53 protein-coding genes and 5 pseudogenes (2 of these 58 only partly in view) are annotated in these 54,724 nt (G+C 69.6%); 24 read left to right on the top strand and 34 right to left on the bottom strand.

The genetic code is table 11. The annotated features are described in order from the left end of the window. The 10 genes from ACFV2X_RS00800 to ACFV2X_RS00755 all read right to left on the bottom strand — a co-directional run. Positions 1-523, bottom strand: partial view of a flavin-containing monooxygenase gene (locus ACFV2X_RS00800; RefSeq protein ID WP_385609690.1) — the start only. 992 nt of this gene lie to the left of the window's left edge; only the first 523 of its 1,515 coding nucleotides appear in the window; the start codon lies at positions 521-523; its stop codon lies off the left edge, out of view. After that, the gene (locus ACFV2X_RS00795; RefSeq protein ID WP_385609688.1) at positions 520-1,413 is read right to left on the bottom strand and encodes a 1,4-dihydroxy-2-naphthoate polyprenyltransferase; all 894 of its coding nucleotides are present in this window, start codon (positions 1,411-1,413) and stop codon (positions 520-522) included. Before ACFV2X_RS00795 ends, ACFV2X_RS00800 begins: the two co-directional genes overlap by 4 nt. Continuing rightward, positions 1,407-2,126, bottom strand: a complete 720-nt coding sequence (gene ubiG, locus ACFV2X_RS00790) for a bifunctional 2-polyprenyl-6-hydroxyphenol methylase/3-demethylubiquinol 3-O-methyltransferase UbiG (protein WP_385609687.1) — start codon at positions 2,124-2,126, stop codon at positions 1,407-1,409. The genes ACFV2X_RS00795 and ubiG overlap by 7 nt, the downstream gene beginning before the upstream one ends. Positions 2,127-2,141: 15 nt before the next feature. Next, positions 2,142-3,203: an LLM class flavin-dependent oxidoreductase gene (locus ACFV2X_RS00785; RefSeq protein WP_385609686.1), complete on the bottom strand. Its 1,062-nt coding sequence runs from the start codon at positions 3,201-3,203 to the stop codon at positions 2,142-2,144. Beyond that, a complete protein-coding gene (locus ACFV2X_RS00780) occupies positions 3,200-4,270 on the bottom strand; it encodes a methyltransferase (protein WP_385609684.1) in 1,071 nt (356 codons plus the stop codon). Before ACFV2X_RS00780 ends, ACFV2X_RS00785 begins: the two co-directional genes overlap by 4 nt. A 12-nt stretch (positions 4,271-4,282) precedes the next feature. Then, positions 4,283-5,551 (bottom strand): kynureninase, encoded by a 1,269-nt coding sequence (kynU, locus tag ACFV2X_RS00775; protein ID WP_385609682.1) that lies wholly within the window; start codon positions 5,549-5,551, stop codon positions 4,283-4,285. 15 nt (positions 5,552-5,566) lie between these two features. After that, complete coding sequence (locus ACFV2X_RS00770) at positions 5,567-6,385, bottom strand: tryptophan 2,3-dioxygenase (protein ID WP_385609681.1); 819 nt, start codon at positions 6,383-6,385, stop codon at positions 5,567-5,569. 1 nt (position 6,386) lies between these two features. After that, positions 6,387-7,241, bottom strand: a complete 855-nt coding sequence (locus ACFV2X_RS00765; RefSeq protein WP_385609679.1) for an alpha/beta hydrolase — start codon at positions 7,239-7,241, stop codon at positions 6,387-6,389. After that, a complete protein-coding gene (locus ACFV2X_RS00760) occupies positions 7,238-8,953 on the bottom strand; it encodes a polyprenyl synthetase family protein (RefSeq protein WP_385609678.1) in 1,716 nt (571 codons plus the stop codon). The genes ACFV2X_RS00765 and ACFV2X_RS00760 overlap by 4 nt, the downstream gene beginning before the upstream one ends. Positions 8,954-9,286: 333 nt before the next feature. Then, on the bottom strand, positions 9,287-9,778 hold the full coding sequence (locus ACFV2X_RS00755) for a MarR family winged helix-turn-helix transcriptional regulator (RefSeq protein WP_385609677.1): 492 nt from the start codon (positions 9,776-9,778) through the stop codon (positions 9,287-9,289). Between the two features lie 195 nt (positions 9,779-9,973). Here ACFV2X_RS00755 and ACFV2X_RS00750 point away from each other — a divergent pair, with 195 nt between their 5' ends. The 3 genes from ACFV2X_RS00750 to ACFV2X_RS00740 all read left to right on the top strand — a co-directional run bounded on the left by ACFV2X_RS00750 (position 9,974) and on the right by ACFV2X_RS00740 (position 14,790). Continuing rightward, positions 9,974-11,269 (top strand): amidohydrolase family protein, encoded by a 1,296-nt coding sequence (locus tag ACFV2X_RS00750; RefSeq protein ID WP_385609676.1) that lies wholly within the window; start codon positions 9,974-9,976, stop codon positions 11,267-11,269. Positions 11,270-11,357: 88 nt separating this feature from the next. After that, positions 11,358-13,868, top strand: a complete 2,511-nt coding sequence (locus ACFV2X_RS00745) for a tetratricopeptide repeat protein (RefSeq protein WP_385609674.1) — start codon at positions 11,358-11,360, stop codon at positions 13,866-13,868. 100 nt (positions 13,869-13,968) lie between these two features. Beyond that, positions 13,969-14,790, top strand: a complete 822-nt coding sequence (locus tag ACFV2X_RS00740; RefSeq protein WP_385609673.1) for an APH(3'') family aminoglycoside O-phosphotransferase — start codon at positions 13,969-13,971, stop codon at positions 14,788-14,790. A 91-nt stretch (positions 14,791-14,881) separates the two neighbouring features. Here ACFV2X_RS00740 and ACFV2X_RS00735 read toward each other — a convergent pair whose 3' ends face one another. Next, a complete protein-coding gene (locus ACFV2X_RS00735) occupies positions 14,882-16,159 on the bottom strand; it encodes a phosphatase PAP2 family protein (protein WP_385610348.1) in 1,278 nt (425 codons plus the stop codon). 437 nt (positions 16,160-16,596) lie between these two features. Between ACFV2X_RS00735 and ACFV2X_RS00730 the strand changes: the two genes are divergently transcribed. The 3 genes from ACFV2X_RS00730 (at position 16,597) to ACFV2X_RS00720 (ending at position 18,529) form a co-directional block, all read left to right on the top strand. Continuing rightward, positions 16,597-16,845, top strand: a complete 249-nt coding sequence (locus ACFV2X_RS00730) for a hypothetical protein (protein WP_385609672.1) — start codon at positions 16,597-16,599, stop codon at positions 16,843-16,845. Beyond that, on the top strand, positions 16,842-18,110 hold the full coding sequence (locus tag ACFV2X_RS00725) for an MFS transporter (RefSeq protein ID WP_385609671.1): 1,269 nt from the start codon (positions 16,842-16,844) through the stop codon (positions 18,108-18,110). Before ACFV2X_RS00730 ends, ACFV2X_RS00725 begins: the two co-directional genes overlap by 4 nt. A gap of 68 nt (positions 18,111-18,178) precedes the next feature. Further along, entirely contained in the window at positions 18,179-18,529 is a 351-nt protein-coding gene (locus ACFV2X_RS00720) for a thiamine pyrophosphate-dependent enzyme (RefSeq protein ID WP_385609669.1), read from the top strand. On the opposite strand, the gene ACFV2X_RS00715 is transcribed toward ACFV2X_RS00720, so the two are convergent. Together ACFV2X_RS00715 and ACFV2X_RS00710 are read right to left on the bottom strand one after the other, a co-directional pair. After that, positions 18,504-19,895, bottom strand: a complete 1,392-nt coding sequence (locus tag ACFV2X_RS00715; RefSeq protein ID WP_385609667.1) for a cytochrome P450 — start codon at positions 19,893-19,895, stop codon at positions 18,504-18,506. The two genes, ACFV2X_RS00720 and ACFV2X_RS00715, sit on opposite strands and share 26 nt — an antisense overlap. Positions 19,896-19,930: 35 nt before the next feature. Next, positions 19,931-20,449: a helix-turn-helix domain-containing protein gene (locus tag ACFV2X_RS00710; protein WP_385609666.1), complete on the bottom strand. Its 519-nt coding sequence runs from the start codon at positions 20,447-20,449 to the stop codon at positions 19,931-19,933. A 121-nt stretch (positions 20,450-20,570) separates the two neighbouring features. Between ACFV2X_RS00710 and ACFV2X_RS00705 the strand changes: the two genes are divergently transcribed. Both ACFV2X_RS00705 and ACFV2X_RS00700 read left to right on the top strand, forming a co-directional pair. Next, complete coding sequence (locus ACFV2X_RS00705) at positions 20,571-21,062, top strand: YbaK/EbsC family protein (protein WP_385609665.1); 492 nt, start codon at positions 20,571-20,573, stop codon at positions 21,060-21,062. 79 nt (positions 21,063-21,141) lie between these two features. Next, positions 21,142-21,726, top strand: coding sequence for a 1,4-alpha-glucan branching protein (locus ACFV2X_RS00700; RefSeq protein WP_385609663.1), 585 nt, complete (start codon positions 21,142-21,144; stop codon positions 21,724-21,726). Here ACFV2X_RS00700 and ACFV2X_RS00695 read toward each other — a convergent pair. Beyond that, positions 21,695-21,811 (bottom strand): annotated as a pseudogene (locus ACFV2X_RS00695) (VOC family protein); the annotation flags it as partial. The gene ACFV2X_RS00700 and the pseudogene ACFV2X_RS00695 sit on opposite strands and share 32 nt — an antisense overlap. Positions 21,812-21,917: 106 nt before the next feature. Between ACFV2X_RS00695 and ACFV2X_RS00690 the strand changes: the two are divergent. From ACFV2X_RS00690 to ACFV2X_RS00665, 6 genes and pseudogenes are all read left to right on the top strand, one after another. Further along, positions 21,918-22,979: a helix-turn-helix domain-containing protein gene (locus ACFV2X_RS00690; protein WP_385609662.1), complete on the top strand. Its 1,062-nt coding sequence runs from the start codon at positions 21,918-21,920 to the stop codon at positions 22,977-22,979. Positions 22,980-22,986: 7 nt separating this feature from the next. Continuing rightward, positions 22,987-23,124, top strand: a pseudogene (locus ACFV2X_RS00685) (DUF1062 domain-containing protein); the annotation flags it as partial. A gap of 77 nt (positions 23,125-23,201) precedes the next feature. Then, positions 23,202-23,894 carry a metal-dependent hydrolase gene (locus ACFV2X_RS00680; RefSeq protein WP_385609660.1) on the top strand — a complete coding sequence of 231 codons (693 nt, stop codon included), beginning with the start codon at positions 23,202-23,204 and terminating at the stop codon, positions 23,892-23,894. Beyond that, the gene (locus ACFV2X_RS00675; RefSeq protein WP_385609658.1) at positions 23,894-24,463 is read left to right on the top strand and encodes a helix-turn-helix domain-containing protein; all 570 of its coding nucleotides are present in this window, start codon (positions 23,894-23,896) and stop codon (positions 24,461-24,463) included. Before ACFV2X_RS00680 ends, ACFV2X_RS00675 begins: the two co-directional genes overlap by 1 nt. Before the next feature lie 28 nt (positions 24,464-24,491). Then, positions 24,492-25,544, top strand: a complete 1,053-nt coding sequence (locus ACFV2X_RS00670) for a threonine aldolase family protein (protein ID WP_385609656.1) — start codon at positions 24,492-24,494, stop codon at positions 25,542-25,544. A 120-nt stretch (positions 25,545-25,664) separates the two neighbouring features. Then, positions 25,665-26,132, top strand: coding sequence for a hypothetical protein (locus ACFV2X_RS00665; RefSeq protein WP_385609655.1), 468 nt, complete (start codon positions 25,665-25,667; stop codon positions 26,130-26,132). A gap of 58 nt (positions 26,133-26,190) precedes the next feature. Here the strand turns inward: ACFV2X_RS00665 and ACFV2X_RS00660 are convergent, their stop codons facing one another. Beyond that, positions 26,191-27,171 (bottom strand): helix-turn-helix transcriptional regulator, encoded by a 981-nt coding sequence (locus tag ACFV2X_RS00660; RefSeq protein ID WP_385609654.1) that lies wholly within the window; start codon positions 27,169-27,171, stop codon positions 26,191-26,193. Positions 27,172-27,310: 139 nt separating this feature from the next. Between ACFV2X_RS00660 and ACFV2X_RS00655 the strand changes: the two genes are divergently transcribed. Beyond that, complete coding sequence (locus ACFV2X_RS00655; protein WP_385609653.1) at positions 27,311-28,048, top strand: NIPSNAP family protein; 738 nt, start codon at positions 27,311-27,313, stop codon at positions 28,046-28,048. 20 nt (positions 28,049-28,068) lie between these two features. Here the strand turns inward: ACFV2X_RS00655 and ACFV2X_RS00650 are convergent, their stop codons facing one another. Next, the gene (locus ACFV2X_RS00650; protein ID WP_385609652.1) at positions 28,069-28,200 is read right to left on the bottom strand and encodes a hypothetical protein; all 132 of its coding nucleotides are present in this window, start codon (positions 28,198-28,200) and stop codon (positions 28,069-28,071) included. A 334-nt stretch (positions 28,201-28,534) separates the two neighbouring features. On the opposite strand from ACFV2X_RS00650, the gene ACFV2X_RS00645 reads away from it, so the two are divergent. After that, positions 28,535-29,509 carry a phosphotransferase family protein gene (locus ACFV2X_RS00645; protein ID WP_385610346.1) on the top strand — a complete coding sequence of 325 codons (975 nt, stop codon included), beginning with the start codon at positions 28,535-28,537 and terminating at the stop codon, positions 29,507-29,509. Between the two features lie 104 nt (positions 29,510-29,613). On the opposite strand, the gene ACFV2X_RS00640 is transcribed toward ACFV2X_RS00645, so the two are convergent. After that, positions 29,614-31,155: a PQQ-binding-like beta-propeller repeat protein gene (locus ACFV2X_RS00640; protein ID WP_385609651.1), complete on the bottom strand. Its 1,542-nt coding sequence runs from the start codon at positions 31,153-31,155 to the stop codon at positions 29,614-29,616. Between the two features lie 270 nt (positions 31,156-31,425). Further along, positions 31,426-32,511 (bottom strand): AraC family transcriptional regulator, encoded by a 1,086-nt coding sequence (locus tag ACFV2X_RS00635; RefSeq protein ID WP_385609650.1) that lies wholly within the window; start codon positions 32,509-32,511, stop codon positions 31,426-31,428. Between ACFV2X_RS00635 and ACFV2X_RS00630 the strand changes: the two genes are divergently transcribed. Beyond that, the gene (locus ACFV2X_RS00630) at positions 32,510-33,388 is read left to right on the top strand and encodes an SDR family oxidoreductase (protein WP_385609648.1); all 879 of its coding nucleotides are present in this window, start codon (positions 32,510-32,512) and stop codon (positions 33,386-33,388) included. The two genes, ACFV2X_RS00635 and ACFV2X_RS00630, sit on opposite strands and share 2 nt — an antisense overlap. A 39-nt stretch (positions 33,389-33,427) precedes the next feature. Here ACFV2X_RS00630 and ACFV2X_RS00625 read toward each other — a convergent pair whose 3' ends face one another. After that, a complete protein-coding gene (locus ACFV2X_RS00625; protein ID WP_385609646.1) occupies positions 33,428-34,738 on the bottom strand; it encodes an MFS transporter in 1,311 nt (436 codons plus the stop codon). A gap of 26 nt (positions 34,739-34,764) precedes the next feature. Between ACFV2X_RS00625 and ACFV2X_RS00620 the strand changes: the two genes are divergently transcribed. After that, positions 34,765-35,289: a CGNR zinc finger domain-containing protein gene (locus ACFV2X_RS00620; RefSeq protein WP_385609644.1), complete on the top strand. Its 525-nt coding sequence runs from the start codon at positions 34,765-34,767 to the stop codon at positions 35,287-35,289. 59 nt (positions 35,290-35,348) lie between these two features. Next, complete coding sequence (locus ACFV2X_RS00615; RefSeq protein ID WP_385609643.1) at positions 35,349-35,744, top strand: hypothetical protein; 396 nt, start codon at positions 35,349-35,351, stop codon at positions 35,742-35,744. Positions 35,745-35,952: 208 nt separating this feature from the next. Here the strand turns inward: ACFV2X_RS00615 and ACFV2X_RS00610 are convergent, their stop codons facing one another. From ACFV2X_RS00610 to abc-f, 4 genes are all read right to left on the bottom strand, one after another. After that, positions 35,953-36,942 (bottom strand): BtrH N-terminal domain-containing protein, encoded by a 990-nt coding sequence (locus ACFV2X_RS00610; RefSeq protein WP_385609641.1) that lies wholly within the window; start codon positions 36,940-36,942, stop codon positions 35,953-35,955. An 88-nt stretch (positions 36,943-37,030) separates the two neighbouring features. Further along, positions 37,031-38,383 (bottom strand): erythromycin esterase family protein, encoded by a 1,353-nt coding sequence (locus ACFV2X_RS00605; protein ID WP_385609639.1) that lies wholly within the window; start codon positions 38,381-38,383, stop codon positions 37,031-37,033. 140 nt (positions 38,384-38,523) lie between these two features. Further along, positions 38,524-39,195: a CatB-related O-acetyltransferase gene (locus ACFV2X_RS00600; RefSeq protein WP_385609637.1), complete on the bottom strand. Its 672-nt coding sequence runs from the start codon at positions 39,193-39,195 to the stop codon at positions 38,524-38,526. A 47-nt stretch (positions 39,196-39,242) separates the two neighbouring features. Beyond that, positions 39,243-40,862 carry a ribosomal protection-like ABC-F family protein gene (gene abc-f, locus ACFV2X_RS00595; RefSeq protein ID WP_385609636.1) on the bottom strand — a complete coding sequence of 540 codons (1,620 nt, stop codon included), beginning with the start codon at positions 40,860-40,862 and terminating at the stop codon, positions 39,243-39,245. A 153-nt stretch (positions 40,863-41,015) separates the two neighbouring features. Between abc-f and ACFV2X_RS00590 the strand changes: the two genes are divergently transcribed. Further along, on the top strand, positions 41,016-41,678 hold the full coding sequence (locus tag ACFV2X_RS00590; protein WP_385609634.1) for a TetR/AcrR family transcriptional regulator: 663 nt from the start codon (positions 41,016-41,018) through the stop codon (positions 41,676-41,678). Here the strand turns inward: ACFV2X_RS00590 and ACFV2X_RS00585 are convergent. Further along, positions 41,661-42,626 (bottom strand): enoyl-CoA hydratase/isomerase family protein, encoded by a 966-nt coding sequence (locus ACFV2X_RS00585; protein ID WP_385609632.1) that lies wholly within the window; start codon positions 42,624-42,626, stop codon positions 41,661-41,663. The genes ACFV2X_RS00590 and ACFV2X_RS00585 overlap by 18 nt on opposite strands. Before the next feature lie 52 nt (positions 42,627-42,678). Between ACFV2X_RS00585 and ACFV2X_RS00580 the strand changes: the two genes are divergently transcribed. The 3 genes from ACFV2X_RS00580 to ACFV2X_RS00570 are packed head-to-tail and all read left to right on the top strand — an operon-like array spanning position 42,679 to position 45,001. Continuing rightward, positions 42,679-43,731 (top strand): CoA transferase, encoded by a 1,053-nt coding sequence (locus ACFV2X_RS00580; protein WP_385609631.1) that lies wholly within the window; start codon positions 42,679-42,681, stop codon positions 43,729-43,731. Continuing rightward, complete coding sequence (locus tag ACFV2X_RS00575; protein ID WP_385609629.1) at positions 43,671-44,501, top strand: amidohydrolase family protein; 831 nt, start codon at positions 43,671-43,673, stop codon at positions 44,499-44,501. Before ACFV2X_RS00580 ends, ACFV2X_RS00575 begins: the two co-directional genes overlap by 61 nt. Next, the gene (locus tag ACFV2X_RS00570) at positions 44,498-45,001 is read left to right on the top strand and encodes an amidohydrolase family protein (RefSeq protein WP_385609627.1); all 504 of its coding nucleotides are present in this window, start codon (positions 44,498-44,500) and stop codon (positions 44,999-45,001) included. Before ACFV2X_RS00575 ends, ACFV2X_RS00570 begins: the two co-directional genes overlap by 4 nt. Positions 45,002-45,010: 9 nt before the next feature. Here ACFV2X_RS00570 and ACFV2X_RS00565 read toward each other — a convergent pair whose 3' ends face one another. The 7 genes and pseudogenes from ACFV2X_RS00565 to ACFV2X_RS00535 all read right to left on the bottom strand — a co-directional run bounded on the left by ACFV2X_RS00565 (position 45,011) and on the right by ACFV2X_RS00535 (position 50,849). Beyond that, positions 45,011-45,787 carry an SDR family NAD(P)-dependent oxidoreductase gene (locus tag ACFV2X_RS00565; protein WP_385609625.1) on the bottom strand — a complete coding sequence of 259 codons (777 nt, stop codon included), beginning with the start codon at positions 45,785-45,787 and terminating at the stop codon, positions 45,011-45,013. Between the two features lie 3 nt (positions 45,788-45,790). Then, positions 45,791-46,378, bottom strand: a pseudogene (locus ACFV2X_RS00560) (acyl-CoA dehydrogenase family protein); the annotation flags it as partial. 150 nt (positions 46,379-46,528) lie between these two features. Beyond that, complete coding sequence (locus ACFV2X_RS00555) at positions 46,529-47,083, bottom strand: acyl-CoA dehydrogenase family protein (protein WP_385609624.1); 555 nt, start codon at positions 47,081-47,083, stop codon at positions 46,529-46,531. 414 nt (positions 47,084-47,497) lie between these two features. Next, positions 47,498-47,920: an enoyl-CoA hydratase/isomerase family protein gene (locus tag ACFV2X_RS00550; RefSeq protein ID WP_385609622.1), complete on the bottom strand. Its 423-nt coding sequence runs from the start codon at positions 47,918-47,920 to the stop codon at positions 47,498-47,500. Between the two features lie 64 nt (positions 47,921-47,984). After that, positions 47,985-48,176, bottom strand: a pseudogene (locus tag ACFV2X_RS00545) (enoyl-CoA hydratase-related protein); the annotation flags it as partial. Positions 48,177-48,450: 274 nt separating this feature from the next. Continuing rightward, on the bottom strand, positions 48,451-49,293 hold the full coding sequence (locus ACFV2X_RS00540; RefSeq protein WP_385609621.1) for a TetR/AcrR family transcriptional regulator: 843 nt from the start codon (positions 49,291-49,293) through the stop codon (positions 48,451-48,453). An 89-nt stretch (positions 49,294-49,382) separates the two neighbouring features. Then, positions 49,383-50,849: a cytochrome P450 gene (locus ACFV2X_RS00535; protein ID WP_385609620.1), complete on the bottom strand. Its 1,467-nt coding sequence runs from the start codon at positions 50,847-50,849 to the stop codon at positions 49,383-49,385. 301 nt (positions 50,850-51,150) lie between these two features. On the opposite strand from ACFV2X_RS00535, the gene ACFV2X_RS00530 reads away from it, so the two are divergent. Further along, positions 51,151-51,765 (top strand): TetR/AcrR family transcriptional regulator, encoded by a 615-nt coding sequence (locus ACFV2X_RS00530; RefSeq protein WP_385609618.1) that lies wholly within the window; start codon positions 51,151-51,153, stop codon positions 51,763-51,765. 14 nt (positions 51,766-51,779) lie between these two features. On the opposite strand, the gene ACFV2X_RS00525 is transcribed toward ACFV2X_RS00530, so the two are convergent. The 3 genes and pseudogenes from ACFV2X_RS00525 to ACFV2X_RS00515 all read right to left on the bottom strand — a co-directional run. After that, entirely contained in the window at positions 51,780-52,589 is an 810-nt protein-coding gene (locus tag ACFV2X_RS00525) for a family 1 encapsulin nanocompartment shell protein (RefSeq protein WP_385609617.1), read from the bottom strand. Then, a complete protein-coding gene (locus ACFV2X_RS00520) occupies positions 52,570-53,652 on the bottom strand; it encodes a Dyp-type peroxidase (RefSeq protein ID WP_385609616.1) in 1,083 nt (360 codons plus the stop codon). The genes ACFV2X_RS00525 and ACFV2X_RS00520 overlap by 20 nt, the downstream gene beginning before the upstream one ends. A 571-nt stretch (positions 53,653-54,223) precedes the next feature. Next, positions 54,224-54,724 (bottom strand): annotated as a pseudogene (locus tag ACFV2X_RS00515) (hypothetical protein) (it continues 215 nt past the right edge of the window).

Genomic DNA, 54,724 nt, shown 5'->3' with positions numbered 1-54,724 from the left:
CCAAGGACGGATCCCATGCCGCGGTGTGCACGACATCGCCCTTGAACCGGTCCAGTCCCTCGATATCGGGCGCCTTCGGCCGGGTGAGCCACCCGGTGGCACAGATGATGAACCGCGCTGTCATCGAGGTGCCGTCCCCCAGGAAGAGCTGCCACAGGTGCTCCGACGCGTGGTACTCGGCCCGTACGACCTTCGCTTTCAACCGCAGATGGGGCCGGATCCCGTACTTGTGGACACAGTGGTCCGCGTACGCCTTCAGCTCCGCTCCGGGAGGAAAGACCCGAGACCACGAAGGGACCGGCTCGAAGGCGAAGGAGTAGGAGAACGCGGTGATGTCCACGGCCACGCCGGGATATCTGTTGGCATGCCAGGTGCCACCGACACCGTCCTGCTCGTCCACCACCACGAAGTCGTCGATACCGGCCCGGCGCAGTCCGATCGCCGCCCCGATGCCGGCGAACCCGGCGCCGATGACCACCACTTCGTGCTCCGGCGCCACCGGTGTTCCCCTCCGGGCGGTCATCGGGCGAGGCCGATCGCCAGCAGGGCCCCGAAGACGAGCAGCAGCAGACAGGTGTGCTCCAGCGCCGCTATCAGATCGGCTCCGCGCGCCCCGGTCACCACCCGGCGCAGGGGAAAGACGGCGAACGGAACGGCGGCGAACACCAGCAGCGCCCAGGGCCGCGTCATGGCCAGGGCCGGCCCCCACGCGAAGGCGGTCTCGACGCAGAACACATAGAGCCTGCGGGTCCGCCGGTCGCCCAGCCGCACCGCCAGGGTGATCTTCCCTGCGGCGGCATCGGTCGGGATGTCCCTGAGGTTGTTCGTCACCAGCAGCGCGCACACGAGCAGCCCGATGGGGACCGCCGCGCTGAGCGCGAGCAGAGGCACCCGGCCGAGCTGGATATAGGTCGTGGCGCAAACGGCGATGACCCCGTGGAACAGAAACACGCTCACCTCGCCGAGCCCCCGGTAGCCGTAGGGCCGGGAGCCGCCGGTGTAGAACCAGCCGCCCAGCGCGCAGAACGCCGTCAGCGCCAGCAGCCACCACGAGATCGTCACGGCCATGAGCACCCCGGTCAGGGCCGCCAGGGCGTACAGCACCATGCCGCTGCGCAGCACCTGCCGCGGCGCCGCCTGCCCGGATCCGACCAGCCGAACGGGTCCCACCCGGTGGGTGTCGGCCCCCCGGACGCCGTCGCTGTAGTCGTTGAAGAAGTTGGTGCCGATGACGAAACAGAGCGCGAACACCACGGTCAGGGCGGCGCGCCACCAGCTGACCTGGCCGAGCGAATGGGCGATCGCCGTTCCCACCGCGATCGGCGCGAAGGTCGCGGGCAGGGTCTTCAGCCGCGCGCCGATCAGCCAGTTCCGTACGGCGCTCCGGGGTGGCCGCCGCTGATCGGTCACCATTTCGTCCCCACCCCCAGAAAGAGAACGGCGGTGGATTTGGTGCGGACCATACGGACCTCCTCGCGCCGCCGCGCCAGGAAGCGGATCCCGTCCCCGAAGTGCGGTCGCAGCCCGAGCAGTTCGAGCTCCACCCCATGCGCTCGCGCGACGTGGAGCAGCCGCGCCCGGTTGACGAAGAGGCGGTGATCGTGGGTGCCACGCGGCGGTCGGCCCGGAACGGGCAGGTTCTCGGCGATCGTGATGGACACCAGCCGGGCCACCTTGGTGTCGGCGATGGTGTCGACGATCAAGGTGCCCCCGGGGCGCAGGACCCGGCACAGCTCACCCACCACCGCGAAGGGGTCCGGTACGTGTTCGAGGCACTGCCCCGCCGTGACCACGTCGAACGACTCGTCGGCGAAGGGGAGCACGGCGATATCGGCCTGAGCGACCGCGTGGAAGCCATGGTGGCGGGCCTCGCAGAGCGAAGCGGCCGACAGATCCACGCCGATCACGCGGTATCCCTTGCCGGCCAGATGCGGGCCGAACAGGCCGCCCCCACAGGCGACATCGAGGAGCAGGGCCTGTTTGTTCCGGGGTACGGGGACGAAATCGGCCCGGGCACGGGCGATCCAGCCGAGTGGGGCAAGCGGTCCTCGAGGGTCCCACCATCGATCGGCGAGACCGTCGTAGTCGGTGATGAAATTCCTTCGGAGCCCTGACACGACCACCATCCGGGAGGGCGCAGGCTAAGCCTGCTGGAGCCTTGGCATGACATGTTCGGCGAACAATTCGAGCGAGCCGCGTGCGAGTCCGGGATCGATATCCGAGAAATAGAACTGGATACTGGCCGTCTCGAAGCCCCCGCACGCCGCGTGATAGTCGAGCAGCATCGTGGTGATCTCGTCGGGTGAACCGACGAGCGCGGAGCCGCGCTCATGGAGCCGGTCGAAGTCGTCCTGACGCAGCTTTTCGATCATCTTCTCGTAGCCGGGGTAATCGGTGCTCCGGACTCCGGTGGTCCATTCGCCCGCGGCCTCCGCCAGCATCCGCAGATAGCGATTGATCGGTTCGCGAGCGAGGGAGCGCGCCGTTTCGCCGTCGGCCGTGCACAGCATATGGAACGCGAGCATGACGCGACCGTCGCCGGGGTGCCCGGCCTCCTTCCACGCGTTCCGGTAGACATCGAGGTTTTCGCGGAGCGAATCGGGAACCACCGGCTGGGCCATGATGCCGTACCCCAGCTCACCGGCGAGCCGGAAGCTCTCCTTCGAGGACAGCGCGGCGATCCACAGCGGCGGATGAGGCCGTTGCGTGGGCCGGGGGAGCGATGTGGTCGGCGGGAAGCGGTGGAACCTCCCCTGGTGGGCGACCTCCTCCTCGGCCAGCAACTCCCGGACGACCCGTATGCCTTCGTCGAAGCGACCCCGGCTCTCATCCATGTCCACGCCGAACCGCTGGAACTCATGGGGGAGAAAGGCCCGCGCGAACCCTATCTCGGCACGGCCCCCCGAGATGGCGTCCAGCATTCCGATCTCGCCCGCCAGCTTGAGCGGATGATTGAAGGCGGGCAACACCGCACCCGTGATCAGTTTCAGCCGACGGCTGCGCTGAGCGGCGGCGGAGAGAAAGACGATCGGGTTCGGGGAGTATCCGCCATATCTGCGGAAATAGTGCTCGACGATCCGCACATGCTGAAAACCGAGCCGGTCGCCGAGTTCGACGAAGTCGAGGCAGCGCGCGTAATACTCGGCGGCACCCCGGTCGCGTTCGTCGACATCGGGGAAGAAAGCCAGGCCAACATCGATCATTTCACCCCTCCGGGTGCGCTGGGTGTGCGTTTCCTCGCCGCGATCAGGCCGTGCGGAGTCCAGGTCTTCCCGGGCAGCCGCACCACCTCGCAGAACCCTGCGTCGGCCAGCCACTCTTCGTACTGCGCCCAGTGGTAGATCACGCTGTTCCCCGTCGGCAGCGTGGCGAAGTAGACGTTGTCGAGTGCGGCGTACAGCGGGCCGTCCCCGGTGTCGTCGGACATGGCGCTGAAAATCAGCACCCGCCCGCCGTCCGGCAGCGCTTCATAAGCCTTGCGCAGCAGCGAGCGGTTCTCCTCGGGCGACCAGATGACGAGCTGGTTGGCGAACAGCAGACAGTCGTGTCCCGTCGGGAAGGGATCGGCGAACATATCGCCCTCGATGACGCCGACGCGATCACTCAGACCCTGGAGCTGGATCTTGTGCTGCGCGATCGCCGCCGTCCCGGGCAGATCGAAGACGGTGAAGGCGACACCGGGGTTGGCCATGGCCAGCGCGATCGAGTTCACACCGTCGCCGCCGCCGACGTCGAGGACGCTTCCGACCCCGGAGAGATCGGCGTTCTCCACCAGGATCGGATTCGACAGCGTCGACCAGGACTTCATACAGCGGTAGAAGAGCTGCGACAGCTGGGGGTGGCCGGTCAGCCGCCGGTACAGATCGTCGCCGTCGCCCGGGATATGGCGCAGCCCGATATTGGTGTTCTGTCGGAGCGAGGCTACGAAATCGAGGGCGGCGGGGCCGGTGACCTTCTGCTGGAACTCGGCAAGGTCCTCGAAGATGTCCCAGGTGCCCTCCTGGAACAGCTCTTCGACCAGCTCGCCGTTGCGGTACCGGCCGTCCGTCCGGACGGTCAGGCCGAGGGCGGTCGTTCCGAGCAGCAGGATCTGCACCGGCCGCGCGTCCAGGCCCAGCTCCTGCGCCACCTGCGGCGGGGACAGCGCCGGTCGCCGTCGCAGCAGCCTGAACAGCCCCAGCTCACAGCCGGCGTGCAGCATCTGGAACGCGCCCGCGCCGAACAGGATGCCGACCAGGTCGTCCTTCGTCAGTGGGCTCTTGGCGGTCACCGATCATCCCTCTCAGGTCACACGGGACATGTCGACGGGCAGTTGCTCATAGCCGCGGCTCTCGACGAGGGCGCGCAGCCGGTCGAGGCCGTCCCAGACGTCGACGAAACGGGTGTAGAGCGGGGCGAACCCGATCCGCAGCCGATCCGGGGGACGGAAGTCGCAGATCACCTTCTTCTCCGAGCGAAGGCCACGGGAGATACGGGACGCCTCGGGGTGCGCCAGCGCGATATGTGAACCGCGCCGGGCCGGGTCGCGTGGAGAGGCGAGCCGGAAGCCGCGCGGCGCCAGCCACTCCTCCGCCAACTCAACGGCGAATACACCTAGTTGGATGGACTTCTCGCGTAGTCGGCTGATCGGCACCCGCTCGATGACGTCCAGCGCGGGCTGGATCGCGGCCAGGGAGAGCAGCGGGGGAGTGCCGACCAGGAAGCGGTCGATGTCGCCCACCGGGTCGTACACCTCGCCCATCCGGAACTGGTCGCGCTGTCCGAACCATCCCCAGATCGGCTGCCGCAGCTGTCGCTGGAGGTCCTTCCGCACATAGAGGAAGGCGGGTGATCCCGGTCCGCCGTTCAGATACTTGTACGTGGAGCCCACGGCGAGATCCGCCTGGGCCGCCCCGAGTCGCACCGGAATCACACCGGCGGCGTGGCTGAGGTCCCACAGGACGAGCGCCCCGGCGCGCTCGGCGGCGTCGTTCACCGCCGCCATGTCGAGAAGCGCCCCGGAACGGTACGAGACGAGCGACAGCACCACCAGGGCCACGTCGTCGCTCAGCGCCCGGCGCAATACGTCCAGGTCGAGCCCCTGATCGGGATCGGAGCGCAAGGTCACCAGGCGGAGCCGCCGATGCTCGGCCAGGCCTTGCAGGATGTAGCGGTTGGTGGGGAAGTCCTCGATGTCGGCCACGATCGTCCGGCGCCCCGGCCTGGCGTCCAGCGCCGCGGTGGCCAGCTTGTAGAGATTCACCGATGTCGAGTCGGAGATCACCACTTCGCCCGGCCGGGCGCCCAGTGTGTGGGCCGCGAGCCGGTCGCCGAGTTGCCGGCTCCAGTTGATCCAGGTTTCCCAGGAGCGCACCAGCCCGGCACCCCAGCCGTCGCGCACCACCTGCCCCAGAAAACCGGCGGTGGCGGTCGGCAGTCGGCCGAGTGAGTTGCCGTCGAGATAGATCGTCTCCGGCTCGGGGCAGACGAACTCGTGCCGAAACGCCCGCAGTGGGTCGGCGGCGTCGAGGTCCGCGGCCGTGTCGCGTGCCACTTTGGTCTCCATGCTCATGCCGTCGTACCTCCCTCACTCACCGGTGGACCTGATCGACCAGAGCTCGGGGAAGAACCGGTGTTCCGCGATGGCGGCGAGCCACGGCGACCCCTCGGTCCCGCCGGTGCCCGGCCTGTTCCCCAGCAGCCGTTGCACCGTCACCAGATGGGTGTATCGCCAGCGGGCGAACAAGTCGGCCGTGTCCATCAGCGCCTCGGCGAGCAGAAACAGATCGGGGTGGCGGCCGGGCTTCTCGTAGATGAGCCGCCAGGCGGCGGCAACCCTTGCGTCCGGCTGGTACGGCAGCGAGAAGTCGCGGTCGGCGTGGACCGACGGGATGTCCAGGCCGCGCCTGGCCAGATGGCGGATGGCCTCGTCGTACAGGCTCGGCTCATGCAACTGGGCCAGCACCTCGCCGTACCTCGACGTGTTCTGATGGGGCCCGAGGAGTTGGGGGTTCTTGTTGCCGAGCAGGAACTCGAGCCGGCGGTACATCACGGACTGAAACCCGGACGCGGGGCCGAGCGCGTCCCGGAAGGAGGCGAACTCCCCGGGGGTGAGTGCGCCGAGGGCGTCCCAGCAGGACAGCAGCAGCTGTTGTACGCGCCGGGCGCGACGCAGCGTCCACAGCGTCTCGTCGAGCCGGTCTGCCGCGAGGTGGTCGCGGGCCGTGCTGAACTCCGTATGGCAGAGTTTGAACAGCAGTTCCTTGACCTGGCTGAGGATGATGAAGCCGGGCTCGGTTTCGGCCCCGGTCCGGGGATGCTGCAGCGACAGCAGGGTGTCCATGCGGGCGTACGCCGCATAGGGGGTCTCGCCGTCGCTTGCGGGCTGGTGGCCGTTCGGGCGCACGCTATCCCTCCTCGATGTCATCGATGCGCGTCAGCACGGCCTTGCCGAGTGCGGTGTGCGGATTCCCCAGGTCGTAGGGGAGGTCGAAGTGGTTGCGCGTCGGGCATACGAGCTCGGTGACCGCGTTGTGCCGCCGCAGCAGGGCCGTCATGGTGTCGTGCTGGCGGATGAACTCCCCCGTCTCACCCCCGCCGCGGGCGATGACGATCGGCGGAAGCCGCTCGGGCAGATGATGGATCGGGCTGTTGCGCAGCGCGGCATCGGCATCCAGCCCCAGGGCGTCGTTCACATACGTATGGCGCAGCGGCTCCAGGTCATAGATACCGCTCAGCAGAGTGGCGCCCGCGATCCGCCGCGCGTCGTCCCGGATGAGCGCCATCGCCACGAGGTGTGCGCCCGCGGAGCTTCCGCTGAGATGGATCCGCCGTGGATCGATTCCGAAGCGAGGGGCGTTGGTGTGGAGCCATGTCACCGCCTCACACACCATCGTGACGATCTCATCCAGGGAGTGAGCGGGCGCCAACCCGTACCCGAGCGCCGCGAACGCGATGCCCTCGGCGATGAAGTCCGGCGCCGCGAAGGCTGACTGCTCCTTCGTGACCTCCTGCCAGTAGCCGCCGTGTACGAACACCTCGAGAGCCGATGCGCCGCCCTCGACGGGGAACAGGTCGAGCCGCGCTTCGGGAGACGCGCCGTAGTGGAGGTCGGCGAGCGGGGTGTGCTTGTCGCGTGCGGCGGCGCTGAGGGTGGCGTACTCGTTCAGATAGAACGGCAGGCTCGGGACGACGGAGCTGGGCGAATACTCCCGGTCGAGATCCGAGCGGCTGAAGCCCGGGTAGCTGTTGCCGTTGCTCATGCGCCGACCCCGTGTTCCGTGCATGCGCGCTGAAACAGCTCGACGAACAGCGGCTCTATGGCGTCCCTGCTGGGCTTGTAATGACTGCCGAAGCGCCGGTGATACTCCTCGAACCATTCCTTCCGGTCTTTGAGGAACAGAATGTCGTGCAAGGCCATGGGCCGGATCGCGACCAGCGGCACCGGCGAGCGATTGACCGGAAACCCGGGATTCCTGGCGGCCCGCTCCTCGCACAGAGGGTGGAACTGACCGATCATCATGCCCCGACGCACCGCAGCCGGCTTGACCGCCCGATGCGCTTCATCGAGCAGATGGCACTCGGTCGGCGCCAGATCGGGCATGGCCACGAGCAGGCTCCGTAACGCCGGGTTCGAGCCTTCCCACTCGATCAGATCGAACTCGTCGAGCGCGTGGCGGACCATGTCGATGACGGTCCCGACGACGGGGGCCGACCCCACCGCTCGCACCCGGATCTCCAACGACCCCGCCCGCAGCGACGGCGCCACGAACGGGCACACGGCCCCGCCTCGTCCGAGGCGATCGTTCGGTTGGGCGATGTACCCGTTCAGCCAGTCGTCGATCAGGGCCTTCGCCGTGCCATACGACGGAAGGGCCTCCGAGCCGGAACGAACGCTGCCGGGACGAACGCTGCCGGAACGAGCGGTGCCGGGCTGTGCCCGCAGTGCGGGGTGCTGGGATGCGAGCCGGTCGACCAGGTTGCGCAAATAGCGGCCGATGACCGGCGCTCGATGGACAAAGGACGGATGTGACTCCACAGCGCGCAGGGCGTCCGTCACATGCCGTTGTGCCACTTCCGCGGCCCGGCTGATCGCTCCGGACTCATGCATGAAGGAAAGAATTTCCTGACACCGGTCGGCGGAGAGTGGCTGCTCGCGCAATGTCGGAAGCAAGCGATCCGGAAAATCCTCGACGGCATAGATCACCGGGAGTGTGTACACGCCGTTGAGCAGATCTTTCGCGACTTGCTTTCCGGTTTCCTCGCTGCAGATGTCCAGGATGTCGTCCCAGATCTGAAACGCCATGCCGAGGTTGTGACCGAAACTCTCCAACGCGTCCTGGACGTCGGTGCTCGCATTGCACTGCAGTGCGCCCATCGTGGTGGCGGTCCGCATCAGGCGCGCGGTCTTTCCCGAGACGGCGGCGAGGTAATCCTCTTCGGTGCGAAGAGGGTCGAAGAGCTGACTGGACTCGAGCATCTGCCCCACGCATACGTCGATCAGCGTTTCAGCCATGGACATCATGCGCGAAGCGCCGAGGGAGGCTGCGGCCTGCATACAGCGGGCGAGGAGATAGTCGCCGGTGAGCAGTGCGATGGCGTCCCCGTATTTCGCGTTCGTGGTGGACCGCCCGCGCCTGACCTGCGCATCGTCGATCAGATCGTCGTGGTGAAGAGTCGCGATGTGCAGGATCTCGACTGCGGCAGCCGCATCGATCACGCGGTGGTGCGTGGCCGCGCCGGTCTCACCTTCGAGGAGATACGAGGAGAGCAGAACAAGAGAGGGCCGCAGAAGGCGACCCGTATGCTCCACGGCATACATGATCGGGTCCTGAATTTTATGATGTGGCGGCGCTACCAAAGTGCGTAGTCGCTCTCTGACCTGCGCCAAGTCTTGCTGTAGCTGTTCTTGAACCTGAGCGAGTCCGTCGTCGAGCGGATATTCTTCTGCGATCAGAGCCGGAGTGTCCGTCATCGATACTTCCTTCAGGTGCGACACCGTGGAAGTCGTGCCACGGGCCAGGGGGCATCGACAAGACCGCGCCAGGGAGTGGTGATCGTGGTGCGGGAAATCAAAGAAAGCGTTTTGGCGGGATTGTGTGCGGCTGTGTGTGGCTGTGCGCCCCCCTGTGCGACCCACGGCAAGAATTCTCCGCCCCGGAGTTCCGGGCTGTCATTGACCGTCGGCGCACAGACCTTTGGCATTCCGCGCAACGGCGTCCGCAAAGGCGGACTCGCTCAGCCGGCCGGCGCATCCCGGGCGCGCCGACAGTTGCCGGGCTCGGTCCGCAGCCTTCGGCGACACACGTCAGGCGGCGTCGTTACCGGTGTTCTCGCTGCGGCGCGGTGGCTCGACGCGGTCGATCGTCTGCTCACTCCAGGCCCGGACAGCCGCGGTCTGCTCGGGCGTGAGCGGGTCGAGGAAGTGACGGCGGATGTTGCCGGCGTGTACGAGGAGGGCGCTCTGCGCGGCGCGGCGGCCCTTGGCGGTCAGTCCGATTCCGGTGCGGCGGCCGCTGGCCCCGCATTGGGTCCGCTCCACGAAGCCGCGGTTCTCCATACGTGTCAGCTGGTGTGAGACGCGGCTCTTCTCCCAGTCGAGCGATTCGGAGAGCTCGCCGACGCGCATCTCGTGCCCGGGCGCCCGCCACAGGGTCACCAGCACGCTGAACTCAGCCTTTGAGATTCCGCAGTCGCGCTGCAGACCACGATCGAGCTCCCGGGCGAGCAGGCGCTGCGCGCGCATCCAGGTGTCCCAGAGCTCCCACTCCTCGGGTTCCAGCGCAGGGGTCTCGGTCATGGCGCGCATCATACGGCGGTAGCGAGTTGACGCGTCAACTTTGCAGCTCTAGGGTCCTTGCCGCACAGTGTTGATACGTCAACTCCTTCGGAGGAACGCCATGGCACCTCGCATCGACATCATCCTCAGCGGCAGGCGCCCCGGACGACGGGGCGAACGCATCGCCTCCTGGGTGGTCGAGGAGGCGCTGACCCGATGAGGACACTGTTACGTGGCGGCATGGTGGTCAGCATGGACCCGGCCGTCGGCGATCTCCCGCGGGGCGATGTGCTGATCGAGGGCGGCCGGATCGCCGCTGTCGCCGCCACTGTCGACGCGGCCGACGCCGAGGTCGTGGACGCCACGGGCAAGATCGTGATGCCCGGCTTCGTGGATACCCACCGGCACACCTGGCAGACCGCGTTCCGCGGCATCGGCGCGGACTGGACGTTCGACCAGTACCGCGTCGCCATGCACGGCACGCTCCGGCCGCACTACCAGCCGGAAGATGTGTACCTGGGCAACCTGCTCGGCCGGATCGAAGCGCTCAGCTCGGGCGTCACGACCATGCTCGACTGGTTCCATTGCTCCGACCGCCCGGAGAACGCCGACGCCGCGATCCAGGCGTTGCGTGAGGCGCCCGGCCACTCGGTGTTCTGCTATTGCGCGGGCGCCGCTGACGAGCCGGACATCGCACCCGAGATCAGGCGCGTGCGGGTGCAACTGCCCGACGACGGCATGGCGCTGGGCCTGCGGGGGCCGCAGCTGACCACCATGGACACCACGGCTACCGATGTCGCGCTGGCGCGGGAACTCGGGCTGCGGGTGAGCGTGCATGTGCACGGTGCCACCGGTTGGCCTCGTGGCAGCCGTCCGATCGCGGACATGCGTGACCGCGGGCTGCTCGACGACCGTACGACCTTCGTGCACTGCAACGGCATCTCCGACGACCAGGTGGCGATGATGGCCGATGCGGGCTGCTCGGTGTCGATCAGCCCGGACGTCGAGCTGAAGATGGGCTTCGGTTGGCCCGAGACCGGCCGCATGCTGGCCGCCGGAATCCGCCCGTCCCTGTCGATCGACGACAGCCCGTCCGCGGGCGGGGACATGTTCGCCACCATGCGTACGGCGTTCGCCGTGCAGCGCGGTCTGGACGGTGGCCTCACGGCGCGCGACTTCGTCGAGTTCGCCACGGTGGACGGCGCCCGAGCGTGCGGACTCGATGCCCGTACGGGCAGCGTCACCGTCGGCAAGGACGCCGACCTGATCCTTCTCGACGCCGAGGATCCCTCGGTCTTCCCGGTCAGCAACCCCGTCGGCACGGTCGTGGCGGCCGGCCACCCCGGCCTGGTGGACAGCGTCTTCGTCGCCGGAAGGGCGGTCAAACGGGACGGTCGGCTGCTCGGCGTGGACCTGTCGGCGTTGCGCGCACGGCTGCTGGAGTCTCGCGACCGGATCGCCGCGGCCGCCGGCGTTGCGGTCGACGGATCGTGGGTGCCCCCGGCACAGTGAGTGCGTGGAGGCGGTGATCAGGTCGCGATCGGGGCCGCACCGAACGCTGGCTGGCCGCGGGGTGTTGTGGTGCGCTAGAAATTCCGTCATGGGGGATGCCCGCGACGAGTTCAGCGGAACGGATTTCGGCCCGGTCGTTCAGACGGGCGGCGGCAGCAGTGTTCTCGTCACCGCCTTCCCGGCTTCTTCCCGGGAGGCCGACGGTCTGCCGCCCGGGCCGGGTGTTTTCGTCGGCCGCGCACGCGAACTTGAGGCGCTGCTGGCGGACCTCAGCCCCCGTAAGGCTCCTAAGACCCCTAAGGCCCCGAGAACGCCTCCGCATGTGCGTACCACGCGCGCGGCCAGACGGCAGGCGCAGCGGGCCTGGGCGGCAGAACACAGCGTGCTGATGTTGTCCGGTCCGGCCGGGGTGGGGAAGACGGCGCTGGCGCTGCGTGCTGCCGGGGAGGCGGTCCGGCGCCACTGGTATGTCAAGGGCATCCACGTGGATCTCGGCCGCGCCGCGGAAACTTCGGCGGAGACCGCCGTGTTCACCGCGCTGGGTGGCCTGCTGCACTCGCTGGGAGTGGCTGCGTCGCAGATCGCGGCGACGGCCGACGGCCGCGTGGCCCAGTACCGGTCCGTGGTGAGCGCGCTCGCCAAGCGGGGCAAGCCGGTGCTGGTGGTGCTGGACAACGTTTCCTCGCCGGCCCAGGCGGAGCCGTTGCTGCCGCCGCATCCCCGTAACTGCGCGGTCGTCGTCGGCCGGCACCGGCTGACGGGCGGCGCGGTTGCGGGGGCGTGTCATCACGCTCTGGGCCTGTTCGAGCCCTCGGAGGCCGTCGAGTTCGTGGAGCGTGTGCTGGCGGCCGCGGATGAGCACGACCGTCGGGCGGCCGCCGACCCGGAGGCCGTTCGCGCGCTGTCAATGGCCTGCGGCCGGCTCCCGCTCGCGCTGGATCTGGCCGTGGGCCAACTGGTGACGGACCGACGGACGCCGGTGTCAACGCCGGCCGACCTGCTGCAGGACACCCCGCGACTGTCGGCGCCGGATCTGCAGGCGGACCCTGTCCGACCGGTATTCGCATGGTGCTACAGCCGACTGCCGGCCGGACAGGCCCGGCTGTTCCGGCTGCTGTCGCTGTATCCCGGTGCGCACTTCGGGGCTGAGGAGGCCGCGGTGCTCGGTGGACTGCCGGTTGCCGAGGCGGCGGACGGGCTCATGGAACTGTCCCGGGCCCGCATGCTGATGGCAAGCGGGCCGAGGTTCGGTGGTTACCGCATCCAGGGCCCGCTGCGGTCCTACGCCACCGAGCTGGCCCAAACCGAGGAGTCCTGCACACAGCGCAAGGACGCCGTCGAGCGGCTGCTGCGGTTCCACGTAGCGGCCACCGCCGAGGCCGATACGTGGCTGGACCCGGCCGCCGCGCCCGCGGCGGGCGACCGCTTCACGGGCATTGGGGAAGCCGTCCGGTGGCTGGACGAACACCGCCCGATCCTGATCGAGTCGGTGCGGACCGCGATGGCCCTGGGATCACACGGCCTGGCCGTACAGCTGGCCCTCGGGATGATGAGGTATCTGCAACTGCGCGGCCGCGCCGCCGACCGGATGGCCGTCCTGGAGCCGGCCGCGTCCGCGGCGCATTCGGCGGGGGACCGGGGTGCGGAGGCGGAATGCCGGCGTCGGCTGGGCCATATCCACGCCCAGTCGTTCAGTGTTTCGTCCGCCCTGCCGTACTACGGCAACGCCATGACGCTCTTCCTGCTGGCCGGTGACGCCAGCGGGGCCACGGCGGTGGTCGGCGACGTGCTCGCGCTCCTCGACCGATACCGTGCGCGCGAGCGGGACACCGCCACTTTGATCATCCGGTACGAATCGGGGCTGGCCATCTGCCGACGCGGCGGCGATCCGGCCGCGGTGGCCACCATCCTCGACACCCTGGGCAACCTCCACCAGCGCACAGGCGCTCACCACCGGGCGGCCGGCTGCCACGCCGAAGCCCTGGCGCTCCGCGAGCAGACGCACGGCCTGGGCGGTGTCGCCGAGTCGCTGGCGAACCTCGCCGACGCGCAGCGCGCCGGTGGCGACGGACAGAACGCCGCGGCGAGTTACGAGCGGGTGGCCGGGCTTTTCCGCGACCTGGGAGACAGCCGCCGGGAGGCCCAGTCCTGGGAGAACCTCGGCCTGGTGCATCTGCAGGCGGGTCGTATACGGCCCGCGCGGCAGGCGTTCGAGCAGGCTGCCGAGGCATTCGATCAGGGAGGTCTGGCGCAGGACGCCGAGCGGGTACGCGGCCGCCTGTACCAGCTCCGAAGCTGGGGCTCTCGCCGCCGGGCCGTCGACGCGGCCCGGCGGCAGACCGCCCATGCGCCTGACAGCCAGGGGGTGTGGCGCGCGAGTGGTGAGGGTGGCCACGAGGGGTCCATGGGGACGGGTGGTCGGCGCCCGGACCACGCCGATGCCGATATGTCCGATGTGCCCGATGAGGACGGTGTCATCGACTTCACCGTGCTGTGGACCGTAGCGGACTTCGGGCTGGACTACGGCGACGACACTTTCGACGACGGACTCGGCGATGACTTCGACGACTCCGACGACTTCGGCTTCGACGACGACTAGGCCGTTTCGCACGGAACACGCTCTGCCGCACACCGGATACGTGGCAGGAGCGGAAAATATGGCCGCCGGCCGGGATGCCGGGCTGGTTAGAGTGGCCGCTATGAGCGATCACTCCGGATCCCAGGTCGTATCGCCGGTGCTGCTCGGCGTGGGTGGCGGCGACTGGTTGCCTGTCACCGCGGGCGAGTCGGGAGCCTCCGTCTTTCGCAGTGCGGACACCACCCGGTACGCCAAGTGCGTACCCGTTGCGGATGCGGCCGACCTGGAGGCCGAGCGCGACCGGATCGCGTGGCTCAGCGGTCAGAGCGTACCGGGCCCGCGGGTGCTCGACTGGTACTCCGGTGACGCGGGCGCCTGCTTGGTGACCAGTGCCGTCTCGGGCATACCTGCTGATCAGGTATCCGCCGGGGATCTGCGAGTCTCCTGGGGACGCATCGCGGACGCGGTCCGCCGGTTGCACGAGCTGCCCGTGTCGGAGTGCCCATTCCGCCGGGGCCTGGACGCCATGGTCGCCGTGGCGAGCGACGTGGTGGCCCGTGACGCCGTAAACCCGGAGTTCCTTCCAGTCGAGCAGCAGCACACGCCCGCCGCGGAGTTGCTGACCCGTGTTACCCGGCAGGTACCCCGGCGACGGGAACAGGAGGCCGCCGACACGGTCGTCTGCCATGGGGACCTGTGCCTGCCGAACGTCATCCTCGACCCGCAGACCCTGGACGTGTCGGGCTTCATCGACCTGGGCCGCCTCGGACTGGCCGACCGCTACGCCGACTTGGCACTGCTGCTCGCCAATGCGCGGGAGACATGGACGGACGAGGAGCAGGCGCGGGCAGCGGACGTGGCGTTCGCCGAGCGGTACGGCATCGCGCTGGACCACGACCGCCTGCGCTTCTACCTTCATCTCGACCCGCTCACCTGGGGCTGAACGGTCCCTCGTCTGCCGACTGCCGGAAAGCGTGCTGGTCACGTCCTTCCGGGCGTGACCAGCAAGATTCATCTGCGACGGACAACACGACTCAAACCAGTTCGGGTTGCGGTTCCGGTTGCGGCGCTGGTGTGGCCTTCGGTTCCCACCGTTTGGTGGTCCGTACGTAGCCGTAGATCACTGAGGTCATCGCCAGAATGAGAAGTGGCCCGAACACCCACGGATATTCGGCCATCTCCATCGGCAGATAGCGATACGACAGCAAGAGCGCGGCGAAGACCGTTGTGCCATAAGCGACCAGCTGGATTCCTGACCGGTCCCAGCCGCGTTCGTGCGAGCGCAGAGCTGCCTCGATTGTGAGCGTGAACACCACGCCGGCGATGAGATCCACGCCGTAGTGGTAGCCGAATCCCAGCGTCGCGCCGAGCGTGGCAATCAGCCAGAAGGCGCCCGCGAATCGCAGAATACGCGGGCCCTTGCGGGAGTGAATGAAGATGGCGGTGGCCCACGCCGTGTGCAGGCTGGGCATGCAGTTACGAGGGGTGATCGCGTCGTATGGCACCGGGTGCGGGGTAGCGATCGGCGGCGGCGTGTCCGGCCACAGATCGGCCACCGCCCAGTGCAGGCCGCCGGTGCCGTAGGCGCCCGGGCCATAGGCGAAGATCGGCCCGACCACCGGGAAGATCATGTAGATGGCCGGCCCGACGAGGCCGATCACCAGAAAGGTGCGCACCAGATAGTGGCTCGGGAAGCGGCGCTCGACCGCCACATGGCGCAGCTGGTACAGCGAGACGACGACCGCGGCCACCGCAAGCTGTATGTAGACCCAGTCGAGAAGGTGGGTGCCGATCGGGTCGGTGGCCCTGACAATCCGGCCTACCACCCACGACGGGTTGCCCAGCGCGTGATCGGCGGTTGCCACGTACTCGTCGAGCACGGTCGGGCGGGTCTTCGACGTGATGAGGAGCCAGGTATCACCGGTCTTGCGGCCGGCCACCAGCAGCAGCCCAAGACCGACGCCCTTCAGCAGCAGGGCACGTTCCCGGCCGGTGCGGCGCGTGACAGCGATGACCCCGTAGCCCAAAATCACCCACAACGCGCCGTTGCCGAAGGGGTGGCCCTCAGTGATCTTGGCGCCGACCACCCACCGTACCAGCACGAAGACGATGTCGATGCCGATCGCGACACCAGCCGCGATGAACCGTTGCCGCCAAGTGAGCACCACCATCATCAATGCCATACTGGCGTACAACAGCGGCCCCGATTTGGGGGCGAATATCACCTCTTGCGCCTGGGTGGTCATCGGCCCCGGCAGGCCGTAGTGACGCGCGGCGATCTCCAGCGTGATGAGGAATCCGAGGGTCACCACGCCCGCCGTGGCCCACAGTATCGCCCGTGGTTGACGCAACGCGGCGAACGTAATTCTGTTGTTTATTCGCGAAAACACCCGCGGTGGTATGGATATCAATTGTTTGGCCGATTTGATAGGTTTTGGTTGAGTGGGTTACTCATGGTGCTGGATGGTGTGGTTTTCCGGTGCAGGACGGGCGATGAGGGGGATCGTCGTAAGTCCGAACATGCTACCGGAGCGGTACGCCTGGGTTTCGCTGGTCACGGGTGGCGCGAAGGTTGGTCGATCGGTCGGCAGCCTGGGCTGGATGGTCGTCCGAGACGGACTCCGGGGAACGGCACGGAGCATGCGCTGTGACGCGGGAACCCATGGCGTTGCCGCACGGCCCGAGGCCGACTTTCGGGCGCAGTGCACACAGGGTGACAGCGAGGTTTTCGCACTGAAGATCACTTCCGGTGGCAGTTGAGAGCGAGGGCTTTGAGACCACGGTGGAGTTTCCGGGCGGACGGGTCGAGAATCCCGTTGAGATCCCCAAGGACCAGCTGGGCAAGGCGGCCGAAGCGCGCCTCGGCAATGCCCGGTTCGTCCTCGACGGGCGGATGGCCGGCCCAATATCCTGCGCGCAGTATGGACTGGAGGTTCCGGTCGGCGGCGGAGGCCCAACACTAATGATCACCGGAGTCACCAGGGAGCCCGCAGCGTGACCGGCACCATGGAGGCCCTTGGCGGGTCGGCTGCAGTCGACGATGCAGCACGAAGTGTCACACGCCCGTTCTATGTATACGCCGTGCTCGCCAACACGCTGTTCCAGCGCGGCGTATTCGTCCTCTTCCTTCAGCAGCGAGGCTTCTCCGCCGGGCAAGTGGCCCTGCTGCAGACACTGCTCTACCTGGTCAGCGGACTTGCGGAGTTGCCGACGGGAGTCATCGCCGACCGAATCGGCAGGCGTGCCAGCATCGTGATCGGCCAGATGCTGATAGCTGGATGTCTGCTCGGCCAGGGGACGTTCTCCAACTACTGGGTGTTCCTGGCGCTGTTCATCGGGCAGGGCGTGGGCATGGCATGTGTGTCCGGCTCGGACACCGCCCTGCTGTACGACCTGCTCGTGCGTCGTGGTGCGACGGCCGACTACGTCAGGATCAAGTCCCGGTTCACCATGCTCGGGACGGTCACCTCGGGAGCCGCCATCGTCCTCGGCGGCCAACTGCAGCAGATCTCCTGGGGAGTCGTCTACGTCGGTTCGGCGGCGTGCCTCGTCCTGGCCGTGGTGGTGCTGATGTCACGGGTGCCCGAGATCCGCGGCGCGGACGCGGTGGACGAGCAGGACGGAGCCGAGGAGCACGGCGACGCCACAGCATGGCGGGCGATGCTTCGGGTCGCCACGCCGGCGCTCGTGACGCTTGTCGTGGTGTCCGGGTTGATGCATGCGACTTTGACGCCGTACATCATCTTTGCGCAGAAGACCCTCTCCGATCAGGGAGCGGGCACCGCATTGGTCAGCGTGGTCATATCGGCGGGATTCTTCGCTGGCGGGCTCACTCCGCTGCTGTCGGACCGCGCGGACCGGCACATCGGGTATCGGGTCATAGTCCCGGTGTCCCTCCTGACGCTCGCCGCGGCACTCGGCCTGAGCGGCCTCGGCCTTGTCTGGGTCACCATCGCCGCGTTCCTGGCCCTGGTCGGGATTCCCGAGATCACCGCCGTGATCGTGGACAACGTGTTCAACGAGGCCGTGCCGTCGCGCCACCGGGCGAGCCTGCTGTCGATGATCGCATTCGTGGAGTCGGCGCTCATCGGCATCGGCTATCTCGTCCTCGGCGCGCTCATGGACGGGCTGGGCTCCAGTGTGGGCATGGCCACCTACGCCGCGGTCCCCCTGCTGGCATGTCTCCTGTGGCTCCCGGTGCTCTTCCGAGGAGCACGGGTGACCACCGAGATCGAGAAGCCCGCCGACCAAAAGGCATCCTGAAACAGACCATCTCGACCATCGTCGCCGGTTCGGGCAACACCCAGGGCGCGGTCAAGCAGACGTTCCCCGTGTACTCACCGCGCACCCACCTCACCTCCGGCGGCTTCTCCTCCATGGGCTGGGCCGTCCCGGCCGCGATCGGCGCCAAGCCGGCCCGGCCGGACCGCACGGTGGTGTGCGTACTCGGCGACGGCGACTTCCTCATGACGGCCCAGGAGATCGCCCCTGAGCGTCACCGCCGGAGCGCCGGTGGTCTTCGTGGTCCAGGACAACGCGGGATACATGTCGATCCGCGGCGGCCGGCGCAAGCGTGGAAGGTCACCGACGCCGACTCGCTGGAGCCGACCCTGCGCACACCCAACGGCCCAACCGGCCCGCGGGTGACCGGGCGCTCTACGAGCCGTCCGGAGTGGGTGTGATGGTGGCGGGCATCGCGCCGTCGGGGCGGACGGTGAACCCGAAGACCGGCGAGGCCGGGGTGGCGTGGAAGGAGGGGGAGAAGGCGGGCAGCAGGTGCTCCAGGAACACGGTCATCTCGCGCATGGCGAACTGCGCGCCCAGACACGCTCGTGCGCCGAGGCCGAAGGGGTAGTACGCGCCGTGCCGGGAGGAGGGGCGGCCCTCGTCCGGGGTGGTGAACCGCTCGGGGGCGAATCGCTCGGGGTCGGGCCACAGCGCCGGGTCGCGGTGGGTGAGGTACGGGCATACGAAGATGTCGGTGCCGGCCGCGATGTGGTATCCGGCGAGGGTGTCGTCCTCCGTGGCGTGACGGGGGATCAGCCATGCCGACGGATAGAGCCGCAGGGTCTCCGAGGCGAGAGCCCGGATGGCCTTCTCGCGCTCGGGTGAGCCCGCGGGGCCCGCGTTCAGGGCCCAGCGGCGGGCTTCGGGGTGGCGGTCGAGGAGCAGATACAGCCAGGACAGCGTCGTGGCAGTGGTCTCGTGACCGGCGGCAAGCAGGGTGACCAGCTCGTCGCGGATCAGCTGGTCGGTGTACTCGGGGTGGGTCCGGCCGGCGTTCACCAGAACGCGCAGCAGGCCGGGGCCTTCCGGTCCCGCCTCTCCTCGGCGGGCGGCCGCGATCGCGTGTTCGGCGACGGCGTCGATCCTCGCGAGGTCCGCGGCCACGGCGGCGCGCAGCTCGGCCACGTCGGCCGACGCGGAAGGGGTGGCCGGTAGGGCGGCCCCCACCGCCTCGACCGCGGCGAGTTCGCGGTTCGTGGTCTCGTCGAGGGGGTGGCCGGTGAGGGAGCGCCAGATGGTGTCCAGAGCGAAGAAGCGCATGTCGTCGCCGACGTCGGTCGGCGTGCCGGTACGGGCGCACTCCGCCCAGTGGTCGGCGGCGCGGCGTGCGGCGCCGACGATCCGCTGCTCGTAGCGGCGGATCCCCGCTCCGGTGAACTGGGCCTGGAGAAGGCGGCGCTGACGCTTCCACGATTCCCCGACAGCCGAGAGCACCCCGTCTCCCACCAGCACGCGGGCCCGATGGGAGCGCTTCACGTAGCGGTCGGGGTGCAGGGCGAGGACGTGCTGCACCGCCTGCGGGTCGGTGACCAGCACCGTGGGGCGCGGGCCGAGGCGTACCGCGCTGACCCCGCCGAGCTCGCGCACCTGGGCCAGCAAGTCGACCACTGCCCCCGAGGCCGAGTGCCACTTCTTGACGGCCTCCGGAGCGAGCTCAGGAGGCAGGGGCGTGGCACCGGGCCTGGGTGACGGGGAGGGGACGCCTTGTGGGGCTGTGGTGGCCAATGTGCTCTCCTGCTCGATGACTGCGTCTGTGGACATGGGGGCCGTCGGTCCGGTGCGGGGCCGATAGTGCATCACTGCGGGTAGCGCACGACCAGCAGTGCCTCGACGTCTCCGAACGGTGCCTGATACAGGTGTGGTACGTCCGCGGCCCAACTCCCGTGCATACCAGGACCGATCGCGACAGGAGCGGAAGGGGCACCGACTCGTGCGGTGCCCGCGAGTACGACGATGTGCTCTGTGGTGCCGGGGGAGTGTGCGGCGGACTCCTGTGCCGTTCCGGCGCGGATGCGTATTCGGTAGGTTTCCGTGACCGCGGAGGCGTCTTCGAATCGCTCGGTGAGGACGGCGTCCACGGCGCGACCGGAGATCTCGGCGGGAAGCGCGAGTCCGTGCAGCACGGTGCTGAGGGGCACCTTGAGCGCTGTCGTGAGGGCGTAGAGCGTTTCCAGTGTGGGGTTGCGCCGTCCGCCTTCCAGTTCGGAAAGTGTTCCCTTGCCGACGGCGGACCTGCGTGCCAGCTCGGACAGTGACAAATCCTGCGCTTCGCGCAACTCCCGCAGGCGCAAGCCGACGCGAGCGGCCAGATCCATGGCTACCCCTTCTCGCCACCGAGGCTCGGTTGATCTGGTGCCTCACGAGATCTATCGTTCCACATGCAGAACGTTCTGTATATGGAACGCACGATGGTGCGGCGCTGCACGGAGGAGTCACATGGCGTCCCAGGAAAGTACGTCCCTGCCCGTTCGCAGCATGCAGGTGGCCCGCGTCCTCGCCGCGGCCGGCATCGCCGGCCAGGTGCGCGAGCTGACGGAGTCGGCGCGCACGGCGGCCGAGGCCGCTTCAGCCCTGGGGTGTGACGTGGGCGCGATCGCCAACAGTCTCGTGTTCATCTCCGACGATGAGCCGGTGCTGGTGATGACCAGCGGCCGGCACCGGGTGGACACCACCGCGCTCGCCGCCCGATGGGGACGTGGCAAGCTCCGGCGCGCCACCGCCGAGCAGGTGCGTCAGGCCACCGGACAGGCGATCGGAGGCGTGGCGCCCGTCGGCCACCCCCGCGCCCTTCCCGCCGTGGTCGATGAAGCCCTGACCGACTACTCCCGGGTCTGGGCTGCCGGTGGAACTCCCCACACGATCTTCCCCACCACGGCCGGCGAACTCGTCCGGCTCACGGGGGGATTGCTGCTCCCGGTTGGCCCATGAGAAGGGACGGAGCCGTTTCTTGTAGGTTCGACCCGTCCCGTTGAGGGACGGGTCCAGATCTACGTATGAGGGAGCTCGCATGGCCTCCATCCACCACACCACCATGACGCCCACCAAGCTGGAACTGCTCAGCGAGTGGCTGCCGAAGCAGAGCTGGTACGTGGGCAACGCGGAAACGCCGGAACTGGTGAAGGCCGGTGGGTTCCGATTGGACGACCCGGAGGGCGCGGTCGGGATCGAGTTCATGGTCGTGGTGGACGGAGCCGCGCAGGAGCCGGTGGCGTATCTGGTGCCGATGGGCTACCGCGCTGCGGCGCTGGAGGGCGCCCCGGGCGAGGCGCTGATCGGCACCTCTGAGCACGGGGTGCTCGGTACCCGGTGGATCTACGATGGCGTCCACGACCCGGTGGTGATGGCGCAGTTGCGCGCACTCCTGCGCGGCGAGGCGGTGCCGCAGCACCAGAGCAAGAGCGACACCCCTGACCCGACCGTCACCGTGCACGGCACTGGCACTGACGGCGGGCTTGACGTTCACGTCAACCGCGTCCTGCGGCCGACGGAGGCCGAGGCCGAGCAGAGGTCGTCCGGACACCTCGTCGCCGGGTGGACCTGGCCGAACGGCACGGCTGCACGGGGCGTATTCGCGGCCGTGGCGCCACGGTAGGAGGCCGCTGCAGTTCGGTCCCGTCGGGGTCTTCCGGCGACACCACGGTCGGCCACCGGTCCTCGCCCGGCGGGACGTCGTGCTGCCACCGGCGGATTCAAGGTTTATGACAGGCCTCGGTAAGCCCGGCCGTGCATGGTCGTTCCACCACCGAACAACCGTAGGTGTGACCGGGGGATGTGGGGCGGGACATGTTGGTGACCGAGTTCAGCACGGAGGTTGTGGCACCGCCGGAGCGGTTCGAGCTGTTCAGCGAAGTGACCGCGCAAACGCACATGCCCAACCGATTACGCAGCAACGATCGGGACGACTTCCGTGCCAATATGCGAGTTCTGCGTTTGGGGGAGTTAGAGGTCTCCACGATGTCCTTTTCGCATCTGGAGATCGTGCGAACGGCGAAGCTGATCCGGCAGTACGATCCCGATGCGTACCAGATCAACTATCTTCTCGGTCAGGAGGGGGTTCTCTCCCTGGCCGGAGATGACACCGCGCTGCAGGTCGGTGACCTGGTGGTGATGGATACCAGTCGGCCCTATCGCGGCGACGTTCACGCCGTCCGCGGCGGTTGGTCGCATATGACCGTGCAGTTCCCTCGGAAACTGCTGCCGCTGCCGGAAAAGACGGCGCAGTCTCTCGTCGGTGTCTCGCTCAACGGGCGCCGCGGCATGGGCGGGGTGTTCACCCGCTGGCTGACCGACCTCAATACGCGCGCCGACGAGTTCACCCCAGCCGATGTCCCCACCCTCGCCTCGGTCACCCTGGACCTCCTGGCGTCCGCACTCGCCCGCTGCGCGGATGCCGAGGCGGCGCTGAGTCCGGAGACCCGCAGAAACGCCTTGCGGACCCGGATCAACGCCTTCGTCGAACAGCATCTCACCGACCCGGATATGACTCCCCAGACGATCGCGGACGCCCACCACATCTCTCTGCGCCTCCTCCAGCAGCTGTTCGCCGAGATCGACACGTCACCAGCAGCCTGGATACGCCGCCGCCGTCTGGAACGCTGCCGCGTCGACCTGGCCAACCCGAGTCTGAAGAGCCGACCGATACAGACCATCGCAGCCCGCTGGGGCTTCGCCGACCCGGCACACTTCAGCCGCCTGTTCCGGGCCACCTACGAGATGACCCCGCGGGACTACAGACACCTGGCCGTGCCCTTCAGTCGTGGCCCTGAGACGGGCGGGGTAGGCGGGGGCCGGTACGCGTCAGTCCCTGGGCGAACCAGCGGACTAGTGCCGCTGTACACCCTGTGAGACCTCCCGAGTCCGGACAAGCGGTAAATTTCGCGTCAACGCAAACCACAAGCTCATCGACGCCTGGCTCCTCGTGCTCTGTACCGCTTGCGGGGAAACCGTAAAGCTCACGGTCCTGGAGCGGATGAATGTGCGCTCAACGCGTGGCGTCTCGACACCGGCGGATCCGCGGGCGCTACGTTCGTTATAGTGAACATATCGTTTAGCGGTGTGGAGAGTGTGATGCAGGTCAGGACCTATCTCGATGACACCTATGCGGAGCAGGTCGATACACGGGTGATCGCCGTAGGGCGCCGGGAGGGGCGGCCCTGGGCTGCCGTGGAGCACTGCCTGTTCCATCCGCAGGGCGGTGGCCAGCCTGCCGACCGGGGATGGCTGGAGGAGGTCGAGGTCGTACCCGTCCGGGATGAGCAGTCGGGGCTGATCGTGGCCGTGCCCGCTGCCGAGGGGGCCGGGTGGCCGGTGTTCGCGGAGGGGCAGTCGGTGCGGGCGCGGATCGATCTGGGGATGCGGATGGCGCACGCGGCTCTGCACACGGCCGGGCATCTGGTCGAGGCGGCGGGCCGGGCCCAGGGGTGGGAGCTGGCCGGGAACAACCACTTCCCGGGCCAGGCGCGCATCGAGTTCACCGCCCCGCGGCCCGATCCTCGGCTGGCCGAGCCCGAGGGCCGGGAGGAGGTGCTCGCCGAGCTGCGTAAGGCGGTCGTGGCGGCCATCGCTGAGGACCTGCCGGTGACCGCGGCGGTGGACGAGCAGGGGCTGCGCACGGTGTCTCTGGGCGCCCTGCACTCCGCACCCTGCGGGGGAACGCATGTGCGCGGCCTCGGCGACCTCCACGATGTGGTTCTGCCGTCGCTGAAGTTCAAAAGGGGCCGCATCCGGGTGTCGTATTCCGCCGCTCACGGGGAGCGGTGATGGCCCCGCCGTCCGGGCAGTCGACGAGCAGCACCGCCGCGGCGGTGGGGGCGCAGATCCGTCGGCGTCGTGAACAGCGAGGGATGAGCGGCTCCGAACTGGCGAGGCGCGCGGGCCTGAGCAAGGCGACGCTGTCGCAACTGGAGGCCGGTAAGGGGAATCCGACGATCGAGACGCTCGACGCGCTCGCGATCGCGCTCAGGATCCCGCTGACCGACCTGTTGACCCGCGACACCGACCCCGGCCCGGTGTTCGTCGCCGGCACCGACCTCGCCGAGGACGAGGTCGGCCGGGAACTGCTCCGCCGGATCAGCAGCGGCCACAGCCTGGAGATCTGGCGGCTGCGGATGCCCGCCCACACCGAGCTGGCGGGCGTGCCGCATGCGACCGGCACCGTGGAGCACCTGCTGGTCGCCACGGGTCGGCTGACCGCCGGACCCACCGACAGCCCGCGCCTGCTGGGGGCGGGCGATCTGCTCGCCTTCGCCGGCGACGCCCCCCATATCTACCGCACCGACACCGAACCGGCGGACGTCACCGTCGTCATCGCCTCGCCCATCGTCAGCTGAGAGCCACCCCGAAAGTCAGGCACACACCATGAGCACGACCACCCCCTACGCTCGCGCCTTCACCAGCGACAACGTCGCCGGGGCCGCACCACAGATCATGGACGCCATGGCCCGCGCCGCCGCCGGGCCGGCCGCACCGTACGGCGCGGACAGCTTCACCGCCGACGTACGGCGCCGCCTGTGCCAGATATTCGACCGTGACGTCGACGTACTGCTCGTCTCCACCGGCTCCGCGGCCAACGCCCTGAGCCTGGCAGCCCTCACCCCGCCCTGGGGCAGCGTGCTGTGCCACCGCGACAGCCACATCAACAACGACGAATGCGGCGCGCCCGAGTTCTACACCGCGGGCGCCAAGCTCGTCCCGCTCCCCGGCGACGATGCCAAGATCGACCCCGAGGCGCTACGGGCGGCCGCCCGGCGCAAGCGGGGAGACGTACACAGCGTGGAGCCTTCCGTAGTGAGCATCACCCAGGCCACCGAGACCGGCGCCGTCCACACCCTCGACGAACTCCACACCCTCGGATCCATCGCCAAGGAAGCGGGCCTGCGCCTCCACATGGACGGCGCACGCTTCGCCGGCGCCGTCGCCGCCCACGGCTGCACCCCCGCCGAGATGACTTGGCAGGCCGGTGTCGACCTGCTTTCCTTCGGGGCCACCAAGAACGGCACCATGACCGCCGACGCCATCGTCGTCTTCGACCGCTCCCTCACCCCCGAACTCGCCTTCCGCGCCAAGCGCGCCGGTCAACTCGCCTCCAAGATGCGCTTCCACGCCGCCCAGCTCGCCGCTTACCTGACCGACGACTTGTGGCTGCACAACGCGAACCACGCCAACGCCATGGCCGCCCGCCTCCAAGAGGGACTCAAGGCCCTGCCGGACATCGGCTTCCCCGGCGCGGTCGAGGCCAACGTCGTCTTCTGCCGCCTGCCCCAGCGCGTCATCGACGGACTCCTGTCCGAGGGCTATGCCTTCTACCACGACCGCTGGGAGCCGGGAGTCGTCCGCTTCGTCACCTCCTTTGCGACCGCACGGGAGGACGTCGACGGCCTGGTGAACGCCGTCCGCCGACTTACTGCCTGACCTGTTCGGTCGGTCGGACGGTGCAGCAGCAACCGGCCAATACCGGGGGGCAATTGCCAGGACTCGTGACTCCTCAGCTACCTTTGCCTCGATTATGGTGACCGCCGGGGGTGGGTGAGGGTGGAACCGGACCCGACAGGGATGCTCGAACGGCCGGGGAAGCGGCGTCGGAGGCACGTCTTCCGGCTGCTGGTCGCCTTGAGTTCGGTCGCCCTCGTCTGGTGGGCCTTGTGGCAGTACCGGCAAGTCGAGCGGTTGGTCACTGGGGAGCGGGCCGACGTGCTGGACGTGCGGCAGTGCTCCACTCACAACTACAAGGGAACGCGGCTGTACACCTGCCGCGCCACGTGGCGTTTCTCCGACGAGCGTACGGGTGAGGGGGATGTCGACGCGGGCACCGAGCCGACGAGGAAGGGCTCCACGGTGTTCGCCGGCGATGACTGGGGATACCGCTCGCGTGGCGATCTGATGGGCTCGGTGCTGCCGAAGGCCGGGGTCTTCCTGCTGGTACTCGGCGAACTGGCTGTCTTGCTGGTCATCTCCCGCTGGGGGCGCAGGCGCGGCTATACGCTGCCGCGCGGCCGCTGAAACGTCGCCCCCGGCCGAAGAACCCGGTGACCGCGACCGCCAGATGCGCGTCCTGACGTCAGTGGAGTCCGTAGGCCCGGGCGAGTACGCCCACGGTGGCGGCCATGGCCTGGCGCAGTTCGGCGGGTGCGACGACCTCGACGTCGACACCGAGCCGCAGCAGCTCGCCGCACGCGTGGTAGGTGCTCTCGGTCGGGATGACGGCCTCGATCCATCCGTCGTCGCCGACGGCGGTCGCGGTGGAGTCGACGGCCCGTACCACCTCCGGGGGGACGTTGTCGGGCAGGCGTCGGCGTCCCTGTGGGGACAGACGGATGGTGGCGGTGCCGGTGTAGCGGCGTGCCTGGAAATCGTCGAGGTAGGAGGTCCAGTACGCACCCAGGTCGAATCCTTGCGGCCGGTCGAACCGTTCGTCGGTCAGCACCGCGTCGAGGACTTGGGCGACCCGGTAGGTGGCGATCCGGCTGTCCGTGGCGGCGGCCACGAGATACCAGGTTCCGGATTTGAGCACCAGGCCGTAGGGACGTAGGCGGCGATTGACCTCCTGCGGCGCGCGCCAACGGCGATAGCGCACGTCCACCGCACGCCCGGTGAGCACCGCGTCGACGAACAAGGGCAGCTGCGGTGTCTGTTCGGGTTCCCGGTACCAGCCGGGAGCGTCCAGGTGGAACACCGCCGCGGTCCGCGCCGCCTCCTCGCGCAGTCCCGTCGGCAGCGCGGCCAGCAGCTTCAGCCGTGCCGCCGTCACCTCCGCCGTGAGGCCCAGGTCGGCGGCGGGCCCGGGCAGTCCGGCGAAGAACAGCGCCCGTGCTTCGCCCTCACTCATCCCGGTCAGGCGGGTGCGATAGCCGTCGAGCAGCTGATAGCCGCCCCCGCGGCCCGGCTCCGCGTAGACCGGGACCCCGGCGGCCTGTAGCCGTGCCAGGTCACGGTAGGCGGTCCGGATGGATACCCCCAGCTCATCGGCGACCCCGCGCGCGGACATGCGACCACGGGATTGCAGCAACAACAGCAGCGACAGCAATCGACCTGCAGACATGGGCGCATTCTCCCCGGAAACCCTGACAGCCCCTGGCACACGGCTCCTCTAGCGTCAATCCACATCCGGCTCGGCCGAAGGACCAGCCGGAAAGCCACACCCGAACACCCGAAGAAGAGCACCGAACAGGAGTTCCGCCGTGTCACCCACCGACCCCGTCGGCCGCCCAGCTGTGATCGAGCTTCGCCAGTACACGCTGCGTCCCGGCCGACGTGATGAGCTCATCGAACTGTTCGACCGGGAGTTCGTCGAAACGCAGGAAGAGACCGGGATGGTCGTGCTCGGCCAGTTCCGGGACCTTGACGATCCGAACCGCTTCGTCTGGCTGCGCGGCTTCCGGGACATGGCGGTACGGCACCGTGCGCTGACGGCCTTCTACGGCGGACCTGTCTGGGCCGAGCACGGTCCCCGGGCCAACGACACCATGGTCGACTCCGACGATGTCCTGTTGCTGCGGCCCCTGTCGGACGGGAGCGGCTTCGCCGTCCGCCCGCCCGAGCGGCCCCAGGCCGGTGCTCCGGCACCGGACCGGTTCGTGTCCGCCACCGTGTGGTCCTTCCCTCCCGGACGGCCCGACGGCATCGCACTCATCCGGGACGGCCTCCTCCCCGTGCTCCACAAGACGGGACCCGCGCCACTCGCCGTCCTGACCACCGAGACGGCGCACAACACGTTCGCCAGGCTGCCGGTCCGCACCGGAGAGAACGTCGCCGCGGTCTTCACGTCGTACCCCGACGAAAGTGCGTATCGCCGGCACCTCGCCGAAGTGCAGGACCACCCCCTCACCCGGGAGATTCTGCCGGGCATCGAGAGCGAACAGACAGCAGCCCCCCGGACACTGCGCCTGGCGCCCACCGGCCGCTCGCTCATCTCCTGACTCCTCAGCTGAACCGGCCCCTACCAGCCGGCGGCGTCGGTGACGGCGCGGAAGAACCGTTGCGGTCCTTCCGCGATCCGGTTGCACACATACAGCCACCACTCAGTGCCGTAGACGACGTACTCCCGGGTGGGGTGACCCTTGTCCCGCATGGCGGCAACCCGATCAGGGGCCGGCCCGAGCAGGGTCTCGACCTCCCACGGCGCGCCTGGGCGATCGTCTCCGGCTCGAAGAATGATCCCTTGGCCAACCGGATCCGCCCCGGGCGGCGGAGCAGGATCGGCAGTGAGTCCAGGATCGCCATCAGGCTGTCGCGAACGCGGCCACATACGGCCGAGGTCTGGGTTGAGGCCTGGCTCGGTGCCTCGGATGCGGAAAACCCATCGCTCCCGCGCCGATGCTCCCGTAGGGTGCACGAGTTGTGGTGGCGGGCTGTGGTGGGGGTGTGGTGTGGGAGAGGCAGTTCGGAACGTGGCACCCAGGTCAGTGACGAGGGAGCAGTTGGCGAGTGCGGCGCGGGCCGCGCTGGGCGGCGGGCAGCGGTTGGTGGCGGCCCCGCGGGTGGCGGGCGGCAGTAAGAAGGGCGTCTACCGCCTGGTGATGGACGACGCGACGACGGCGATCGCCTACCTGTGGGACGACGCCGAGAACTATTGGCCGACGGCCGAGGGCGACGACGACCTCACCGACCCGTTCTCGCCCGGTCTCGGGCTCGGCCTGTTCGAGGCCGCGCACGCGCGGCTGGATGCACTCGGCATCCGCGTCCCCGCAATCCGTCTCGTCGACCGCGACGGCGCCCACTGTCCGGCCGACCTCGCGATCGTCGAGGACATCCCGGGCGAGAACCTGGAGGAACTACTCGCGCGCGACCCACGCGCGGCTGCCCCGGTCATGGCCCGGCTCGGGGAAGCACTGGAGGCCATGCGGCGTCATCGGGGCCCCACGTACGGCAAGGTGGCCGTGGTAGACGGAGGAGGAACGTCGCGCGGGACGTCGTGTGAGGGAGTCGTCCTGGACCGTGCGCTGCGGGACCTCGCCGAGGCGGCGTCGCGTGATCCCCGGATCGTGGCAGCCCGCGACCGGCTGGAGGAGCGACTGCTGAGCCTGGCGGCCGCGGTGCGGCCGCGCGCGGAGTACGCGGTCGTGCACGGTGAACTGGGGCCCGACCATGTGCTGGTGGACGCGGACGGAAACCCCGTGGCAATCGATATCGAGGGCTCGATGTACTTCGACGTCGAGTGGGAGCACGTCTTTCTGCAGATCCGCCTGCACGACGCCTACCGACCGCTGGCGGTGGACGGACTGGACGAGGACCGGCTGAAGCTCTACATGCTGGCTCAGCGGCTCTCGCTGACGGCGGGACCACTGCGGCTGCTCGACGGGGACTTCCCCGACCGGGCGTTCATGGCCGGCATCGCCGAGTACAACCTGAAGAAGACACTGGAACTGGCCCGCGCCTGAACGCCGCCCCTGGCTTCTCATTCCGGGTGCCGTACTCACGGCCTTCTTCTGGTCCCGTGGCCGTGAGTACGACATCTCCCCGGACCTGGGCAACGAACCGCCGGCTAGTGGTTCGTGTACGCCAGCGTCATGGGGATGCGGCTGGTGTCGCCCTCGGAGTAGCCGCTCCCACGGTGCAGGAAGAGCCGGCCGTCCGCGTAGAGCGCGGGGTGCTTGACGTCCTTGTCGGCCAGGGTCTGCAAGCCGAGGCGAGCCTCGTCCGGAAGCTGCAGCAGCGTGGTGGCCTGCCCGGTGTCGGGGTCCAGCCGCAGGACGCGACCGGCCGTCGAGACATCGCCCTTCTGGAGTGCGATCAGCGCCTTGCCGTCGGCACGCACCGGGATCAAGGTTGACTTCCCCGGCGCCTTGAACGTCTGGATCCGCGTGCCGGTCCGCAGGTCGAACGCCGCGATCTGGTTGGCCTTGCCATAAGCGTGCGGGTCGCTGGCGAGGTAGGCCGTGTCTCCCGCGACGACGGTGGCGGCGCAGGTGCCGGCGTCGCCGCAGCCGGCGATGTAGTCATCGCCGAGTTCGATGGTGGACTGCACCTTGCCCTGCTCGGAGACGGTCACCAACTGCTCGGCGTCGAGGCCGTTGACGCTTTGGATCAGGCCGAGCACGAGCGGCTTGCTGGAGATCAGCCAGGCGCCGCCCCTGGCCTTCGGGATCTCGTACTTCCAGGTCGCCTTCCCGGACCGCGGGTCACGCTCTCCGACCCGGAACCGCATGCCGTCGGCGGTCCGGCAATAGGCGAGGGTGAGCAATTGCTCCCCGCCGCCGAGGTGTTCCTCCTGGATGCATCCCTTGGCCGGAGCGTCCCACAGCGGGGAGCCGCTGGAAGCGTCGAACGCGGCGGATCCGCTGGGCCAGCCCGCGGCGGCGACGGTGTCGCTGATGGCGACGGTCAGGTCCGCGCCGCGGCCGATGCCGTCGTCCTTGAGCGGTTTCTCCCACACCTTGGTGCCCTTGTTCACGTCGATCACCGCGAACCGTGTGCAGTCGCTGCTCCGCTCGCTCGTCGACTCGCGGATCACGACGGCGATCAGGCCGTTGCGGGTGACGTCGCGGGAGACCTGGCACAGGCCGCCGGAGAGATCGACGGTCCAGGCGAGCTTGCCGGTCGTCAGGTCGTAGCCGGTGACGGAGTTCTTCGCACCGGAGGCGTAGTAGCGGGAGGTGACCCAGGTGCCGGGCGTCGCGACGTACTCGGCACCGTTCACCTCGGGCGCGGCCACCTGAAAAAGCTCCCGGCCCTTGACGCTGGTGGGCTTCGGCGTGGCCGACGCGGATGTGGTGCCGCCTGGCTTCCCGCCGGCTCGCTCGGGGCCGGGGTCGCCGGAGTCGCCCGAATCGCGCAGCAGGACAGCGGTGCCGGCACCGATGACCACTAACGCGGCGAGGACGCAGCCGACGATGACAGCGAGCCGACGCCGTCCGCCACCAGGACTGCCAGGACCGCCGGGACCACCGGGTCCGCCGGGGTGACGGGGGCCGGTCGGTGCCGGGGCGTACGGGGGCGGCTGGGGGTAAGGGGCCTGGGCCTGGTACGGCCCAGGCTGATGCGGCGGCCAGCCTTGTGCCGGGGGCGGCACGGGCGGTTGCGACATGAAAAGCTTCTCTCCTCCGTATGAGGTGTGCGGGTGCGGGTCTTGCATGGTCACGCCAATCATGCTCTCAGGTGTGATCGTCTCCACGCAGGCGAGAGGGTCCGCCTGCCGCATCCCGCCGCGGTCCGGGGGAAGTGCAGGTGGCGGCGTGAATTGCCCACGAACCGCTGCCTGTTGGTCGGCGTGTCCAGGATCAAGCGCGTCTGAAGGGCGGAAGGGCGGCGGGTATCTGCCTGGCCGAGTACGGCCACGACGGATCTGAACTCGGCCTTACGGTGGCGGCGGTGGGGAGCCGATGACCTCGTCGGTCATGGCCGCCAGGTCGCCTTGGTCGCGGATCTGGCGGCGCCAGAGCGAGGGGCTGACGCCTCGGGCGCGCTTGAATGCCACGCTGAAGGCGAACGCGTCCTCGTACCCCACCTCGTGGGCCACTGCGGAGACGGTCGCCTCGGTGTCACGGAGCAAGTCCGCTCCCAAAGTCATTCGCCAGCCGGTGAGATAGGTGAGCGGGGGTTCGCCGGCCAGGGCTCTGAAGCGAGCGGCGAAAGCGGCGCGGGACATGCCGACCTTGGTGGCCAATTCGGCGACCGTCCACCGATGGGCGGGATCCTCGTGCAGCAGGCGCAGCGCGTCGCCGATCGCGGGATCGGCCAGTGCCTGGTACCAGGCGGGTGCCCGCTCTGAGCCGGCACACCATGCCCGCAACGCCAGCACGAGCACGAGATCCAGCAGCCGGTCGAGGACGGCGTCCTGACCGGGTTCGTCGTGGGCGACCTCGGCGGCCAGTAGGTCCAGCGCGGCCCGGGTCCGCGGCCCGGAGGGCACGACTGCCAGCGGTGGGAGCATGTCCAGCAGGCGGTCGCCCACGTCGCCGCGGAGTTCGTAGGCGCCCCGGAGCATGATCGTGGCCCCGGGCAGGCCGTCGCCGTACGTACGGGGCGCCAGGCTCCAGTGAGTGCCCGGCGCTTCTTCGTCCCCGTCGATGACGTGTTTCTTTCCCCCCTGGATCACGACCTGGGGTGGGGTGGAAGGGGCGTCGGCGATTGTGTACCGGCCGGGTGCGGTGATGAGGGCGATGTCGCCGGCGGCGAGGCGTACCGGTGCGGTGCCCACGTCATCGAGCCGTACCGAGGCGTGGCCGGCGAGCGTGGTCACAACCGTGAGCGGTGGGGCGTCGGCGAAGGTCAGCGACCATGGAGGACGCTGGATCAGCTGCCTGACCAGCGCATTCCTGGCACGGGCCCGGTGCAGCAGATCGCTGAGGACGTCCATGACGTGAGAATAGACGATCGCAAAGGTGGTGACGACGTTCTCCCATGGAACGTCTACGACGTCATGGAGTTCTCTGGACGGCATGAACAACATCCTCGTCCTCGGCGGCACCGGCAAGACCGGCAGCCGCATCGCCCGGCGCCTGAAGGCCGCCGGCCGACCGGTCCGCACGGCGTCCCGCACGGCGCCCCGCACCAGCGGCGATATCCCCTTCGACCTGGACAACCCGACGAGCTGGGCGCCCGCCCTCGACGGCGTCACCGCCGCCTACCTCGTGGAGCCCAACTTGCAGATGAGCGCGGACCGCCAGGCGCGCATCCCCCGGTTCGTGACCGAGGCGGTAGCCGCGGGTGTGCGGCGGTTGGTGCTGCTGTCCGCCCCGCGCGCCGGCGAGGCCGGCCACCCTCTGCATGCCGCCGAGCAGGCCGTGCGCGGCTCCGGTGTCGACTGGACCATCCTGCGCCCCAACTGGTTCTCGCAGAACTTCAGCGAGGGCCCCTGGTTGCCCGGCATCCTCAAGGGAACCCTGGCCCTGCCCACCGGCGACGGGTGCACCCCCTTCATCGACGCCGAGGACATCGCCGAGGTCGCCGCATCGGCGCTGACCGAGGACCGCCACAACACCCGGATCTACGAGTTGACCGGCCCACGGGCGATCAGCTTCGGCGAAGCGGCCAGTCTCATCGCCAAGGCCACCGGGCGCACGATCCGACACGTCGACATTGCCCCAGATGCCTTCATCGAGCGCCAGATCACCGCGGGCGCCTCACCCGACGTCGCGCGACTGCTCACCGAACTCCTCACAGCCATCGGCAACGGCTCGGGCGCCGCGCTCTCCGACGACGTGGAGCGAGCCCTCGACCGGCGGCCCAGGACCTTCGAGAACTTCGTCACCGAGACCGCGGCCGCGGGCCGCTGGAACGAGAGTTCCCCCGCCTCGGCCGTGGGTGACGGGTTCTGAACCTCGCAGTGCCTCCCCGGTAGTTGCTGAGGGACGAGCTCATCGGGGTTCGCCAGCCCGGTGGCCACCTTCGTTACGGCGGCTGCGGCGTTCCGCGTTGGCCGTGACCGTCAGGGCGACGGCGGTCAGCAGGGACAGCAGTGCCCAGGCCGGGGTGAAGCTGCCGGTGAGATCGACCAGCAGGCCGAGCGTGGGCGGCACCGTGACGATGGCGATCTGGTTGACGGACATGGCCAGGCCCAGGGCGAAGCCGGTCTTGCCCGGCGGGGCCGCCTCGGTGACGTGGGCGACCCATGGGCCGTACCAGCCGAAGCCGAAGAAGCCGAGCCAGACGAAGACGACGGAAGCGACGACCGGTGTCCGTCCGGCCGGTGTCATCAGCACGGCCAGTCCGGCGATCACGGCGATCATGCAGACCAGCACGATGGCGTAGCGCCCGGTCCTGCTCCGGTCGCTCCAGGCCGCCAGGCAGATCCGGCCCGCAACCCCCGCACCCTGGGACGCCACCAGGATCAGGGCCGCCTGCCCGGCGCCTACCGATGACGCCTGGTGGAGGTGGAGCACCGTCAGGATGCCCACGCCGCACTGCACCGAGATCAGACTGGTCCCCGACAGCATGATCTTCACCGTGGACGGTTCACGGAGCATGCGCAGCCGGGCGCGGAGCTGTGCCGCGAGCGGGTCCGACGGCTCCTTGCCCTGCTGCGAGGCGGGCGGTGCGGGCGGTGCGGGCGGTGCGGGCGGTGCGGGCGGCCGACGGTAGCAGCCCATGAAGAGCGCGGCTCCGAACAGCGCGACGAAGCCACCGGTCAGCAGCGTCGCCCGCCAGCCGAACTCCTCCGCGACGAGCGGGAGTACGGCCGAGGCGAGCGCCGCACCCAGCGGCAGTCCGGCCTGCCGGATGCCCATCGCGAAGCCCCGCTGTGACGCGTCGAACCAGGACGCCACCGACTTGCTCCCACCCGGCTGGACGGTGCTGTATCCCGCGCCGACCACCAGCAGAGCGCCCAGCAGGGCCGCGTATCCCGGCGCCAGGCTCCCCGCGCCCAGAGCCAGCGCGACCACGCAGGCCCCGACCCCGACCACCCAGCGCTCGCTGTAGCGGTCCAGCAGCTCGCCGGCCACCAGCAGCCCGGCCAGCGGTACGAGTTGGGCCGCGGAGACCAGCAGACCCAGTTGCGCCGTGCTCAGGTCCAGGGCGCGCTGAAGGTGGACGCCGAGCGCTCCGATGCCGCCCACGAAGAACCCGGACGCGGCCTGGGTGAAGGTGGCAATGCCCAGCACGATCCAGCGATAACGCCACGGGTCGGGGGCCTGGGATCTGGCGCGTCCGGCGGTTTGTTGTGTCATGTCGGCCACACTGCTGTAATGGTCTTATGCAGCTCAACCCTTACGGCGAGGACGCGGTGAACCTGGCCGCGGACCTGGCCAACCGTCGGCCCGAGAGCGCGGATGAGCTGGCAGACCGCTGTCGCGCCGCCGGGCTCACACTGGAGTGCCCGGTGACAGCGGACGATCTCGACCGCGCCCAGGCCGCACTGAACGCCTGGGAGAGGGTCGTCGACGCCGGCAGGGAGCAGGAGCGCGCCGATCTGCTGAACCGGATGCTGGCCGAGGCCGCCGCCTACCCCCGGCTGACCTCCCACTCCGATACGGGCTGGCATCTGCACTACCGGGATGCGGAACAGCCGCTCGGCTCCGTACTGTTCACGCTGTTCGCGGTCGGCACCGCACTGCATCTGGCGGGCCGGGGCATGCGGCGGCTGCGGCGCTGCGAGGTGACCGAGTGCGAGACGGCCTTCGCCGACACCTCGCGCACCGGACGACAGCGCTACTGCTCACAGCGCTGCGCCAACCGCGACGCCGTCCGCAGGCACCGGGCGCGAGCAGCGGTCACCTGACCAGCCTTGGGAGTCGGCGACGACGCTGGTTACAACTCCTCTCTCAATCGCGCCCAGGTATGAGTGTCCAGGCTGTCATGGGGGCCGATGCGGGAGAGTTCGGCGCCGTCGCGTCCCAGAGCCACGATGACGGGACGGGCTCCGCGGTCGATTTGGGGGGACGTCCAGACAGCGATGAGCCTGCACTGCTGGGGATTCTCGATCCGGCGGGCACCGACGAGAACGTGACCCACGTCCCGCCCGAGGCACACTTTGACGCAACCGATCCATGGAGCCGTGGTGATGGAGCGCGGAGGGTCAGTGCCGCGGGTGAGGCTGAGGACGCCGCCGCCGCTGCAAACATCGAGCACATCGACGTCGACAGGATCGTCTCCGGGGCCGCTGCCGCCCCCGACGTACCGCCACTGTTCGCCGTACCATTCCAGGAGCGTTATGTGCTCACGCACCCGACGTGACTTCGGACGCCACACGGCCCAGATCGCCCCGACACCGGCAGTGGCGTCGACATCGGCCGACACCACGGTCAGCACCCGCCGCGGCATCCACCACGGCTGCGGCTCATCTCCCGCCTCCACCCGCCGAATCACGCCCCGCAGAAAAATCTCCAACCGGGGTCCCGTCCACACAGCCTCTCTCCATGCCCGCATGCGCCTGGTTGGGCTCTTACTGCCCCAGGCGGCTCAGCGCATGCATGGCCTCGCGTTCGATGCGTGAAAGATCGTGGAGGACGGTGCCTGCCTGTACGAGGCACTGCGCATCGCCTGATTCACCGGCCTTTGTGATCAGTGCTGCGACTTCCGTCCACAGGGCGGCTGCCTCGGCATACAGCTCGTGGCCGGTGCGCAGGTGGCTGCTGTCGAGGTGTTGGGCGCATTCGGCGAGGAAGTCGCGGTAGAGGTTACGGAACAGGGCGCCGCCCGTGCCCGCCTTCTCCATCAAGAGGGCAGCCTGGGGCAGGTCCCGCTGCGGGTTGTCGGTCCGCTGGAGCCATGTGCGTACCAGCTTGCCGGTCTTGTCGATGCCTCGGTGGCCGAGGTTGGCGATGGGCGGGTGGAGGAAGGCGTCGGCGCAGGCGGTGATGGCGGGAATGATCTGGCTCTGCGGGGAGGACAGGTCGCTCGGGACGGTGAGGGTGAAGGACCGGTGTTTGGCGGTCATCGGGCCGCGCGCGGCCCTGGCCTGGGCGAGGCTGGTCAGGCTGGTGGATACCGTTCCGCCTTGCTGGTCGGTGTCCATCAGATAGGCGTCGCGGTCGTCGTAGCCGTACATGGCGACGACATGACCGCCGAAGTGCACCTTCGAGGCGAAATAGTCCAGGTGGTAGCTGTCGAGCTGAAGTCCGACGGGGTGGCCGGCGTCGATGGAGGACACCACGTTCTGCCATGCCTTGCGGGGGGAGGTGGTCTCCTGGACCAGGAGTTCCAGCCCGAGTCGGGTGGTCAGGTTTGTGGTGAGGTCGAAGGGCCTGACCCGTCCTCCGAGGAAAGGGAAGCCCATGTTCTTGCTGTCCCAGTAGATGAAGGACAGACCGGAACCGAGGCCGAAGAGCATGGGCTCGGACAGATCGAGTCCCTGGTGCCGCAACAGCACCCCGAGAGCCGTCGTCTCGCAGTGCTGCGTACGGCGGGCATCAATGTCTATCACCGTGGTCATGCCATGCTTTCCTGGATGGAGATGATCAGCCGGGTCATGCGTTCTTCTTAGGGGGCCTCTGCCGGATCGATGAGACGGTCCTCATGCCTCATGTACGGCGCTTCGTTTGGTACGCCACCATGGTGGACTCTCCCACGGTGGGAGAGTCCACCGACCACCCCCCGGCCACGGTGGAGGTCGGGGTGTTGAGGATGGCGTCGAACGCCTCGAGGATGGGGGCGTGCAGGTAGGCGCTCTGTATCCGGATGCGGTCGGGGCCCGGGGCAACGGCGGCGCTGTCGTGGGCTTCCGGGCGTGCCTGGTGGAGGTCGGCGATGCTGAGCCCGAGTTCGGCATCGGCGAAGGCGGCCTCGACGCTTCCCGGCTCGGGCGGCTCCAGCGCGGTGGTGTCGATGGTGAAACCGAAGCGCGCGTTCTCGTCGCGGCGCATGTCCGCGGTGTCTCCGGTGGTGCTCGTCAGGCCGAGGGCGACGTATTCATCGCCGAGCGCTCGGTGTAGATGCTGTCCCATCGGGAGCCCCGTGAGGTGGCCGTTGAAGGAGACCGATGTCTTCTGGATATGGGCGTTGTGAGCCGCCAGCACCACGCGCGTGCCGGGTTCGAAGCGCTCCAGGTGCCAGAGGAGCGACTCGGCCATGTAGACGTCCCGGGCCGAGGTGTCGGCGGTCAGCCCCTTGCCGGCGAAGAGGTCGGCCATGGCACGGAAGGTGTAGTCACCGCTGCAGGCGCCTTCGAGGCGTCGCAAGGCGATGTCGTAGCTTCGCTGGTCGCCGCGGGAGACGTACAGCGGTTCGACGGAGCGGAAGCGGATGAGCAGGCGCATCAGGGTCGCGCTGAGGGTGTCCTGTTCGGCGGTGGCCAGGCGGGCCCACGCGGGCGCGGCGTCGGCCGCGGAGCCACCGGCGAACGATTCGGCGATCCGCATCGCCGTCTGGACCATCGGCAGGGCTTCGGGATCGATGTGGCGCAGGTAGTCGGCGACCGGGCTCAGGGTGGGAAGCAGGGACCCACCGGCCGCCGGGATGTCGATACCGGCGAAACGCACCGGTGGTGAGGGTGTGCGGTTGTGCCGGCGCATCCAGCGCAGCGGCTCATCGACTCCGACGGGGATCGTTGCGGCGAGGTGGGCCGACAGGTCGTCGTCAGTCCCCTCGCCCTGGGCCCATGCGTCGAGGGGGAACCCTTCGCTGAAGCCGTATTCGAAGGCCAGGACGGTGAAGCCGCAGCGTTCGACCAGGAACCGCAGGATGCGCTCGCGCAGGATGGCGAACTCGTTGATGAAGTGGGAGTTTTCGCCGATCGCGACGATGCGGGCTTCGCCGATGATGGCGCGCAGCGGCTCCAGGTCGTCGAGCGGCGCATCGGGGTCGAGGTGGGTGAGGGGGACGGCATGGGCGCGAAGCCAGTCGGCGAACGGGTTGTGGTGGGGGGAAGCAGGCATGCTGACAGCTCGATTCTTGGCGCAGGAGTGTGGATGGATTGCCGATGCCGATGCCGATGCCGATGCCGATGCCGATGCCGACGTCCGCAGGGCCGGTCCTCCGCAGGGCCGGTCCTCGGCAGGGCCGGTCGTCCGACGGTTCAGCGGTCCGTCGACCTGTGGGGCGGTGTGCGTCCGGGCGCCGCGTTCTCGAGGTCGTCGATGCTGCCGGACATGATCGTGCGGATGTGTTCGGTGATGTGCTGGAGCGGCCAGTCCCACCAGGCCACGGCCAGAAGGCGGTTGATGTCCTCGTCGCTGTGGCGGCGGCGGATGAGACGGGCGGGGTTGCCGCCGACGATGCCGTAGTCGGGGACGTCGTCGACGACGACGGAGCCGGAAGCGATGATCGCTCCGTGGCCGATACGGACGCCGGGCATCACCATGGCCCGGTATCCGAACCAGACGTCATGGCCCACCACGGTGTCACCCCGTCCGGGCAGCCCGGCGATGAGGTCGAAGTGCTCGGCCCAGGAGCCGCCCATGATGGGGAAGGGGAACGTCGAGGGGCCGTCCATGCGGTGGTTGGCGCCGTTCATGATGAACCGCAGGCCCTCGCCCAGCGCGCAGAACTTCCCGATGACCAGCTTTTCCGGCCCGTAGTGGTACAGCACATTGCGGGTCTCGAAGGCGGTCGGGTCACCGGGATCGTCGTAGTAGGAGAACTCTCCGACCTCGATCAGCGGCGAGGTGACCAGCGGCTTCAGCAGCACCACCCGCGGCTGCTCGGGCATCGGATGTACGACGGTCGGGTCGGCGGGGACAGGTGGCATGACGAATCGCTTCCTTTCCGAAGGGGTGTCCGCGGGTCCGGTGGACCTCAGGCCCTGGCGGCGGACGTCGGAGTCGGCCGCATGGCCAGGTGGGTGCCCTGCCAGCGCCGGCGCAGCCGGCGATCGTGGCTGACGATGACGAGGGTGCCGTCGTACCCGGTCAGAGCGGTTTCCAGCTCCTCGACGAGGGCGGGCGACACATGGTTGGTGGGTTCGTCGAGCAACAGGACGTCTGACGGCTCGCTGAGCAGTCGCGCCAGGGCGAGACGCTGCAGTTGCCCGGTGGACAGCCGGCCGACGGGCACCGTGAGCTGTTCGCGGTCGAACAGGCCGAGGGACAGCAACTGTTCGGCGTGTCCGGCGGCCTCTCCCGCCCGTCCACGGGCGAAGGCGGCCAGCACGGTGTCGTCCGGTTTCCCGGGCTGCGGCTCTTGGGGGAGGTAGCCGATCCTGGCGCGGCGGGTGACGCTCCCGCTGTCGGGGGTGAGGTCCCCGGCCAGTACGCGGAGCAGGGTGCTCTTGCCCGCTCCGTTCGGCCCCGTGATCAGCAGGCGCTCGCCCGCCTTGACGGTGACGCTCGTGCGGTCGAGCCGGTCCGTGACGGCGATGTCGGCGGCGTGGAGTACGGCGCCCTGCAGGCGGCGGGCCCGCAGTACGGGGGTGAAGCGCAGCGGCTCCGGCGGGGGCGGGACCGGGTCGGCGAGGAGGCGGCGCAGCCGTTCCTCGGCGTTGCGCACCCGGCCGGCCAGCGACTGCTGCACCCGGCCGCCCGCCCGGTCGTAGGCCATCTTGTTGCCGTCCTTCATCGGTCGGCCGGGGGCCACCTGGCGGGCGGTGGTCGCGGCGGCCTCGCGGAGCCGGCCGATGTCGGCCCGCCACTGGTCGTACGCCTGGGCCCAGCGCTGCCGGGCAGCGGCCTTCTCGGCGAGGTAGCCGGTGTAGCCGTTGCCGTATCGGACGACGCGGCGCCGGTCGGCGTCCACCTCCAGCAGGCTGGTGGCGACGCGTTCGAGGAAGACCCGGTCGTGGGAGATCGTCACCGTGGTGCCCCGCCGGGTGCGCAGGTGTTCTTCCAGCCAGCTCAGGGCGGCGTCGTCGAGATGGTTGGTCGGCTCGTCCAGCAGCAGCACCTCCGGCGCGGCCGCCAGTACGGCGGCCAGCCGCAATCTGACCCGCTCTCCGCCGGACAGGCTGCCCGCGGTACGGTCACGGCCCACCAGCCCCAGGCCGAGACCGTGCAGAGCACGTTCCACCCGAGCGTCGGCGTCATAGCCGCCACGCAGTTCGAAGACCGTCATCAGTTCGCCGTACTCGGCCATGCCCGTCTCGTCGCCGTCGGCCATCGCGGCCTCCAGGCGGCGCATTCGCTGCTCGATAGTGCGTAGTTCGGTCAGGGCCCGGTCGATGATCTGCTGGACGGTGGCCTGCGGCTCCATCCGCTCGTTCTGGGCGAGATAGCCGACGCCGCCAGTGGCCTGGACGACGACTTCGCCCTGATCGGGCCGTTCACGCCCGGCGAGCAGGCGCAGCAAGGTGGTCTTGCCGGATCCGTTCTCACCGATGATCCCGGTGCGCTCGCCCGCGGCGAGCGAGCAGGTCACCGAGTCAAGAACGAGCTTGCCGTTGAAGGACTTGCTGACGGCGAGCGCGGTGATCTGTGTAGGCATACGGAGACTCCAAAGCATTCGAGAACGAGGCGGCTGTCGAGGGCCGCGCGGCCGGGCGAACGCTTTGGAAGAGCATTGATCACTCCACTAGTGCGACAACTGATGCATTAAGATGTTGCCACAACGCCGTCCCCCTGAGCAAACGGACTTCCAGTGATCACTCCCACAGACCCGGAACCAGAAGACACCCGGCCGCCGCCCACCCGACGCCGTCCCGGGGGCCGCACCGCCCGTATTCGTACGCAGGTACTCGACGCGGTCCGCGCGGAACTCGGCGAACACGGTTATGACGGGCTCGCCATGGACGCCGTCGCCGCCCGCTCCGGCGTGCACCGCACCACGGTGTACCGGCGCTGGGGGGACGTCGGCGGCCTGCTCGCCGACGTTCTCGACGCAGCGAGCGACGACGACTGGCAGCCACCGGACACCGGGTCACTGGAAGGCGACCTGGCAGCGCTGAACCAGGAGATCCAGACAGCCATGGCCGCACAGCCGCCGATCATGGCTGCTTTGATCGCCGCCTCGTTCCGCTCGGAGAAAGCCGCCGAGGCCCAACAGCGGCTCTGGGAGGACCGGTACGCCCGGTGCGAGATCGTCGTCAGCCGTGCCGTCCGGCGCGGCGACATCCCGCCGCGAACTGACGCCCGCCGACTGCTCATCGCCGCCACCGCGCCGCTGTACCACCAGTTGGTGCTGCTCCGTACGCCACACGACCCGCAACTGCCCGGCCACGCGGCCAGAACCGCCGTCCTCGCCGCGGTCGCGGGCGCCTTCGCCGAACCCGAGCCCGAGCCTCCGTCAGCGGACGGCGCCTGAGGCGGCAAGTGCCGGAGAGGCGTCGATGGCCTCGTCGACCAGACCCCAGCGCAGTGCCTCGACGGCCGTGAGAGGGGCGCCGGACAGAGCGAGGTACGCGGTGCGTTCCCGGCCGATGCGGGGCGGGAGGCTCGCTGTTCCCCCGGCGCCCGGGATCAGGCCCATGCCCGTTTCGGGCAGGCGGATCACGGTGTCCGGCGCCGCCAGGACACGCCCCGTGAACGCCGCAAGCTCGATGCCCGCTCCCACGCACGCGCCGTGCAGATGGGCGGTCACCTTGGGTCCGCACCGCTGGAGCAGAGCCGCCGGACTGCGGTGTACGCGCACCCGGTGAGCCTCGGCGGGATCCCGTGCGGTGCCGAACTCGGCGAGGTCGGCCCCGCTGCAGGACGCGGGCCCGTGGCCATGCAGGTCGACCCCGGTGATCGACGGGTCGGCCACCGCGACCTCCAGGGCCTCGCACAGGGCGTCACGCGTGGCCGCGTCGACGGCGTTGCGTACCCAGGGGCGGTCCAGCGCGACGGTCAGCCGGTCGCCGTCCCGCCGGAGTCGGACCGGCTCGGCGGCAGGACGGGGAGGGCGGGGACGGCGGCGGGCTGAGGCGAGCCAGGCGCGGAAGGCGGCGCCGCCCTGGAGGGTCGAGTAGGCGAGCGATTCGACCAGCAGCCGGTCGGGCGGCGGGAGTACGGCGCCCATGCGGAGCACCTGGACCAGGGCGACACAGGCGGCGGGTTGCCGGGTGACGGCGTCTCGGAGGCGCCGGGCGGTGGCGTGGGGATCCGGGCACGACACCCAGGGCCGTGGCGCACCGGGGGCGGCGGTCAGCAGGACGTCGAACTCCCCGGTGACGGTCTTCGGCTGTGCCGCCATGCCCACCAGTACCCGGTCCGGGCCGGGTGGGGGCGATGTCGAGCGGTCGAGGTCGACCAGACGGAACGGCGATTCCATGACCACCGGAGTGTAATCTTGCGTCACGCTGGAAGAGAATGGAGTTTCCAGAATGAAGAACACCACTCTTGACTCCATGATCGGCCACATCAGTCGCTGGATGGCCGGCGTGGAATCCTTTCTCGGCCCGCTCCGTGCGGTCGCGGAGGACCTGACCGACCGCACCGGCGTCCCCGTCGACCTGCCCACCGCGCTCTTCCTCCGTGCACACCTGGCCGGATTCACGCCGCCGGGCCGTACGTCGGCGAATGGCACCTGTCGGCTCCTCGAAACCGCCGACGGCTGGGTCGCCGTCAACCTGGCCCGCCCGGACGACCACACCGCCCTCCCGGCCCTGCTCGCCCTCCTCGGCGACCGGCAGCGGGCGGCACCGGACACCGACCTGCCCACGGCTGCCCGGAAGACCACGGCCCGCCAACTCGCCCGCAGAGCACAGACGGTGGGCATCGCGGCGGCCGCACTCGGATCGGACGGCGGCGACCGCGCCCCCGTACACACCCGGCTCCACGGGGAGCGACGGCCGCGCCCGCTCGCGGGCCTGCGCGTCGTCGACCTGTCCGCGCTGTGGGCAGGGCCGCTGTGCGCGCATCTGCTGGGGCTGGCCGGGGCGCGTGTGACGAAGGTGGAGAGTACGGGACGGCCTGACGGGGCGCGGTTCGGACAGCCGGAGTTCTACCGCCGGCTGCACGACGGGCACACGCACCTGACGCTGGACTTCGCCTCCGGCGCGCTCGCCGACGTCGTCTCCGAGGCCGACATCGTCATCGAAGCCTCGCGGCCGAGGGCCCTCAGACGGCTCGGGGTGCACGCTGAGGAGTTCCTGGCCGCGCGTCCCGGCCGGGTCTGGGTGGGGATCACCGGATACGGCCGCGATGACGGCCGGATCGCCTTCGGCGACGATGCGGCGGTCGCGGGCGCCCTGACCGGCCTCGACGCGCGGGGCGAGCCCGTGTTCCTCGGCGACGCGCTCGCCGATCCGGTGACCGGACTGTACGCCGCCCACGCCGTCGCCCGCTCCCTCGCGGCCGGGGGCGGGGAGTTGCTGTGCGTGTCCATGGCGGCCTGCGCCGCCGCACTCGCCGACTCCCGCGTACGGCCGTGCTGATCCGGGACGTCGAGGTCGAGGGCCGCGCCGGAGTGGATGTCCGCGTCGGCGCGGACGGGCGGATCTCCGAGATCGGGCACCGGCTGGCGGGGGAGGAGGGTGTGGCCGGGCGGGGCGGGGCGCTGCTGCCGGGCCTGCACGACCACCATGTCCACCTGGCCGCCCTGGCCGACGATGCCGCCTCCGTCCGCGTCGGCCCAGCCGATGTACGTGGACGTGACGGGCTTGCCCAGGCGCTGCGGGGCGGGGCGCCCGGACAGTGGGTGCGGGCCGTCGGCTACCACGAGAGCGTCGCGGGAGAGCTCGACCGCCGGACGCGGGACGCCCTCGTCCCCGACCGGCCGGTCCGGGTGCAGCACCGCAGCGGGGCCATGTGGTTTCTCAACAGCCCGGCGCTGCGGGCGGCGGGGCTGGGCGACGTCGGCGACGGGCGGTTGTGGCGGGAGGACGAGCGGCTGCGAGACGCCGTACCGCCCGTACGGCTCGATCTGGAGCGGGTGGGCCGGCGGGCCGCGCGCCTCGGCGTCACCGGGTTCACCAACGCCGACCCGAACCCCGCCCCTGGCTGGACCGGACGCTGTCGGTGCTGCCGCAGCGGCTCGTCGTCATGGGCGTCGACGCCCCGGCGAAGACAGGTGTCGGCTCCCCGGCGAAGATCGTGCTCGACGACCCGACCCTGCCGACCCCTGCCGACCTGGCGGCCACGGTGGCCGCGATACGCCCCCGGCCGCTCGCCGTGCACTGCGTCACCCGCGTACAGCTGCTCGTGACCCTGCTGGCCCTCGATGAGGCGGACCCGGTCGCGGGCGACCGTATCGAGCATGGATCGGTGATCCCGGCGGAGACGATCCCCTGGATCCGGCGGCTGGGCGTGACCGTGGTGACCCAGCCGCACTTCCCGGTGGAGCGGATCCGCGAGTACGCCGCCGATGTCCATGCGGACGACCGGGCCCACCCCTACCGCTGCCGCACCCTGGCCGAGGCGGGCGTCCCGCTCGCCGCCGGCACCGACGCGCCGTACGGCACCCACGACGCGTGGGCGGTGATGCGGGCCGCGATCACCCGGGACGACGGGGAGAGCATCGGGCCTCAAGCAGCGCTGCGGCTCTTCCTCGGTCGCGCGCGATACCCGGCCCGCATACGGAAGTTGAGGGTGGGCGCGGCGGCCGACCTGTGCCTGCTCCACGTACCCCTGCGCGAAGCGCTGGACGCGCTGTCCGCCGATGTCGTACGGGCCGCGTACATCGGCGGTCGAGAGATCGCCCCATGAGCCGTCGCTTCAGACGCTGTACCCGCCGTCCACGCCCAGTGCCTGCCCGGTGATGAACCCGGCGCGCTCCGAGGCGAGGAACGCGACCGCCTCCGCGATGTCCTCCGCCCGGCCGAACCGGCGCAGCGGGATATTGCGCCGGGTGACGGCGAGGGCGTCCTCGTCGAGTTCGCCGGAGTCGATCAGTCGGGCCGCGATGCCGTCCGTGAGCATGCCGGGGGCGACGCAGTTGACGCGGACGCCGTACCGTCCCTCCTCGGCGGCGAGGGCGCGCGCCACCGCCTCGACCGCGCCCTTGGCGCCCGACGACAGCCCGTCGCGGACCGGGAAGCGGCGGGTGGCGACCGTCGTCACGGCGACGACGCTGCCCCGGCTCTTCCGCAGCAGCGGCAGCGCGGGGTGGACGAGGTTGAAGAACGCCACCGCGTCGGCCTCCAGTTGGGCACGGTACTGAGCGGGCGTGACCCTGCTCAGATGCTTCATCGGGACGCGCGGCCCGGCCGCGTACACCAGCGTGTGCAGGCCGCCGCCCGCCGCGGCGGTTTCGGCGACGGCCCGCGCGGTGGCCTCCTCGTCGGTCAGGTCCACGCGCACGGAGCCGGCGTGGCGGCCGTACGCCGTCACCTCGCCGACGAGGGCGTCCGCCGCTTCCTTGTTGGACCGGTAGGTGAAGGCGGCGTCGCTGCCGCGCTCCGCGAGGAGCCGGACGACGGCCGCTCCGATACCGCCGGTGCCGCCCGCGACGAGGGCGACGCCCGGCCGGTCGGCGAAGTCGTGCACGGACATGTCTCACAACTCCAGGGACTTGGCGATGATGACCTTCATGACCTCACTGGTCCCGGCGTAGATACGGGTGATGCGCGCGTCCGCCTACAGCCGCGCGATCGGGTACTCCAGCATGTAGCCGTATCGGCCGAAGAGTTGAAGACATCGGTCCACGGCACGGGCCTGCATTTCCGTGCAGAACAGCTTGACCTTCGCGGCGTCGGCGCCGCGGAGCCGACCGCCGACCAGGTCGAGCACGGCACGGTCGAGCATGGCCTTCGCGGCCTCGACCTCGGCGGCCACGGCGGCGAGTTCGAACTTGGTGTTCTGGAAGGACGCGACCTGTGTCCCGAACACCTTGCGCTCCTTGACATACGCGATCGTGGCATCGAGCGCCGCCCGGGCCTGCGCCACCGAGCCGACCGCGACCGTCATCCGCTCCTGCGGCAGATTGCGCCCCAGATACCCGAACGCCCTGCCTTCCTCGCCGAGCCGGTTGGCCACCGGCACGCGTACATCGTCGAAGGCCAGCTCCACGGTGTCCTGCGCCTTGATGCCCATCTTGTCCAGGACCCGCCCGCGGGTGAACCCGGGCATACCGTCCTCCACCACAGTGCAGCAGGCGGTGCCAGCGGTGCAGGAAGACGGGGACCGGCTCGTCCGCGCGCCGCTCGGGCAGCGGATGATCGGCCAGCCAGGTGCGGAAGTCGCGGCGCAGGCGCTCCAGGTCCGCCGGGTCGCCGAAGTCCAGGAGGGAGTCCGTCATCGGGCGGCCTCCGAGGTGGCCAGGGCGGGCAGCAGATCGGCCGTGGTCGCGAGCAGCCTCGCGCCCACCAGGACCTTGCGCAGATACAGATGGGCGATGTGCTCCCAGGTCTGGGCGATGCCGCCGAACACCTGCATCCCGGCGTACACCGCCTCGACCGCCGAGGTGTTCACCTCCGCCTTGGCCACGCGGGCCGCCGCGAGCGCCCGGTCCGGCGGCTCGTGGTCCAGGCACCAGCCGGCGTACCGGGCGGCGCTGGTGCAGGACTCCACCTGGACGGTCGCGTCCGCGAGCAGGTGCCGCACCGCCTGGAAGGAGCCGATCGGCCTCCCGTACTGGTGCCGGTCGCGGGCGTAGCCCACGCTCAGCTCGACGAACGAGGCCGCCGTGCCGACGAGTTCCGCGGTGACGACGACCAAGGCGTACGCCTGCCAGTGCTGCCGTGCCTCGGGGGTGAGCCGTCCGACGACCTCACCGCCCCCGGAGGCGGTCCGTACGCCGCGCAGCAGGTCGGCCGTCGGCGCGGGCGGGCCCACCCCGACCTTCCGCACGGTTCCCTCGGGGTCGACGGACAGCGCGCAGTCGGCGCCCTCGCAGTCCCAGGCGACGAGGGTGGACGTGGTGGGCCCGGGGAAGCGCAGATCTTGGGCGAGGGCGATCGTCGGCCGTGATGGCGGGGGTGTTTCCCCGAGCAGCCGCAGCAGCTCTTGAGCGAGCAGATCCGTGCCGAGCAGGGATGTGGTCAGGGGCTGTCTGCCGTGTTCTTCGGCGAGCAGCGCGCACTCCTGAAAGGTGGCGGCCGGCGGGGAGGCGCGGCGCAGCTCCGCGAGGCCGAGCTCGTCGAGCGCCTGCCGCGCGGCCGGCGGGGGTCTGCGGCTTCACCTCGTCGGCGGAGCCCACGCGGTACCGGGTCGCGAACGACCGCAGCATGTCGCGGACCAGGGCGAACTCCTCGGGCTCCACGCTCAGTCCTCCTCGGGCGCGGGCGGGCGGCGGTGCGCGCGGGAGGCGAGCTCGTCGATGATCCGGATGTGGTCCGGGCTGGTCATCGTGGACCGCTCGGCCAGCAGGGCCGCCTCCATGCCGCCGCGCGCGACCTGCTCGACCACCGCGGCCAGCGCCGCCTTGGTGGCGCGCAGCGCCTCCGCGGGCTGGGCGGCGAGCCGATGGGCGAGCGCGAGCGCTTCGTGCATCAGGTCCGCGGTGGGTACGACCCGGTTGGCCAGGCCCAGTTCGACCGCCGTGGCCGCCGGGATCCGGTCCCCGGTGAACAGGTACTCCTTCACCCGCAGCAGACTCGTCAGCAGGGGCCACAGGGCGACTCCGCCGTCGCCCGCCACCAGACCGACCGACACATGGGGGTCGGCGAGATAGCCGTCCTCGGCCATCAGCCAGGTCGCAGCCCAGGGCGAGGCTGCAACCGAGCCCGACCGCCGAGCCGTTGACGGCCGCGACCACCGGAAGCGGGAAGCGGATCATCTCCGTCTGGATGGTCCGGTCGAGCCGGATCGACCGCTCCCGCAGCTCCGGGTCGTGGTGGTGGCGGCGCAGGTGGTCGAAGTCGCCGCCCGCGCTGAACGCCCGCCCCGCACCGGTGAGCACGATCGCCCGGGCCTTGGCGTCCTCGGCCAGCTCCCGCCACACCTCCGACAGCCGGCGGTGGAGTGCTTCCGAGACGCCGTTGAGTCGATCGGCGACGGGCTTGCGGATGGTCTCCTGATCCTCGGTCAGCTCAAAGTCCACGGCGGGGGAACCCCTCTGCCGGCTGCTGATGCGTGAAACATATCAAAGGTCAGACCGAAAGCCCGCGTCAACCGTTCGGAGGGCGGTGGCAGATGGGGAGGGCCGGGGATCCGGCCCTGGAAACGAGAACGGGCCCGCACGGGTGCGGGCCCTTCGAAGTGGTACGACGGTCGTGTCAGGCCTTGCCGCGGTCGGTCCCCCGGGAGGTGGTGGCCTTCTTGGCCGCGGCCTTCTTCGTCGCCGGCTTCCTCGCCGTCACCTTCTTGGCCGGGGCCGTCTTCGCGGCGGCGCTGCGGGGGGCGGTCTTCTCGGCCGGGGTGGCGGCGGGGGTGCTGTCGACGGGCGGGCGGCCCACGCCGGTGATGCCGCCCAGGCAGAACTCCCACACCTCGTCCGCGCTGATCGGCGAAGGATGGGCGCCGACCGGAGCCGCGGGCGCCTGGGCCGTGAACATCGCCGTCTGCATGATCAGCGAGGCGATACGGCGCGGCCTGGGCGCGACGGCCTGACCGGCCTCGACCGCCTCCTCCACCAGCTCCGTGAAGAAGCTGAGCAGCGGCAGATGGGCGGTCGCCACCTGGTCCGGGTGGGTGACCAGCAGCTGGATGGCGAAGTCGGTGAACAACGGGGACTGCTGGCCCTCGCGGGGCCTGCAGGAGTCGTACAGCAGGTCGACCGCGATCCGCAGCCGGTCCAGCGGATCCCGTCCCTCCGCGGACTTCTCCCGGATTTCGGTGGCCGACCTCGACAGCGCGTCCTCGAAGAGGGCGAGCAGCAGCTCATGCTTGCCGTCGAAGTGCTGGTAGAAGCTGCGCAAAGACTGCCGGGAGCGCTCCACGACCTCCTGCACGGTGAAGTCGGTGGTGCCCTTGTCGGCGACCAGCTCCTGGGCCGCGTCAAGGAAGCGCTGCACGCGCTGCTCGGCACGCAGCTTCGCGGCCCGGGTGGATCGCTCGACGGCGCGCTGCCGCCAGGCGGGCTCGGGGGTCTCGACGGGTTCTGCGGGGACGGCACTCATGAGCAGAACGGTACTCCACTCATGTGAAAAGAGGGGGCGCTCCGCCTACCGAATCGCGCTCCATCAAAAGCAAGGCTCTTACTTCCCTATTATGACAATGGCATTCTCGTTTTACGTGTGTTGCCACTGGTACGGCGAGAGGGCGGAGGCCGGGCGTGGAGTTCGAGCTCGACGAGGAGCAGCGGCCGCTGCGGCGCACGGTGCGTGAGACGGTCGCCAAGGTGTGCGCCCAGCCAGAGGACCGGCAGTGGCAGACCTGTCTGGAGCTCGGCTGGCTTGAGGCGCCCCCGCTGGAGCTCGCCCTCATCCTGGAGGAGCTGGGATACGCGGCCGATCCGACGCCGTTCCTGGCCACCGCCACCTGATTCACCCCGCTCACCGGGCGGCTCCCCGAGGGCAGCGGCACCGCCGTGTTCGACGGCACCGGCCGGTGCGCCGGGGCAGGTGTGGATGCCGCGGCCGAAGGCGAGGTGGTGACGGGCGTTGGGACGGGCCGGGTCGAAGGTGGCCGGGTCCTCGAACTTCCGCGGATCGCGGTTGGCCGCGCCATTGAGCAGCATGAGGGTGGTGCCCGCCGGAATGTCGACGCCGCCCACCGTGGTGGGGATCCGGGAGAGCCGGAAGTCGCCCTTGAGCGGGCTTTCCGTGCGCAGCACCTCCTCGACGAAGTTGGGGACGAGACCGCGTTCCGCGCGCAACCGCTCCTGGATGTCGGGGTGTTCGGCGATCAGCATGAATGCGGAGCTGAGCAGCCGTACGGTCGTCTCCTGCCCGGCCGAGAACACATTGGCGGCCACCCGCACCGCATCGGCGACATCGGGCAGGGAGCCGTCCGGGAACCTGGCGGTGGCCAGGCCGGTCAGCACATCGCCGCGTGGCTGCCGCCGCCGGTCCTCGATGTAGTCCGCGAAGCGCCCGTACAGAAACTCCAGCGGCGAGTGCGCCATCGCGCCCTCGCCGGTGCTGCCGATGCCGCCCCCGGCCCGCGGCCGGCGCTGGAGCCGGTCGAGGAATTCCTCCCGGTCCTCCTCGGGCACCCCCAGCAGATCGGCGATGACCAGCAGCGTGAAGGGGCCGGCGAATTCGCTGATGAACTCGCCCTCGCCACGCGCCAGGAAGGTGTCCAGCATCCGGTCGGCGATCTCCCCGACGGCCTCCTCATTCTGCTTGAGGCGCTTGGGTGTGATCAGCCGCATCCGCAGTGCGCGGTGCGCGGTGTGCACCGGCGGGTCGAGGGTCGGCAACTGGTCGCTCATCGGCAGCTCGTCGCGGTGCCGCTCGATCAGGCCGCTGACGTCGTCCCCCTCGAGCGGGACCGGGAAGCCGGGGAAGGGGCCGGTGACCGAGACGCAGGCCGAGAAGGTCTTGGAGTCCTGGGCCACCTCCGCCATTTCGTCGTATCCCGTCACCATCACGACATCGTGGTGGGGTTCGCGGAGCACGGGACAGCGTGTGCGCAGGGAGTCGAAGTAGGGGTACGGGTCCGCCACCGCCCCGTCGTCACGGAAGAAGTCGATCGTGTGAATGTCGTCGGACGGCTCGTCGGTGGGTGCCACTGGCCCGCCTTCCTCGCTCTGGAACGGCAGTTGGATGGTGATTGGATTCTCGCAAATCGGAGAATCTAATTCTCCAGATCCAAGATCGCTAGTCGCTTGGGCGGATCGATGGGGGGGAGTCCTGCCGGAGTCCTAGTTCCATCTGCCGACACGGACTGGGGCCGGAGTCGCATCCCGGCACCGTCCCGCGCCGTTAGCCTCGGCGATCGAAGCAGCACCCCCGGCGATACGTCCTGTCCCCGTCCATCCGGTGCGCATCGACGCCCGGGAATGTGTACGTACGCCTGACGGGAGAACGCTGATGGAGACACCGGACGGCACCGCCGTCGGCGCTGAGCGTTGCGACGCCGCCCGCAACCGCGCCCGGCTGCTGGAGGCCGCCCGTCGCCTGGTCGGCGAGCACGGCGCCGAGCACGTGACGATGGAGGCGGTCGCGAAGGAGGCCGGGGTGGGGAAGGGCACCCTCTTCCGCCGTTTCGGTGGTCGGGAGGGCCTTCTGCGCGTCCTCCTCGACGAGGCCGAGGCCGACTTCCGCGAGGTGTGCGCCTCGGGTCCCCCGCCCCTCGGCCCCGGTGCGCCGGCGGCGGACCGGCTGACGGCGTTCGGCTGGACCCTGATCGACCGCATCGCCGATGTCACGGACCTGGGCGCCGCCCTGGCGCGACAACTCCGGCCCCGCAACCGCAACGCCTCCGAGACGGGCCGCGCGTTTCACCGCCATGTCGCGGACCTCCTGTGGGAAGCCGGAGTCGACGCCGACTCCGACGTGCTCGCCCATGCCCTGCTCGCCTTTACGGCCTTCGAGACGGCGGACCATCTGGTCCGCGATCGCGGAATCCCCGCCGACGACCTCCAGGCCACCTGGGCGGACCTGGTGCGCCGGGTGACTCGGCCGGACGGCTTCCTGGTCGGCTGATCTTGTCGCAGGAACTACCCGGGTGCCGGGCGAGCCACGGGTACGACGGCTTCGCTCGTGTACACGAGGAAGGTCAGCGACTCCTGGAAGTACAGACGGATGCTGCGCTCGTCGTGCGAAAGGTAGCCGATGGACACGTCCTGGCCGATGCGCAGTTCGAAGTCGCCGCCCCGGGTGGACAGCAGGAAGGCCCCGTCGATCGCGGGCGCCCAGACGATGTCGCCGTCCAGGAGGCGGGCCATGTGCTTGATGACCGGATAGCCATGGTCGGACGTACCGCTGACGGCGGTGTACGCCTCGGCGCTCAGCGCCATGGCGTACGGACCGCTGACACCCGCCAGCCGCAGCGCGCTCACGGCCTTGCTGACGACGGTCGGGTACTCGCGTACCTCGGCGGGCATGGTGAGCGCCCGGTTCGACGAGCTTGAGCGCAGGCCCGCGATTCCGGCGGCGGCGTAGCCCTCGAACACGGCCCGGTCCTCGGCGAACGCGATGTCTCGCGCCGCGTCCTGCACCGGCTGCCAGTCCGTGTCCTTGGCTCCGCGTTCCACATCGTCCACCTGTTGCCGATCCACGGTGAACGGCACCCGCAGCTCTACCAGGGGCTGGAACGCGCGGGTATGGGCCGTGATCCCGTCTGCCGGAGCCTCGGCGGCCTCGAGATGGCCGGTGCCCACGCCGGACAGTTCGGTGCCACCCGGCTCGGGAACGTCGACGATCCGGCGGCCGGCCACGTGGCGTTCGAAGGTGCGTCGAGCCTCCTGCTCCATGTCGGCCCACGCGACGGCCGAGATGGGCGCCAGTTCACGGTGTAGATTGTCCATCGGCGCTGCTCGCCTTCTGTTGCTTCCGCAGACCGCCGACTCCCAGGGAGCCGTTCACGGCCGGAGATCGGGCCACAGGCGGCGCCGCATCGGCGTCAGCCGTCCCGCTCCGGCCCGGTGGTTCGGGGAGGTCGTCCAGGAAGTCGCTGCTGGGCACGTAGAACAGCGACCCGGTGACCGGTGTGGAGTAGTCCAGGATCCGGTCGTGGGACGCCGGCGGAGCGCCCAGGAACATGCGCCTCAGCATCCGCTCGGTCACGGTCGGAGTGCGGGCGTACCCGATGAAGTACGTGCCGAACTCGCCCTGCCCGACGGTCCCGAAGGGCATGTTGTCGCGCAGGATCTCGTGCTTGGTCCCGTCGGGGTCTTCAATCGTGGTGAGAGCCACGTGTGAGTCGGCCGGTTTGACGGCGTCGTCCAGTTCGATGTCCGACAGCTTCCGGCGCCCGATCACCATCTCCTGCGCCTCGACGGGAAGGGCCTTCCATGCCCGCAGGTCGTGTACGTACTTCTGCACGATCACATAGCTGCCCGAGGCGAACTGCGGGTCCTCGTCGCCGATCAGCACGGCGGCGCTCGCCGCCGCGCCCGTCGGGTTCTCCGTGCCGTCGACGAAGCCGAGCAGGTCACGCACGTCGAAGTATTTGAAACCATGGACCTCGTCGCGCACCGTGACGACACCGCGAAGCCGCTCCATGATCTCGGCGGCCAGCGCGAAGCAGAGGTCCAAGCGGGCGGCCCGAATGTGGAACAGCAGGTCACCGGGCGTCGACACCGCTCGGTGCCGAGGTCCGGCGAGCTCACGGAAGGCATGCAGTTCCGCCGGGCGTGCCCCGGTGAACAGACGGTCCCACGCCTGCGAGCCGATGCCTGCGACAGCGCTCAGCCGTCCGTCCGGCGAAGCGCGGAATCCGACGGCCCGCTGCAGTCCGTTGAGATTCGACAACAGTTCCCGGGTGGCCGGTTCGCCGCCCTGGTCGATGGTCGCGACCAGGAAGATCGCCGCAGCCGTCAGCGGGGACAGCACCGGCTGGGGGACCGGCTCGCGGGAGGGTGAGCCCATGGGCCACATCCCTTCTTGCCCGTGCGGGGGCTGAGGGAAGGCACTGCGTGCGCTCCCCCGTCCACCGTAGGGCGGTACCTCGGCACCCGCCACCGCGCCCCGGCGACCTGCGCGCTTGCAAGGCCCAGGCGTCGGTACAAACGATCGAGGCCAGGCCCGCTCCTGGTCGTCGGCCAGTAGAGGTGTTGGGGTCGCCGGTGAGCAGATGCGCGGTGCAGCGTCCGGCGGGCAGCTTCAGCCTGAGTACGGTCGGGACGCCGTTGCGTACGTAGTCCCGGCGGACGACATCGAACAGTCCGGTGTCCGTGGCGGCGGGCGTGTTGCCGACCCAGCCGAATGCGGCGCCCTCGTGCCAGCGGCTGGTCGGCGAGAGACGGGTGTAGCCCCCCAGCAGCGGCGCCGAGTCGGGCCCGGTGTCCAGCGCGTGTACGCATCGCGTGGCGGGCGGGACGACGACGGCCGCCTTGGCCAGGCTGCGCAGCGAGGAGTCGAGGACCTGCACGCGCGCCCGATCTCGGGCGCGCGTGCAGGGTGGCGAGCGCGGGGGTCGGCGGTGGTACGACGGCCATCTTCACCGTCTCGCCCTCTGCTCCCCGAACTGGCGCCGTACCTCGGTGAACCGCCGGTGGTCGACGCGGCGGCGCAGCCCCTCCCAGCGGGTGCCCATGTCCGTACGTGCGGGTGGTTGCCAAAGGTCATCCGGGTCCAGATAACACAGATGGGTGGCGTGCCCGGTGTACTCTTGTGTCACCTGAAGTTCGATCACCGAGTCGCGGACCTGGAAGTCGATCGGTCCGTTCTTGATCTGCACAACGGCGTTGTCCGCGAACTTCCCGTCCAGCGGCGTGAAGTCGAGGTATGCCTGCCGGTCCCACTTCTCGTCGCTGTCGTGCACGAACGCACGCCACATCACGATCCCGCCGTACGGTCTCAGGGTGTCCGCCAGCAGTTGGCCCCGTCGGCGTGGGCGCGTCCGTAGTCCAGCGGCCCGGGGCGGCCCTCGGAGTTGGCCTTCACCAGGAAACCGCCGAAGTCCTCGATCCTGCCGTAGATCTCCTCGGCCTTCTTCGTC

Source organism: Streptomyces sp. NPDC059679, assembly GCF_042734105.1.
In the GTDB taxonomy this organism is placed as follows: domain Bacteria; phylum Actinomycetota; class Actinomycetes; order Streptomycetales; family Streptomycetaceae; genus Streptomyces.
This window is presented reverse-complemented; position numbering and strand designations above follow the sequence as displayed.

Excerpts from the sequence above, each read along its gene's own strand:
- ACFV2X_RS00795 (WP_385609688.1), bottom strand. The coding sequence starts at position 1,413 with ATGGTGACCGATCAGCGGCGGCCACCCCGGAGCGCCGTACGGAACTGG.
- ubiG (WP_385609687.1), bottom strand. The coding sequence starts at position 2,126 with ATGGTGGTCGTGTCAGGGCTCCGAAGGAATTTCATCACCGACTACGAC.
- ACFV2X_RS00785 (WP_385609686.1), bottom strand. The coding sequence starts at position 3,203 with ATGATCGATGTTGGCCTGGCTTTCTTCCCCGATGTCGACGAACGCGAC.
- kynU (WP_385609682.1), bottom strand. The coding sequence starts at position 5,551 with ATGAGCATGGAGACCAAAGTGGCACGCGACACGGCCGCGGACCTCGAC.
- ACFV2X_RS00765 (WP_385609679.1), bottom strand. The coding sequence starts at position 7,241 with ATGAGCAACGGCAACAGCTACCCGGGCTTCAGCCGCTCGGATCTCGAC.
- ACFV2X_RS00760 (WP_385609678.1), bottom strand. The coding sequence starts at position 8,953 with ATGACGGACACTCCGGCTCTGATCGCAGAAGAATATCCGCTCGACGAC.
- ACFV2X_RS00755 (WP_385609677.1), bottom strand. The coding sequence starts at position 9,778 with ATGACCGAGACCCCTGCGCTGGAACCCGAGGAGTGGGAGCTCTGGGAC.
- ACFV2X_RS00750 (WP_385609676.1), top strand. The coding sequence starts at position 9,974 with ATGAGGACACTGTTACGTGGCGGCATGGTGGTCAGCATGGACCCGGCC.
- ACFV2X_RS00745 (WP_385609674.1), top strand. The coding sequence starts at position 11,358 with ATGGGGGATGCCCGCGACGAGTTCAGCGGAACGGATTTCGGCCCGGTC.
- ACFV2X_RS00740 (WP_385609673.1), top strand. The coding sequence starts at position 13,969 with ATGAGCGATCACTCCGGATCCCAGGTCGTATCGCCGGTGCTGCTCGGC.
- ACFV2X_RS00715 (WP_385609667.1), bottom strand. The coding sequence starts at position 19,895 with ATGTCCACAGACGCAGTCATCGAGCAGGAGAGCACATTGGCCACCACA.
- ACFV2X_RS00710 (WP_385609666.1), bottom strand. The coding sequence starts at position 20,449 with ATGGATCTGGCCGCTCGCGTCGGCTTGCGCCTGCGGGAGTTGCGCGAA.
- ACFV2X_RS00705 (WP_385609665.1), top strand. The coding sequence starts at position 20,571 with ATGGCGTCCCAGGAAAGTACGTCCCTGCCCGTTCGCAGCATGCAGGTG.
- ACFV2X_RS00700 (WP_385609663.1), top strand. The coding sequence starts at position 21,142 with ATGGCCTCCATCCACCACACCACCATGACGCCCACCAAGCTGGAACTG.
- ACFV2X_RS00690 (WP_385609662.1), top strand. The coding sequence starts at position 21,918 with ATGTTGGTGACCGAGTTCAGCACGGAGGTTGTGGCACCGCCGGAGCGG.
- ACFV2X_RS00680 (WP_385609660.1), top strand. The coding sequence starts at position 23,202 with ATGCAGGTCAGGACCTATCTCGATGACACCTATGCGGAGCAGGTCGAT.
- ACFV2X_RS00675 (WP_385609658.1), top strand. The coding sequence starts at position 23,894 with ATGGCCCCGCCGTCCGGGCAGTCGACGAGCAGCACCGCCGCGGCGGTG.
- ACFV2X_RS00670 (WP_385609656.1), top strand. The coding sequence starts at position 24,492 with ATGAGCACGACCACCCCCTACGCTCGCGCCTTCACCAGCGACAACGTC.
- ACFV2X_RS00660 (WP_385609654.1), bottom strand. The coding sequence starts at position 27,171 with ATGTCTGCAGGTCGATTGCTGTCGCTGCTGTTGTTGCTGCAATCCCGT.
- ACFV2X_RS00650 (WP_385609652.1), bottom strand. The coding sequence starts at position 28,200 with ATGCGGGACAAGGGTCACCCCACCCGGGAGTACGTCGTCTACGGCACT.
- ACFV2X_RS00640 (WP_385609651.1), bottom strand. The coding sequence starts at position 31,155 with ATGTCGCAACCGCCCGTGCCGCCCCCGGCACAAGGCTGGCCGCCGCAT.
- ACFV2X_RS00630 (WP_385609648.1), top strand. The coding sequence starts at position 32,510 with ATGAACAACATCCTCGTCCTCGGCGGCACCGGCAAGACCGGCAGCCGC.
- ACFV2X_RS00635 (WP_385609650.1), bottom strand. The coding sequence starts at position 32,511 with ATGCCGTCCAGAGAACTCCATGACGTCGTAGACGTTCCATGGGAGAAC.
- ACFV2X_RS00625 (WP_385609646.1), bottom strand. The coding sequence starts at position 34,738 with ATGACACAACAAACCGCCGGACGCGCCAGATCCCAGGCCCCCGACCCG.
- ACFV2X_RS00620 (WP_385609644.1), top strand. The coding sequence starts at position 34,765 with ATGCAGCTCAACCCTTACGGCGAGGACGCGGTGAACCTGGCCGCGGAC.
- ACFV2X_RS00615 (WP_385609643.1), top strand. The coding sequence starts at position 35,349 with ATGAGTGTCCAGGCTGTCATGGGGGCCGATGCGGGAGAGTTCGGCGCC.
- ACFV2X_RS00610 (WP_385609641.1), bottom strand. The coding sequence starts at position 36,942 with ATGACCACGGTGATAGACATTGATGCCCGCCGTACGCAGCACTGCGAG.
- ACFV2X_RS00605 (WP_385609639.1), bottom strand. The coding sequence starts at position 38,383 with ATGCCTGCTTCCCCCCACCACAACCCGTTCGCCGACTGGCTTCGCGCC.
- ACFV2X_RS00600 (WP_385609637.1), bottom strand. The coding sequence starts at position 39,195 with ATGCCACCTGTCCCCGCCGACCCGACCGTCGTACATCCGATGCCCGAG.
- abc-f (WP_385609636.1), bottom strand. The coding sequence starts at position 40,862 with ATGCCTACACAGATCACCGCGCTCGCCGTCAGCAAGTCCTTCAACGGC.
- ACFV2X_RS00585 (WP_385609632.1), bottom strand. The coding sequence starts at position 42,626 with ATGGAATCGCCGTTCCGTCTGGTCGACCTCGACCGCTCGACATCGCCC.
- ACFV2X_RS00580 (WP_385609631.1), top strand. The coding sequence starts at position 42,679 with ATGAAGAACACCACTCTTGACTCCATGATCGGCCACATCAGTCGCTGG.
- ACFV2X_RS00565 (WP_385609625.1), bottom strand. The coding sequence starts at position 45,787 with ATGTCCGTGCACGACTTCGCCGACCGGCCGGGCGTCGCCCTCGTCGCG.
- ACFV2X_RS00550 (WP_385609622.1), bottom strand. The coding sequence starts at position 47,920 with ATGGCCGAGGACGGCTATCTCGCCGACCCCCATGTGTCGGTCGGTCTG.
- ACFV2X_RS00540 (WP_385609621.1), bottom strand. The coding sequence starts at position 49,293 with ATGAGTGCCGTCCCCGCAGAACCCGTCGAGACCCCCGAGCCCGCCTGG.
- ACFV2X_RS00530 (WP_385609618.1), top strand. The coding sequence starts at position 51,151 with ATGGAGACACCGGACGGCACCGCCGTCGGCGCTGAGCGTTGCGACGCC.
- ACFV2X_RS00525 (WP_385609617.1), bottom strand. The coding sequence starts at position 52,589 with ATGGACAATCTACACCGTGAACTGGCGCCCATCTCGGCCGTCGCGTGG.
- ACFV2X_RS00520 (WP_385609616.1), bottom strand. The coding sequence starts at position 53,652 with ATGGGCTCACCCTCCCGCGAGCCGGTCCCCCAGCCGGTGCTGTCCCCG.